Source organism: Caldivirga sp. (assembly GCF_023256255.1).
Classification (GTDB): domain Archaea; phylum Thermoproteota; class Thermoprotei; order Thermoproteales; family Thermocladiaceae; genus Caldivirga.
In genome coordinates, this window is the sequence record NZ_JAGDXD010000005.1 from 1 (window position 1) to 44,655 (window position 44,655).

Genomic DNA, 44,655 nt, shown 5'->3' on the forward strand with positions numbered 1-44,655 from the left:
TGAACGCAAGCATAAACATTCTAAGGAAAGGGGACTGGAAGCCAACCCAACAGCCCCACCCAATACCCCTAGCCAATGGCCAAGGGGCAAGGCGAGACAATGAAACAGGAAACTCCGCTTTTCAAGACAGGGTAGCTCACAAATGTACCTAAGCTCATAATTGCATATAGTAAGCTAGGCTTGGTGACTCCTCATTCATGCTACCTGAAATGCATCATATGTACCCAAGTCTCCTAAGCATTAGTACTACTATTACTGCGATTACCACTACTATTATTACAGGTAGCATTAATCCTATTAGCCTAACGCTTAACGGTGCCGGCATGAGACCGTTTATTATTAAACGCTTAGTGTAGGAGTTTACGTAGTATGGTCCATTTATCCGTATTAAATAGTCACCGCTTAACAGTGGTATTGCCAGTAATGCTTGGGTTGATCTTAGTTTTAACGTGTATGGTTGACCATTAAACTGAACACCCACTATACTTACCGTGTATTGCCCTAGGCCTAGTATAGTGTTGACCTTAACTATGAGTGTATAGGATACTGGTGTGAACGTTAACGTAACGTTAACCCCAGCGCCATTAATTACTACATTCTGGGTTGACCCACTGTATGGATTATTGAACCCATTGAAGAAGTTTGAAGCTGAAGATACTGTGTATGATCCATCAGGCAGCATGAGTGTTACTGAATCACTGGGTGAAATTAGGGTTGTTGCGTAAGAGTAGTGGGTACCATTGAAGAATACGCCGCTTACGCTTAAACTCCACTTGACATTGTTAATTAACCCGGTTTCACTTATCTTAAGTGGATAATAGTTAACATTAAGGGTTAGGTTAATGTTCCTAGCCCCAGCCCACACTGTGAAGGCTAGGTTATTTGAAGTGGGTGATGCAACACCGTTATATGCCCCATACGTTACATCGGTGATTGTAAGCGTGTATTCACCATCAGGAAGCAGTATTGTGTAGTAGGGTACCATTATGGTTAGGTTCTCATTAATTGCAGTGCCAGCTATTGATACTCCATGCACCATTGCCTTAACGCTTAGGCCACTCATCATGTTAATTATGTTAATGTTAACTGGGTAATTAATTAAAGTGAAGTTAATTGGAACCACTATGCTACCAGCCGAGGATACTGATACTGAACCACTCACCGGTATTGACGAGTACCCAAACACTGGGTTAACATTGAACCTGTATGATCCAGGTTCAAGGTAAAACACTATTTCCTCACCAGCTGGGGCCATTTGTGTTTCATTGAATAAATTACCGTAGGCTGTTAACCCATAAACCCAGACACTCCACGTGTCATTTGATGCTAATCCCTCCTCCGTAAATATGAGCTTATACGAGGTGTACACAGGTGCAATTATCTTGATGGTTGAGTCATGTACCGCGAACATTACGCTAGCTGGCTGGATATAGTAACCTTTAGGTGTGGTTATGGTTAAGTTATATATGCCATTTGGCAGCATCACAGTCGTATTATAGTGAAGGTTAGTTAGCCTTATATTCACTGGGCCGCTTAATGTTATGTTATAGTATGATGAATTCACGTAAAGGTAAAGCGGATATAGGCCACTTGGGCTCTTATAGAACGTTACCTCATCAATGATGCCTAGGCTGGGTAATGCTGCATACAGCTTATTACCAATCATGGTTATTGATGATCCGGCTGACGGTAAATGAATTACACCAATTTCAAAATACATGCCCCTAGTGTATTCATAAACATAAACCAGTTTATTATCTAAGGCGTACAGTAGGCTTTCATTTACATTAGCCGTAAGCCACGTTGGGGAGACGGAAATATTATATAGTATGCGGCCTGTTGAACCATCCAACGCGTATAAGCCTCCCTTTGTTGAAACGAAGAGTATATTATGCTCCTCATCATAATAGGCGTAGAGGGGAGTTGAGTTTAAGTTAACTATTATGCAGTTTACGCAGTAATTCTTGGGAAGCTGCATTACCGTGTAGTTTAGGTATAGGACGTAACCGGTAGTGTAGATGACATACAGTAGGTTAAGCTTACCATTAGGGATGATTATCTGCGGCGGCCATAAGTTACTTATGGTGGAAGCTATCTCCAGGTACTTAAATGATGAGTTAACGGTATTGTATTGGAAGATTTTCCCTGACCCGTAGGCAACCACGTATAGTTGACGTGTGAAATCATCGTAATAAACCCACGTTGGCTCAAAGGACACGGTAATTGAACCAATTATTGAGGCTGTGTTACCGCTAATTTCGTAAACCAGGTTACTTATGGGGCATGAAACGTAAATCACATTATCCTGGTAATCAATTGCAGCCAAGTATGACGGCACGCAGTTAGGTAAGTTAACATCCCCAACCACACCACCACTACTCATTATTAAGACGCTGCTCGTTGCATTGACTCCGGTTACGTTAATCCGCGTGTAAAGTATGTATAAGTAGTTTACGCTTGGGTTTGAGTAGATTCCTGTGATTACTGTACCGTAGCCTATGTACTGGGCTAGGTTTATCATTGTTTCGTTAACTGGGGTGAATGATTCTAATGTTAAGCTAAGGGCCGTTAGCGGAATCACAGATATACATACTAGTAAAGCTACTAATATTACTCTACTCATTATAAGGTTTAATTAAGGGAATTATTTAAATATTCCCCCAGGATACGAACAAGCCAGTGATGAGTGACACCAGAGCCTAATGGTGAGGAGAAGTAATTTAACTGAGGTAATACTCACATATGAAGCTAACCTGGGTGAGTTAATATTTAAAATAACTCAGCCGATAGATGTGTTATGCCCAGGAAACAGACGAACAAGATACTGGAAAGGAAGAATGATATTCTGGATATAATAAGGAAGAAGGGGGAGATATCCACCAATGATCTGGTTAAAACAACTGGGCTTAGCCATAGTCAAGTATTCTACATACTGAGGTTACTTCAGAGGGATGGGGCGATTAGGGAGATTAAGAGGGGTAAGGTTGCTTATTGGAGGATAGTTGAGCAGAAGCAGGAGGCTGCTGACTCAGAGGACACTGATGTTATTTAATGGTTGATCAATGTGGGTGCTTAAGGTTAAAACATTAGCTTAACCATGGGTTAATGCTTATTAACACTGATCACTGAACCTTAAGCATGGATAAGTCGGAATTCTAAATCAAGTCTCGGTTTTAATTAAGCAGAGTGAGGAATCCATTAGTAGGCTTAGAAGCCTCCTAAGTAACCTGCCGTTAAACCTGAACCCACTTGACATCATCAGTAATGTAAGGGAACCTGCGGTTTTAAGCATTATTAAGGAATACCTAAACAGTAACAATAAGGTAGCCTACTTAGGTCCTGAGGGGACGTTTAGCCATGAAGTCGCGTTGATGCTGCTGAATGGCGCCATGACTCCTGTTAAGGGAATTAACGATATAGTTAAGGGTGTTTATAATGGTCAATTCAACTATGGTATAGTACCCTTTGAGAATAACCTAGCAGGCATAGTGGGTGATACTATTGAGGCGTTGATTAAGTGGGATGTGGGCGTTAAGGCTAGTGTTGAGTATAAGGTTTCACTATGCCTAGTAGTGAATAGTGACGTTGACTCCCTTAGTGAAATCAGGGAAATATACTCGCATCCACATGCCCTTGAGGAATCTAAGGAATTCCTCAGTAGGTTAAACGTGTCCATTAGGCAAACCTCATCAACAGCGGAGGCATTAAACATGGTGATTGGGCATAGGGATAGGGCTGCTGTTGCGTCAAGGCTTGGTGCACGGTTAAGGGGATTAAAGACCATTACCTGCGGTATTGAGGATAAGCCTAGCTTCACTAAATTCCTAATACTGCAGAGGAACGTTAGTAACCTTGGTGATAGGTCATTAATAATATTTTCAGTGCCAAATAAGCCTGGTTCACTATACTCAGCACTGCAGCCATTCGCCGAGGCTGGGCTTAACTTAACAATGATATATTCTAGGCCGAATAAAATGGGCCCATGGGAGTACGACTTCATCCTTGAGGTTGAGTGCAGTTTAAGTGAAGCAAAGTGCATTGAAGCCATTAATAGGCTTAGGGAACGTGCAGCCTACGTTAAGGTTTTAGGGAGCTATAGTTACCTGACGCTTCAGGGGTATGGTGAAGTATAGCTTCCTTGAAGAACACATTGCCTTTTACACTTAAATAACCTTCATTAAGAACCTACTGGTCTGGAGTATTAAAGCCGCTGTATGATATTACCTTCTTAAGTAAATCAGCCTCAGGTGGTACTCCAACGAACTCAACATCACCCGTTGAGCCTTCATTCCTAATAACCACTGTTGGTACAGCTGTCACACCATACATGTCCGCTATGTCAGGCTCCTCATAAGCCTCAACAACCACTGACCTAACCTTACCTTTACTTTCATAGGCAAACATGTTAGCCAACAGTACAGCGTAGGGGCAGTATGGGCATGATGGAGTAACCACTGTTACCACTTCAACAGTCTTCGCGCCTGAATTAACCATTGAGGCTAGGGTACTCTTAGTCCTAGTCCTTAATCCAGTTTTGCCCGTTGATATTCTTGTTATGGTTTCTATGAAGGCCCTAACCTCCTCACCCAGTGGTGCCCCAAGGTACCTTATTATGCCACCATTAATGTATACTACGGGAACCCTGTTCTCCTCAATATTGAACTTAGCTCCATCATCCTTATTTTGATCAATCCTATGCTTATTAACGATTATTTTACCCTCAGGCGCTAGGCTGGCTAGTAGGTCAATGAGTTCCTCAGTTGGAGTGCACCAATTAGTGTCCCTGCCTGCGCAATTACCCGTGATGAAGAGGTCGAAGGTAACTGGGTTAATCATTTGGGAAAGCATCTCCCTTATTATGCCCTTCGTCTCCTCATCAACCTCTATATGAACCTCCTCAGGACCAGTAGGTGGTGTTAGTGGTGTAGCTGACATTGCACTCAACGTGACACTGTACTTTTAAAAATCTTTCGCGTAAATGTTAACCCATCAATTAAAGTAATCAAGTATGCTTCTCCCCGTTTTACCAAGTAGGGTTGCTTCATTTACCCCAAAGACTTCAAGTATCCTTAAGGCTGCTGGAATAACCTGCTTCTCCACGTAGTAGTCAACATCAATGGCCTTAACATCATCAATGAATATGTATGGGTAGGCCCTTTGAGTCAACTTGTCGCCGCTATTCTTAATAATCACGAAACCCACAGTATCGCCCTTATTAACCATGTAACCCTTCTCTATTAGCCTCCTCGCTGCAATTACATGGGGCTGAAGCGCCTTATACTCATTAACGTCTTTATCTAGGGTTTTCCAAATTATCACATCATCCAGTGTGAACCTGTAGTTCCTTAAATCATCAATAACTGCCTTAACGTACTTAACGGCCTCATCAACGTTCCTCCTTAATACCAATTCAGCCACCTTCTCCTGCACATTCCTAGCCAACTCACTCCAGTCACCCCTAACTGCCTCAAAGCCCACTATGTCTACTTCACCATCCATCGTTAACCCAATGTACCTCTTCTTCGATTCCGTGAATATTAACTTACTGTAGACTTTATCTATCTTAACCTCAAAGCCCATTTCATTAATCTTACTTATTATGTCAGTTACCTTATCCTTATCGTAAGTTACGAAGAGGCTGTCCGTATCACCATATATTACGGTTAAACCCCTCTCCTTAGCCATATTCACAGCAGTCTTAAGTAAATGCCTACCCCACGCCGTTACTGACTCAGCCACCTCCTTAATATACCACCTAGCCCCAAGCCAACCGCAGTAACCATACATGGCGTTAGCCATAACCTTAAGGGCCCTTTGCCTCTCATTAAACAGCACCCATTCAGGTGAACCCTCAGGGTGCTTCCTCATCTCATCCCTAGCCTCACGCCTAGCCTCAATAAGCTTCTGAAGCAGCATTGCGTAAAGCCCCTTTGGACTCTTCCTAAACCTGTAACCAACCTCAGGGGCAATGTAATAGTCTCCATCAGACGAATCAAGCACTAACGTGTCTGGTGATATGTTGTATTTCAGCATTATGTTGGGGTACATTGATGAGAAGTCTATTACGGCAATGTTGCTATGAATGCCTGGCTTAGGTTCAAGTACAATAGCGCCCTTGTAGGATTCATAGGGTCTTTCAACCCTGTTAGGGGCTAGTTCACCCATCTTGTAGGCCTCATGCATAATCATCCACTCCACCCTAGCGCCCACACTGGCTGGGCCAACTTGATCCAGCGGTAGACCTGACACTGAGGCAAGCTGCATAGCGTATGGTAACAGTACCTTACCTAACCCAAGGGTACTTAAGACATCATCCTTAGCGTACTCAATTAACTGCCCACGCTTACTCTCATCATCCCAGTACTGGTAAATCCTATGACCAGGTATGTTAACGCGTTCACTCCTCTTCATTATTCCGAAGTACTCCGCAACGTAGTCTAGGCTCTTCCTCTTAACGTTAGTCATATCCTCAATGAAATTGTATAAGTCAACGTGAGCCCTCCCTATTATTGACCAATGCCCATAAACGCTCTGTTCCGGTGGTGTACCATACTTAGATAACTGCAGTTTAGCATTAAGCGTACTAGCCCTATTAACTAAGTAGGGCATGTCAAACTTATTCGAATTATAACCGAACAGTATGTCTGGATCCCATTCATTAATCACACTTACCATATCGCTAATCATCTCCCTTTCATGCTTGTAATTATCCAGCGTCAATAACTTAACGTCACCCTTATGGTTAGCTAAGGCAATTACTATAATGGGGTCCCTCCTAGGGTCAGGGGTGCCTCTTGGGTTGTAAACCTCAATGTCAAGGGCCGCGTAGTCGAGTTTCGGCATTAACCCTACGTCGATTGAGGTTGGTGGGGCTTCGGTTAAGTAGACGTTACTGATACCCCCTATTTTAGTGCTCATTGGTTTAAGGTTACTGAACATTAACCAACCTGGCTTAACATCATTATCAATCATGTACCTAATGTAGAACCTAACGTCAGCCTCTAAGACATCCTTAACATGCTGAATTGACTTAACCCTATCCCTAAGTTCCCTAACCTTATCCGGTATCGTAACAGTAACCTTAATGGCCTTAATTGGCTTACCGAAGATCCTCCTTTCAGTGACCTCAGTCTTAATAACATTCTGCATCTTGCCAATAGCCCCAGCAATCTGATTTTCAAACCCATCCTCTGGAATCACGTAGAAGTATGGCCTAAACCCCCTATCCAGGATGACTAATTTTTCACCATTCTCATCAACGCCGAACATCCTAATTTCAGGTGAGTTACCGATTAATCCATAGGTAATATCCACTAGGTAAACCCTCTTCTCCACATGGTTTTAACACTGGACTTATTAATAACCCTAACTAAAGCCGCAGGATTAGTAGCGTTAAGGAGAATGACCGTGGAATTAAAAAACATTAAAGGATTCTGATTAATATGGCTGTACTCGGTGTAGTTTTAGCCGCTGGGAAGGGTGAGAGGCTAAGGCCGCTTACTCTCTACGTACCTAAACCCCTAATGCCTATTCCAGGAGGTAGGCTTGCAATGCAGGATGCTGTGGAGCGTTTACTTCCATTAAGGCCGGTTAAAATATACGTTGTTGCGCATTACATGGCTGAGTTAATAATGGATGCGGTTAGGCATTTAAACAAGGCCTATAATGGGTTACTTGAAACTGTTGTTCACGGTGAGTTACTGGGTACTGCTGGTCACTTATACTTCCTTAGTAGTTTGGTTAAGGATGATGATATTGTTGTTGTTGAGAATGGTGATGTTATAGCTAACGTAAACATGGTTGATGCGGTTAATTACCATTTGAGGAGGAGCTTAGACATGACTATAATTGGGTATAGGGCTGGTGTTCAATTAAGGTATGGAGTACTTAACACTGAGGATGATGTTGTGAAGGCTTGGGTTGAGAAGCCTACAATTTACTTCACAATATCTACGGGTAATTACATAATTAAAGGTGGGTTACTGAGGCTGCTTAATGGTGGCTTCATTGATATGAACGATTACGTTAACTTAATTATAAAGGAGGGGGGTAGGGTTGGGGTGTACTTGGTTGATCACTTCATGGATATTGGTACTGTTGATGATTACCTTAAGCTTTGGTGCTCAGGGAAATGATAAGTTAAGGTTTAACGCTCCTATTCTTATCAACAGCAAGTGCGCTCCTCTCATCCTCTATATACCACTCCAGCATGTAGTTGAATCTATCGGCTAGTGTTCTAGCCACATCATAGGCCTTATACCACCTTCTACTCACCATTACTATCCTCCAGCCGACTTGAACAAGCTCAAGGTCATTTAACTTACCTGTCACTAGTATGCGTGCTTCCCATGGATTCAGTAGGACGTAGTAACGCTTACTTCTCACAATACTTAAGTATTACCGGGCTTTTTTAAACACTAACCTTAATAGTGTTCCTGAGTAGACTAAAAGTTTAAGTAATCTCTCCCTGCCGCATGTTTTAATTTACCTGAAACCTTAATAAGGTATTAAACTTTAGGTTTATCAATAGTAACGTAAGGTTTATTAACCGGTAAACCTGAGGTTTAGGCTATGGCACTGGAGGTTTCGTTAAAGGAGACTAAGGCCATTAAGATATCCTTGGCTTCAGTAATGGCAGCCTTATCGGTGGCTTTATCCTTCATTCAGATACCGTTCCCAATAGCTCCATTCCTCAAGTACGATTTAGCGGGCATCCCATTAATAATAACAGTACTATTAATAGGCCCTAAATACGCACTACTAGCCGACACAATACTAATGATAGCCCTACTCCGTGGTGGTGACCCAATAGGCGCAGTTATGAAGTGGACCGCTGAGGCATCAACATTCATTCCAATGTACTACACTTACAGGTTACTGGGAGGTAGGTTTAGTAATGTTAAGGTGCTGTACGCATCATCAGCAACCATGGGTGTAGTGGCGAGGGTTGGATTAATGGTGATTGCAAATTACATTATTGACCCATGGTGGTTCCTAATAGCCCATTGGGTTGGAACATACGCTAAGGCGGTTTCATTAACAATATACCTACTACCCATTGTAGCCCTCTTTAACTTAACCATAGCCGTAATATACGTTGCAGTGGCTTACCCAGTCTACTTAACCATTGCTAGAAGGTTTAGGTGGCTTACTGATGCTCACGGTGAGTAACCTATGGGTGAGGTATGGTAATGGGAGTTGGGTTTTAAGGGGATTATCACTAAACCTTAAGGATGGGGAGGCTGCATTAATAATTGGTGACACAGGTTCAGGAAAAACCACGTTGGTTAGGGCGCTTGCAGGCGTAGTTCACTTAACCGGCGGCTTGGCTAAGGGTATTATTAAGGTTAATGACTATGAATTAAGTAATGCTAGTCCTAGGGAAAGAAGCAAACTAATTGGTGTCCTTTACCAAGACCCGGCAATACACTTCACTTACCCGAGGATTGACGAGGACCTTGAATTAACAGCCCTAGAGAATGGTGTAGGGGTTAAGGATCTATTGAATGCAGCCGGCTTAAGTGAGGGGGTGTTAGGTAGGTTAGTTACAGAATTATCAATGGGTCAACTACAGAGGCTTGCAATAGCCAAGTTGATTACGAGGGGTGTTAAGGTAATTGTGATGGATGAACCATTAGCCCACTTGGATCAGGACGCAGTTGAGCTATTAGCTGCAGTGATTAGGAGAATTAAGAGGAGTAATGTATCAGTGCTTGTGCTTGAACATAGGTATGAGAACATTATTGACCCAATGGATAAGGTGCTTCAACTTAGTGGTGGTAAGCTAAGTGAAGTAAGCACCATTAATGCATCAGTAAGGCGTAGGTACATTATTAGAAGGGTCAGTAACGGTAACGATCATGGTTGGCTTAAGTTAAGCAACGTCTGGTTTAAGTACGATGACTCATACGTGCTCAGTAACATTAACCTATCGGCATCATCAAAAAGAGTAATCTTCATAGGGCCTAACGGTGGCGGTAAATCAACACTGCTTAAGTTAATAATAGGCATGATTAAGCCAAGTAAAGGTAAGGTTATCATTGATCACTCGCACCCGGTACTTTACATGCCGCAGGACATAAACGTGGTGATGTCCATGACTGACACAGTGGGGGAACTGTACCTTGAGTTGGCTAAGGCTGCTGGAAGGAGTACGAGTATTGAGGATCTTAAACGGGAGTTAAGCATGCTTGAAATGAATATTGACGCTTCAGATGACCCACTCCACCTGTCGGAAGGACAGAAGAGGATGCTCATGCTTATTATGGCTAAGCTACTGAAACCAACACTCATGGTTGCTGATGAACCAACCTCAGGGCTTTCAAGTAAGTATAGGGTTGACCTAGCTGAGTTCATTAATCAATCAAACTTAAGAGTAGTGATGGCCACCCAAGACATGCATTTCGCATCCCTAATAAAGGATAGTGACGTATTCTACGTGAGGGGGCAGGAGGGGCATGTTGTTAAGGTGAACGTGAGTTAACATGTTTTATGAGTGGGTTAAGCCAATTGTGAAGGGTGCTGAAGGCCCATTGAGGGGGATGTCAATTATAGGTAAACTTACTGTAACTTTATCATTCATACCCTACCTCGCGTCCTACTGGTTCATGAACCCGATTAGGCTAATACCAATTACGGTGGTGGGTTTAGCCGCCAGTATTGCTTACCTAGCATTAATAGGGGATTTGGCTAGGAGGTTAAGGCCGTTAATGCTCGTGTGGATTCTATCCGAATTCACTGGTTTACTGGCAGTACTACTGTCAGGGAGGGGGGTGGGCTTAATTTCAATGCTGCTTAATGTAACTGTATTATCAACCCTAATACTAGTGCTAGTAACTGGAGTTGTTGTTTCCCTTGCATTACTTAGGTTAAGTGAGGTAAGGTACATTCTCAGTGCAATCGGCTTAAGCACACTGGGTGAATCACTAGTATTATCACTGAGGTACCTGCTGAACGCGTCAATAAGCATGGATGAAGCCTACGCAATGCTTAAGTCACTTGGTAACGTTAAACCTAAGTTGCTTGTTAATTCACTTGTGGCGAATGGTGTAAGGTACTCTATGATTCTTGCGCAATACATAGAGTACTACGGTATACCCAGCGTTAAGCCGAAGGTAACCTTAAGTAGGCTTGATTTAATAGCCCTAATTCCACTAATACTTTACGTGATTCTACTCGTACTCTAGTAATGCTGAATACTGCACATGCTGTAGAGGATTCAGCATGCTTCCATGCATTTAACAGGCACTATAATGTTTTTAATCAGGAACCCCTTGCCTCCTCTCATGAGGATTAGGGAAACCGTTGAGGTTCCTGAACTTGAAGTCAAGGATACTGTCATGGTTGATTCATCTAGGTCTGCTGTACTGGTTATTGATATGCAGAATGATTTCGTTAGAAGTAATGGTAAGCTCTACGTGCCTGATGCCGAGAGGACTATTAGGCCTATTGCCGATTTACTTACAAAGGCTAGGAAGGCTGGGGTAAGGGTAATTTATACCCAGGACTGGCACTTTAAGGATGACCCGGAGTTTAGGATATGGGGTGAACACTGCGTCATGGATACTTGGGGTGCTGAAGTTATTGATGAACTTAAGCCACAGCCTGGTGACGTGGTTATTAGGAAGAGGAGGTATGATGCCTTCTTTGGCACTGACCTTGATTACGTACTTAGACATGTTGTTAAAGCTGATACATTAATAATAACCGGCACCGTGGCCAACATATGCGTACTTCACACGGCAGGTAGTGCCGCATTAAACTGGTATAAGGTTATTATGCCTATTGACGCAGTGTCCGCGTTAAATAGGTTTGATTACCTAGCGTCATTAAGGCAAGTGAGCTTCCTATATAAGGGTGATTTAACAACAGTGAATGGTATTGTGTTTGAAGGTTCACGTTAAGTACTCGCATGTGCTTACGTTCAATTTTCCTATTAAACCTATTAATTTCTTAAATCCTGGCCTTCATCACATTTGATTAAAGCATCATTAAGTAATGCGTTTAATTTAATATTATTAACTTTACCCAGCAATTCCTTAACCTCACTTAGGTAGTTTTTAATTAGGGCTAACGTATCATAGCCCAACTCCCTGTAGTAGCATGCCCTAATCAACGTGGCTAACTTATCACTAATGGCAACTAAGACTGCCTCCTGGCTCTTTAAATCAACATACTCATTAAACTCATTACCGAACCCCAATTCCCCCACTATGCTTGCCTCAAGCATCCTCCATTGGCTTAGACCCATCTTATCCCTAACCATTTTTGACACATTACCCGTCATTGATTCAGCAGCATCATGAACCATAGCCAATAGCGCCGCCTTACCTGCATCTAGGTCCATTGACTTAGCAAGTGAGGCAGCTATGTATGATACTAGGAGGGTGTGTTCAGCCACAGTCTCAGGGTGTTTAACACCGGCATTAACCCACCCTATCCTAGGTATCCCCGTTAATGAGTCCACTAGTTTTAAAAGTCTCCATAGATCAAGCATAATTGCCCCTGTGTTGCCTATTAATGACTTTTACGCAGCAGATAAGCGGACTCTAATTAGGTTAGCTAAGTCAGCCCTAAGACTTGGAGTGAGGATAGGGGGTGATGTGCATTTTATGGTTGATCCAACTTACCTTAATGCTATCGCCCAACTAACCAAGGGTGAGAGGGTTCTTGAAATAGGCTTTGGCCTAGGCTACTTAACCCACTACCTGGTTAAGCATGCTCAACACGTGTTTGCATGTGACGTGAACCCAATAATGATTAAGGCAATTAAGGCTATTGGGTTAAGTAGGTTTGATGCTGACTTATTCATCTGCGATGCATTAACGTATAAACCACCCATTGGCTTAACGGTTGTTTCAAACATACCCTACAGCATTACAACACGGTTATTGTTAAGATTATTAACCAACTATGAGGCTAGGAGACTAGTATTGACGCTGCAGAGGGAGGTGGCCTTAAGGCTTGCAGCTAAACCCGGCTCCATGGATTACGGTAGGCTCTCAGTGGTGACTCAATGCTTAAGCCTAGTTAACATTATTAAGCATGTGCCGCCATGGGCCTTTTGGCCCAGGCCTAAAGTATACTCAACGATCGTTGAGTTAAAGCCCCTGCCTAAGCCATGCGTTGACGTTAGGGCATTAGAATCCTTAACAGGTAAATTATTCACTCAACCTAATAAGAAGGCGCTTAAGGTGATTAAGCAATTCTACGGTTTAAGGGAAGGGGACTTACCTGGTCAGTTACTTAATAAGAGGGTTAGGGAGTTAAGTGTTGATGAGGTTGCTGAGTTGGTTAATATGCTGGTGAATATGGGGAAAATCACGTGATCATTATCATTTAATATATATAACATGGTGACGCCTATATATTTAACATGTGCTTTTTCTGCATAATTCGCCTGCTTTTATTAAGTATGAGAAATAAACTAATATGTATGCAGAAGTCCATTAACATAATACTAATGAACGAGGGGGAGCTTGATAAGGTGCTTGGGGACTTAGCCTACATTAATAAGGCTATTAGGGGTGATAAGTCCCCCTCAGTTTACCGTAGGTTAAGGAGGTTTAAGAAAATGGGCGTATTAACCGTGAACAAGGGTACTGTTAGATTAGTTACTAACCCGCTTCTTCTAGCGTCATTTGAGGTTAATGAGGATTCAATAAGGATAATAGACTTTGCACTACTGTACCAGAATAAGGAACTCTACGTCATATCATCAATATGTGGCACAATATGTGAACAGTGCCCAAGGCTGCAGGCATGTTCACTACTACTTAAAGGCATATTTGAGGAGCTGGGGATATGTACAGCTAGGGGTGTTACCCCAGTTGAGGTTGTTAGATTCATGATTAATGAATGCTTAGGTAACTCAAGGCGCATTAAAATGGTAGTTGACATGAGGGATCACAACCACAGGTCAATACCCGATGATGGGAAGTACATAATCATAAACACACGTAGTAAGAGTAACCCCACTAGTGTAATGTGATTGATTTAATTTAACTCAAAAGAGTTATTATTTCCTACAACATATAGTATTGCTTAAGGGCATTAACTATATCGGCCTTACTTATGAATGTTGATGAAGCGTTAACGGCTACCCGCCAGTATTCACTACGGTTATTGTAGTATAGTTGAATTACCTGGTTAAGCTTATATGAGAATTCAGAGTACTCCTTCTCATTAATCTCATTAGCCCTTGGGTCACTACCAATATCCACAAGGCATCTCTCATCAAACCCAAATAACCAGCCGTTGAAGCCATCAGTGATCAACTCTGGTACTGCACCATCCCTGGAGGCTAATGTTGGGGTTCCATTCATGGATGACTTCATGAATGACGTACCGCTAGCCTCCCAACCTGGGAAGGGGGTGAAGAGAAGTAGCTTAACCTTGGGTAATACATTCTTGGCTACACTAACGTCGTAATCATGAATGTAGACAACATTACTGTACTTAACGCTCAATTCCTTGAACTTCCTCATCATTGATAACCCCCACTCATCAAAGGGGTGGGCTTTACCACCAAGCACGAAAACGACACCATCCCTCTGGGGGTTCTCCTCAATGAACCTCAGTATGAAGTCAGGTCTCTTATACCTCGTTAGCCTCCTAATCCACGCAATTGTTAATGAGTCACCAATCTTAATGTCGGACTTATACCTGGATAAATACGACTCCAGTTCACTAGCCATTTCCCTCTTTATCCTTGATAATTCATCGATGCTTAACCTACCCTCCATGTAGGCCTTAAGCACCCTCTCATCAACCCACCTAACTGAGTCAACACCATTAGTTATGGCCTTAACCTTATGCATGTGGTGTGGTATTACCTTGGAGACCACGTCTCTCATTTTTCTAGATACCACAACAGCCTCCCCACTCATTGATAAACCCAACTCAGTTAATATGACTGGGTCCTCGAAGAACCTGAAGCCGAATTCCCTTCTAAATAATTCAGCTGGGAATGATGGGTGACCCCAGGGTCCAGGCGTATGTATTATGATCCTGTACTTCTGGGGTGGTAGGGGCAGTACTAGTGGTAGTATTGCCGTGTAGGCCTCCTGGAGGTCTATTATGTCAACGTTCCTTAACCCAATCCTACTCCTAATGTACTCTGCTGCACCCTTAGCTAATAGGACGTACTTATAGAATTTACTATCAATATCATTCTCAATGTACAACCTATCAACCAGGTCATAAGCCCACCTGGGTGATTGCGGGCTTAGGAAGACTACCTTAGCGTTATTAAGCCTATACTCCAGTACGCTCACATAGACTTCACTATTCTTTAAGTTAATCCTCAGGTAACCTGCTGGTTTCAGCATATTCCTGAAGGACCTAGGGTGCCTTTGGGGTACTGGCACTGGATTATTGCTGTTATCGAAGATGTAGTCTACGTAGCCACTATTGTACATTAATGTTATTACTACGTAAGGCTTATTCATCCTTGCCATTGCGTAGAACTTATCCGCCTCCAGGACCCCAAGCCCACCTGAGTAGGTGTATCCCTCATCCAGTCCTATTTCAGGCGTTACACTTACAATAACCACACATGCGTCAAGTGGGGTGGTTATTAAGCCTTTTCTCGGAGTATTACTCTAAAACACGCTAATATTACCCATTACCTTTCACTTAATGTTGAGCTTAGTGCCATTACTTATAGCGTACGCCACCAGCCTACTACTACCCCTAGGCACTATAAGTCTATTAACTAACCTCTTCCTTAACAGTAGCCTTAATGACGCCCTAACCGTCCTTTGGGGTATAAGGGTCTTTTCAATAATCTCCTTAGGTGTTAATGGGCCTTCATACTCAAGAACCTTAAGTATTAATTTAGCGCTTGGAGGTAAGTCACTAATCATTGATTCAATAATCCTCCTATAACGATCAAGGGTTGTTGCCGCCGACATCTTAACGAGCTTAATCTCAGGACCCTTAAATATTGACACCTTGGTTACGTTAATGTTCCTCCTCACTAATCCATCAGCAATAACCTCTATCTTACTTCTTGAAAGTAAATCACTAATCACTATCCTTGAATCATCAGGAACTATGACCGGAACCCTGGCTATGTTCGTTGAATTAATGGGTACTATCTCAAAGGACCTTAAACCCCCATATATGAGTACACCACCAGCACTGAGGGCGTAGGCTGTTGAACCTATGGGTGTTGCCACTATTAAGCCATCGGCGCTATCCCTCCATGCGAACTCATTATTTATGATGAGCGTGTACTCCATTAATGTTGCGCTCCTGGCTGGTGCTATAACAATGTCATTAACCGCAATGTATCCCTGGCCCGTGGTTAAAGTTGGTATAGCCTCAATGGTGTAGTTACCCCTCTTAAGGTTACTTATTAAATCATTGAAATCCGCAACATTAACCGTATTCAAGTACCCTGCACCGTAACCTATGGTTATTATTGGCTTATCTAAGCCAGCTAATTTATGGAGGGCACTAAGTATAAACCTATCAGTACCAAGTACACCAATGAAGTCGAACTTGGAGATAACTGATTCATCAGTGGTAAGTGGGTATGAGACTATTTCACCATTATCGGCGAACTCCTTAGGTAATTCACCATCCTTAGTAAGCACCATTATCCTCATTACGTATTCCGCACTACAGTTAAAGCCAACTCACTATTAAGCTTTACGTAATTACCAGAAGCACCAATATTCTCCCTAAAAACACCGACTACGAAGACTTTACGCTGTAGAATTCAGGAATCAGCGGCATCATCAGTGGTCAGTGCTGCAAACCATCATCACCAGTGATTAACTCGCACTAATTAATATGCTTAACTAAGCAGTTTAATGCATCCTTCAAGCCATAGCCCAGGTGAAGAAGCCAAGGTAAAAATTAGGATTTAATTTCACTCTCAAGGAACACCTTAATGGAATCCACGGTTTCCTCATTCCCTAGTTCCTGTACCGCCACCTCTAACTGCTTATCAATGCCATTTCTGTAATCCTGTGGAAGGTTATCAATGACTACATCTGGGTCTACGCCGTAATTTTCAACTCCGAAACCTACATCAATAAACCAGAAGGCATACTTAGGTTGAGTAACTACAGTCCCGTCGACTAAAGAATACCTACTGTCAATACCTATTACACCACCCCAAGTCCTAGTACCTACTACCTTACCCAGTTTATAGAGCTTGAAGGCCTTAGTAAATATGTCTGCGTCAGACCCGGCTTGTTCGTTAGTTATTAAGGTAAGCCTTGTAGGTGCTACTACAGGATAAGGAATTGGTTCACCCCTCCTAGGTACATCGACACCTATCCTTTTAGTTAAAAGTCTCTCTATGAGGAGTTGCGAGATGTGGCCACCGCTGTTGTACCTAATGTCTATAATTACGTTACCGTATTTAAACACCTCGTAAGTGTACAGCCTAAAGAACTCTGCAAAACCCTGAGACATCATGTCCGGTATATGAACGTAACCATAGCCCTTGGAGTTCACATACCTTCTATTCCTCTCAACCCAACTCCTGTATATCACGTATTTCTCATTCTTCAAAGTCCTAACGGAGAATTTCTTAACCTCACCACTCTTCTTCTTAAGTTCTATAACCACTGGTTCACCAGCCTTATTTACCAGGAGCTTTTCCGGTGGGTTATTTGGATTAAGCTTTACGCCATCAATAGACACTAGGCAGTCCCCTACCTCAGCGTTAATACCCGGGTCTAGTAATGGAGACCTCTCATTCTCCTCATTAGGGTCCCCTACGAAAATTTCCGTTATCTCATAGCACTCGCCATTGAACTTATAATCTATCCCTAACCCACCAACGTTATAAGGCTTCTCCACATCATAATCACCACTGAACTCATAGGCATGGGAGGTCCTCAACTCACCGTGCATTTCCTTAATTAAGTCGGAAAGCTCATAACGCGTGTTTACTTTATCTAAAAGTCTCCTGTATTTTTCTAGGACGCTATCCCAGTTTACCCCATTCATGTCATTTCTCCAATAGTTCTCCTTCATTAACCTCCATGCTTCCGTAAGCATTTGCCTCCACTCCTCCTTTAGGTCAACGTAGACTTTTATCCTCAATAAGTTTATTATCCCGGTCTTGGGGTTAGCGTCTTGTCCTTGTTCAGGCTTCTTATCCTCCTTCAAAACCCTTATCGTATTCCCCTGCCTTATTATTAGAAAGCCTTCCCTATACTCAAAATCAGTAACATTGTCTAAGTACTGTTCCTTAGTCTTTGTGGAGAAGTCAAAAACCTCAATTAAGCCATCTTGCCTCTGCCCTGAAACCCTCTTAGGTGGGAATCTTAATAACGCGACCTTGTTTCCTTTCAAACCCCTAATTTTAGAATAATAACCAGGGTCTATGGGTATTGTAGAGACCCTAGTTTCAATCCCGTCTAAGTCTACCTTGGCTTCAGCATCTTTGTTAATTAGCTGCTTATTAAATGGTGAGAACACTTCCTTATTAAGTACTACTAGGTAGGCCTTAGCTGGGTTTACGAAATCATAGTGGAAGTAAACCCAATCCATTATAGGTTCAAAATTCCTCGTGGAAAGGAAGTAAAGCATTTTACCGTCTGGGTCAAATGAAAGTGAGAAGTTGTAATAACCTTGGGTGGTTATGTCCTTAACATTCCTTAAATCACTTATCCTAACCCTATTCCACATCCAATAACTAGACTCTGGGTAAGTATATGCAATCCACTTACCGCTTGGGTGCCAGACCACCTCCTCAATGTACCACTTCCCCTTGTCTAAAAGTGTCTGTGAACCATCGTTAACATTCACTATCCATAACTCGAAATCGTTGTTTACAAGCGCTATTAAACTACCGTCAGGTGAGGGAACCATCTTCTCCACGTAGCCTTTGACCTTAATCTCCTTTACCTTATCCCCCTCAAGGCCGTAAACCTCTATCTTATCCTCATCTGAATTGAGGACGAAAATTCTACCCTTAACCACCTCTATGGCCTTATACCTAGTACCTTCCCTATTACCTAGTTGCACAACTGGGCCATCCCAATTAGGCATTAGAAATGGCTTACCTCTAACTATTGCAGCAAAGTAATTTCCATCGGATGAGTAGTATGTGAGGTACTTGTCAACTTCCTTAAACTTACCTATCCTATGCTTACCCGTTACTGGAATTTTTACCTCAAGCTTCTTTATTTCCCCATCCTTAAGTAAATAAATGTCACCAGCCATTTGGAAAACAATCGAGTTACCATCAGAGCTGGCGTTCCTTACGTAATATTCTGAAAAGTCCGTGTGCCTTCTTAAGTCCCTCCCCTCAACATCTACTGAGTAAATGTTCCCAGTGCCCTCATGGTCTGAGATGAAGTAGAACCTATCCTTTACCCACATGGGGCTTGTTAGGTTAGCGTTTAAGTCAAGAAATGGTTTAAACTCACCCGTGTAACCATAGTCAATGTAAAACCTCCCCCTAGTACCACCCCTATACCCCTTCCAGTAGGGTAAATCAATAGTGTTCCTCCCTATAACTAAAGCCTTCTCACCAAAGGCTATGGAATCCGCAGGCCCATAGGGTAGCCTCCTAATCTCACCAGTCTCAGGATCTATAGAGAACAATTCCCTCCATTTAAGGAAGGGCCTCTTAAAGTCGGACCTAACTATTATCTTATTATCTGGACTCCAACCCACAACGTTAGTTACTGGGCTACCGAAGTACGTTAACCTCCTAGGCTCACCACCTTCTAGAGGAATTACGTAGACCTCCGATAAGGGTTGATCACCAGGCTGATATCTAGCAAAGGCTATCCATTTCTTGTTAGGTGAAATTCTAGGGTTTAATACTATACCGAAATCTGAGGTTAATCTTACCGCTTCATCACTTTTCATATTGTAAAGCCATAAATCATCTTCTGTTGTGAAAACTACCCATTCATCCCTTACATCTGGGTACATTAAGTAGGCTTTCACAACATGGCTCACCCCTATTGGTAATTAAAAGTTACTTCCAAAAAATTTAATACGCAACATCAACATTGAATTCATAGTGCCGAGAACTGACGTAGAGGAACTTAATTTAGATGTAAAGCAAATCCCTTAACGATCTACTTTTATTAAGGATACTATGTTTTTCGCGGGAACTAAATATACATACACCTTAATAAAGGAGGCTGAAACAGAGGCACTATGCATGTGGGAGTACTCCTCATTATTGAGCGCATGCTGCTTAAATTAAACCTTAGTCATGTAGGTAATCAAGTATTGAACCATCCCTACGCCTACTCCTCCACTCATCCTCCTCAGTAATGCAGTTGACGCCGTAACTGCTGCAAAGTTGGCTTAATTCACTTATTGTTCTCCTCCACCAATCAGTGGTTGGTATTGGGTTAACGCCTAATTTGCTTTTTATGAGGCCTACGGCTGTTTTCCTTGGTCTAAACCTGTCTATTATTAATTGGCTATTAGTCTCCTTAGCTAGCCTAATGATTGGTTCATAATCAAGCCTTGAGTCATTAATACCTGGTATTATTGGGCCTAGGAATATCCATGTTTTCACACCAGCCCTAGCCAGCTTCCTAATAGTCATTGCCCTAACTAATGGTGCTTGGGTGTTTGGTTCAATTAACTTAAACACATCCCTCATTGTCGTTATTGTTAAGCCAACATCAACCATGCCGCCACATTGCCTAAGGAGGTCAATATCCCTAAGCACTAGGGCTGACTTAGTCTGAACACTTACGTGGAATCCTGAACCGCAGAGTATGCCTAAGGCCCCCCTACTTAACTTATACTTTGACTCAATTGGTTGATACGGGTCCGTTATTGTTGATAAACCCACAATGCCCCTCCTAACCCCCTTAACCTCATTACTGAGCACCTCAATTAAATTAACCTTAACATACACAACCTCCCCCCACCTAGTAGCCGGTTCCCCACTGGTGAAGTCCCTTGCGTAACAGTATACGCAACCATGCTGGCAACCTAAGTATGGGTTTAGGGCGTAGTCGTATTCAGGTAGGCCGGATTTACTTAAGGCCTTCTTAACCTTAATTTCCCTAATAATAAGGCTCATAGTAATCTAGCCTCCCTCAGCCTCCTCAGTACGTAGGATCTTGAAGCCCACTTGGCTAGTGGCAGTTTAAGTTGACCTGCAGCGAACTTAAGAGCCTCATCAAGGCTACTGAAACTAGCGTACTCGCCCTTAAACATGGCTCTAACATTCTCCCTAACAAACCAAACGCCCACGGGTATGTTGAAGCCTGGGTAAATCTCCCGCAATAGTATTACAGCCGCTTGCCTACGCATACTGTGAAGAGCCTCAGCTGCAGCCAACCTAGCCGCGTAGTAGCATCCACCAATGCTTGGGTAAGTATCCCTACCCCAGTACCCTTCACTATCAATTTCAACCACGGGTTCACTTCCCCAATTGTTCCAAGTGCTCCCAGGCCACCATAATTCACTCCATTCGTAAAGCCAAGTGTGTGGGGCAAGTATGCCTAGGAAGAGGTTGTTACTGCTTCTCCTGACGTAAACCCTATACTCGCCTAGTTCAGGGTAATCCTTAACCTCATCTATTAATCTACTTGAAACCTCCTCATCAATGGCCGTTATTGACCACCTAGTTGGTACAAGCCTCCTGGCCCTACCCCTACCTATTGCGCCAATGCTCATTAACCTTGAGATAACGTGCACATCTATCCCTGAACTGTAAAGCATCCAGACAGCGTCACTAGCCCTCATGTCTAAGTCTGAGTACGCCTTCTCCACTGCTCTGGCTGGTTGAGGGGTTGTTGATAATTTAAGGTTCCTTAATGGGGCTGAGGGGCCTATTGGTGGTTCCTGTTCATTAAAGGTTACGTTACCCTTAATAGGCTTCGCCAACGTTAACTCAGTGTCCACTGGTCTGCTTGAAATAGCCATTACTTGTATTTCATGTAACTGCCTAGGTGGGTTCCTTGGGTCATTAATGTTAAACACTGTTGAACCTCTAATTAAGGTGAGCCTACTGGTTAGGAAGTCTTCAAGACTCATGCTTAACCAAGCCTTTGGCTCCTCAAGCCAATCAGTGCTCCCGTGAATTGGTGGTGTAGCTGGGTAAACCCTAACCTTAGGGTAACCTAGTCTACCAACCATGACGCTTGGGGGCGAGGAACCGTCAACACCTGTTTTACCCTCAAGGGGCTTAATCCTCCTGAAGGCCCTATTATTCACGAGTATTGGGCAGTAAGCTAATCCGCATAGGTTATACTCCCCACGACACCTAACGCATAGTTCAGGGTTAATCCGCACTACGCATTAATGATTCTTAGGATGGTTAAATACCTTTCACTCAATGAGGAAAATAACTTACATTGGGGTCTTCAGCGTTTAAGCACCCTAACCCCTATTACGTCCTGGAAGAACCTAATGGTCTCCTCCCTAGTTACCCTATGAGCCTTACCCACATCAGCCCTTGCCCTACGCCTATACTGAACCCTATATCCAGGTCTAGCTAAGGTTACTGCAACGTCGAAGCCAAATATGCCTAAGGCAGGCTCATACCTGGAGCCCGGCACGAGTATGTGCTCCCTAACCCCGAAACTCACGTTACCTGCATTGAAGCTTTCCTCCTTAAGGGTGAAGTCAACTGCAGCCAGCGCCTTAAGTAGGAACCACACGGCCTCATTCCTCCTTAGGGTGACCAGTAGGCCTATTGGTTCACCCCTCCTTATTCCGAAGTCTTTTATCGACTTATGCGCAAGCCTATAGGATGGTGTCCGCCCAGTTAACTCTGACATAACCTTAGCAGCCTTCTCAAGCCTTTCACCACTCTGCCCAATACCCATGTTCACTGCAACACTCCATATGTACACCCTCTTCATTGGGTGGCCTGCGTCAAGGGTGAACTTCCTCCAGTCTACGTCACTTGGCTTTATTGTCCTTAGGTCAATTGTGGATAGGTCAATGACCGGCATCACTCAGTCACCTTCACCACTGGTGATTCCTTACCAATAACCAGTAGGTAGTCTAGGATTGTTTTAAACTCACCCTCCTTAGCCTTAACTGTTGCTATTGCATCCCTCTTCCTAAAGGACTTAACCCAGTTAACTAATGTACCGTGCTTACCCACGTTGATACCGCTGAAGGCTATTACGTATTGGTTAGGCTGCATTGGGTAGTAATCCATTAACTTACCATCCTCAAGGTTAATTACGACGCTTCCAAGTGTCTCATACTTCTTACCCTCATCCTGCTCAACAATGATGTTTCTCCCATCATGGAGGTTTAACTGAATCCTACCCTCCTTAACCATTGTCTTATCCTCAATCCTACACACCTTAACGCTTGCCTCAGCCTTATCAATCCTAATGGGCTTCAGGAAGTTAACGGGGTCAGGTATGATCCTGTAGTATTCGCTTATTGGGGTTAACTCAACAACATCCATTAAGCCAACAGGGTACTTATAATCCCTCCTAACCTTACCATCAACCTTAACGTAACCCTTACCTATTATTAACCTAGCCTCCTTAAGAGTCCTAGCGTAGTGGAATACGTCCCTAAGAAGCACGGCAAGGGGTATGCTTGAGTAGGCTGGATGGGGGCCTGGACTTGGCTTAATCGACCACGGTAACCCCTTCCTTTCCACAGGCCACCATTCAGGTGACGTTGACCTCCTCAGGTGAGTCATGATTGACCACCCTGCTGAGGCACTATAACCTCCCTAGCACCTGCCTTAGCCTCCCTTGCCTTCCTAATCCTCTCAATTGCAGCAACCCTAATTTTATCGCTTTGATCAAGCTCCACGATGACTACCTTAGATGGGTGAATTGGGTAATACACAGCCTCACCACTGGGTTTCTTATATGAAGCGGAGTCAACGTATATCCTCATCCTCTTGTAATCAACCCTAGTTACCTTACCCCTAGTACCCTTAAAGTCCCCCCTCATTATTAGCACAGTATCCCCAACCCTAACCGGTATCCTCTTTATGCCCAATTGCCTCTGCAAATCCTTAGATAATGGTGCCGTTAATAACCTACGCCTAGCATGCCAAGGTGCCCTACTAAGCGCCTTATGCTGCTTCCTGGGTTGACTTGATGATGTTAACACAGGCATGTTATTATCCTTAAACCCACGCTTAATTGCCCTTATAAAATTAACTATAAGAGTTTACAACGTACTTGAAGTCTCGCTCTTTAGGGTGGGGAGGAGGTTAATTGAAGGCAATGCTCCTTAACCTCATTAATCAGGGACGACGCATACTGTAGGACTCTCCTTAACAATTCATTACCTATTAGGCATTCACCGCTTAAGCCCCTTAATGCCCTTACTAAGCATTGAATAACATTAATGAACTCGCCGCTTAATGAACCATTCAACTCTTGTTCAGCCACATTTAATTTAACTAACCTTAATGATTGAGTTAAGGCGTATACGCCCAAAACCTTAACTAACTCCTCATTACTAATACCCAACTCAGCAACGTCAATTATAGTGTTTTGAACCTCAGAATGAACCTTCTCAAGAAAATCCCCGGAACCGCAACTACTCATTAATCCCCTTACTAACTCATCAATATTCAGCACTAGTTGATTAAACGCATGAGTTTATAAATAAAACCCAACATTTTTACGATAAAGATGAATCCAACACTCACTTAATCCTTATAATCATTTTTAACACCTAGTTAAATTCCCAATTCCCCACATAAGGTGCAGGAGCAAAGGGAAGCCGATTGCATTATGGCTAGTGAAGGGATGGGGGAGGGTAGCTGGGAAGCTTTTTAAAAGGGGTGGTTTAATTTGGGTTCACGTGAAGATAAAGTACTATGAATGGGTTAGGCATGGTATAACTGAACCATTGTTGAAGGTTCAGATATTCAAAAAGGTTGAGGATGGTAAGGTTGTAGCTATGTATGATATAATGTATTACTCGAATAAGTTAATTACTGCATATGAGAACTCAACCTTAGATGGCCCAGTAATAGTTGAGGAGAATGATGAAGCTAATTTAGCTAACGTACTTAAATTAATCAAGAAGTACTACGATGAGGCTAATGATGACTTAATAATAAGGGGGGAGAGGTACCTTGGAGAGAAGCTTATTGAATTAATAGCACTAGAGGAAAGTGAATGACCCCACTTAAAAACATAAGTAGCCGCAACTTAATACCACTCCATAAATGCGGGGAGTCACTAATACGGTAAACCACCAAGCGGTTTCTTAACGTTCCTCAACCTTACAGTATACCATTATCCCCTGCAATATTATGAACCTGGTATTACATATTGGGTAAGTTAAAGCTTTAAGCCATTATTGAGGTTTTACCCTACGTTAAAGCTTATGGTTCTTTCTGGAAATTATAGGCATTATACTCTCCCCACTACGTACATTTCAGTGAGTTTGTTGAATGGAGATGAGAATACTTTTCTAGTGGGCCCCCATTCTATTAATTCACTTCCTAATGAATTAGGAAGCCTCGCCTTTTTAAGGCGGGGTTAGGTGTTTTATTGCCCAGTGGAGTGGTACCTTGTCTCTATCCTCACTGAACCCGCACCTTGGGCAAGCCATGATTCTTACGTGTCTCGTTTTCTCAACCAGCCTTAACCTAGCGCCGCATCTAGGGCAGATGGTGCTGTAGAGCCTCACCTCCTCCCAATAAATGCCGTACCACGACAGGACGTTTGTTAAGTATTGGGCGAAGGATCTTATAGTCCTCTGCAACGGGCTACCCCTCAAGGATTCATCACTTGGTACATCAATAAGCACTAACGGCTCCTTACCATGCCCCTTGGCTATCCTCCTAACCCTCCTGACTACCCTATCCACGGTCTGCTGGATCCAAGCCTTACTACTCTTACTCAACATCTTCCTTACCAAGGCGGAGTACGTGTTGATTTGTGCCTGTGTTATGGTGCCTTGGTTGTACAGGGTATCCCTTAGCTTCATTAACCACTTAACTTCACGCCACATAGCCCCCTTGTTTGGTGGCTTGTACTTTTCCGTCCTTATCAGCTTCCCATCCCAGTAATGGACAACAATGCCATAGGAGCTGTTGAGGTCAATCACCACGAGCAGAGGGTCTTCGGGCAACTTCACAACGTTCCTTTTGTGGAGTACTACCTGAGCTACTAGCTGGCCGTCCCTCTCAAACACTCTTACGGTCTTCTTGTCGGGTTTTCGGCTAAACGTATGTTGAGCCACTCTAAAGCCCTCTTGGGTATTTCCACCTCAATCGTCTTATTCAGCCTTAAAACAAGCTTCCCATCCTTTATGTAAGCCCCTTTATTCTCATGCAACGCGTCAACTAGCGGTAGCTTAAGCATTGTTGAGTTTGGCCAAGGCGTCTTCTCAATGCCTCTGAATAGGTACATTGGATCCTCCTCATCAATCAAATGCCACCTCCAGTAACTCTTAATCTCATTCCTTACCCTCTCCATAACGGCTTCCGAGGGCTTGACCCTAAGTCTCCTAGCCCAGTACAGGTGCGAGGCCAAGACCTGGTACCTCCTTATGAACTCTAAAACGTCGTAATCAGCCTTTACTTCTAACGTTAAGACCCTAAAGCCCTCCTCAACCTTCCGTGAGTACAACCACAATCACCTCCCTACCCTCCTCATAAAGCCTCCTAGCCCTCTCAGCCACATCCTTAGGAATATAGATTATGAACCTACCACCACCATGACTCGATATCCTACCCCTAAAGACAAACTCCACACCCATCACGAAAATATAGAGCAAAAAACTTATAAGCTTTTTGCTCCCTTAAGTTATTGGAGTTGGGTTGGGGCGAGCCTAACAGGCAATGAGCCCCAGCCTCCCCGGAAGCTGACGGCGGGGCCTGAGTAGTGATGCCTCCCCAGTGAGGGGTGCCTGAAGATGAGGGACGCCCCAGGGGCAGAACCCTCGCCCCTTAAGGGCGGGGAGCCGTCAGCATTGTATAGGAATGCAACGTAGTTAGAAATCCTCGCCGCTTGCTGTGGATTGTGAGTTACGATTATTATGGTTATGTTCCTACTTAGCTCAGTGATTAATTCCTCAATCTTTCTCGCATTAACCACATCTATCATTGAAGTTGGCTCATCCATGAGGAGGACCTCAGGTTTTAACGCTAATGCCCTAGCAATAACTAACCTCTGCTGCTGGCCACCGGACAGTTTACCAGCAGGCATCCTTAACCTGTCCTTAACCTCATCCCATAGGTGAACTTTCTCCAACACGTACTTAACCTCCTCATTAAGCTCAGCCTTATCCTTAACGATGCCGTTAGCCCTAAGTGGATACGCTATATTGTCGTAAATGCTCATGTGTGGGAATGGGGTTGGCTGCTGGAAAACCATCCCAACCCTCCTCCTTAAAGTGACGGGGTCCATTGAAAATATGTCTTCACCATTCAGGGTAACCTTCCCCTCAACCCTAACGCCTTTGTACAGTTCAATTATCCTATTTAGGGTCTTAAGTAACGTTGATTTACCTGAACCTGAAGGACCCATTATCGCAAAGATGCTTCCCCTAGTTATGCTAAGGCCGCTAATGTTCTTAATATATGCATATTACCTATCCAGACATTAAGCCTATGCACCTCTATGATATGGTTTAAGCCATTCGGGTTACTCATCTCAATCACCCCTCCTTAAAGATAACTTGACTGATAGGTAAATGCCTAATACTATTGTAGTCAATATAAGTGAGGCTGTTGAATTAGCCCTGGCACTAGCAATAACCTTAATAATGTCACTGGTGGTGATTAGTTCAAGTAAATTACCTGGTAATTTAGCCAACTCCTCTGTTGATAATACTTTAAGGTCCTACACAATAGGTCATCACTAGCATTACGCCTACTTGAGTAAATCATCGAGATAAAGTTACTTGTAACACTCAAACCTCTTAAGGCTAAGACCCTTAACCCTCAATAAGTAGTCAATTACCCTAACCTTCTGTCCCCTAGTAATCCCAGCCAAATCCAGTAAGCCATGGTCAACCGTGAGACTACAGATTAGCTTATAGTTTCCTTGCTTATCCTTCTCAACTAGTCCATTTAACTTCTTAGGATGAAAAGCCAAGGCTTAACTTTCTAAACCTGTAACCTCTATATAATCCTCTATATAATTCTGAAAAACTCTTAGGTCCTTTAGCTAGACTTACTATTATCTTTCTTCTGATCTCATGGGATAATATTTCAAATAAGTCCTCAACCATGTTTTATATTAATGATTTTTCATTTTAAAGATTTTGTAAAATACGTTAAAGTAAAGTGAAATTTACCTCATACCTACATTTACTTCATAATAAACCCTATCATTATCTATGAAGTGTTTAGTTCCTCGGTAAAACACGTGAGCGGTAACCTTAATATAAGGCTTAGTATGTCTTATAAAGTGCCTGGGCTTGAGGAGTTCCCCTGGGCTGACTATAGTGTTGAGTTCGCTATACTATTTGGCTCTAGGGCTGGAGGTAGGCTTGTTAAGGGGGATTGGGATATTGCGGTATGGCTTAGTGACCAGGATAAGTATGCGGACCTCTTGACAGCATTGGCTAAGTTCCTAAATGTTAGGGAAGAGTTAATTGACCTAATTCCGCTGAATTACAGGCTACCATGCGTCTTAATAATTGAGATATTTAGGCATAGGCCAGTGTACGTTAGGGATATTGAGAGGTACCTCGATATTAGGTTTAGGCTCCAGAACCCATGCATTGACTTCTTCATAAGCAGGAGGGTATTGGGCTTAGGTGAACCACCGTGGCGATTATAGAGAGGTTACTTAAAATAATTGAGGAGAGGGAGAAGCTACTCGATAGATATTCGCCAAGTGACCTCAGTGACTTTAGGGCCTTTTACTCTGCCTTATACCTACTTCAGACGCAGGCCCAAGCCCTCATAGACCTGGCTCAGAGGACTGCATCGTTAATGGGCATGGAGGTTAGCGGCTATGTGGATGCTGGGGAGAAGTTAATGATACTGGGTATAATATCTAGTGATGATTTAAGGTTTTATAAAAGCATAGTAGCTTTCAGGAATATGGCAATCCACGAGTATTCAACCGTGGATATTGATGTTATTAAGAGGATTATTGAAAAACAGGGAGTATAGAAGAGTTACAGAGTTGGCTAGGAGGATAGCTGGAAGAGTTAAGGATCCTTAAATATGAATTAATGATACCATTTGATTAGTGGCGCTTAGTTCATTATAATTATGCTCGCAGATGCTGAGAGTTCGGCCTTCATCGTGGCTATTAATCGCTCGGCCTCATTACTCCTCCCCGTGCTGTCTACGGGACTGGCTCTATTCGGGGACGTGGGGGGTTTCATTGGGTGCCCTCCCCAATGCCCACTTTTATTTCATGGATATCTAGCAGAATCATGTAAGAAGCATTTAATTTTTCATGGTTACTATTCATTAGGGCCACTTCACGGTTTAAAAACATGAAGTATGCCATTGTTGTCCAATATTAGTAGATAGCCATCCGTGAGTACAGGGTTTGCTGACACTGGGGCGTTAACATTATAGCTTGATAACACTTCCCCACTCTGGGCATTTATCGCATACACCATACCTGTGCTTGTTGCTACATAGACTATCCTGTTTATTGAAACTATTGGAGATGCCAATACTGCACTACCAAGCTTATCATACCATACTATCGAGCCAGTTGAGGCATTAATGGCCAGTAGTAGGCCATTACTAGTCCCTATGTATAATGCACCATAGGCTACCGCTGGTGTATCTGGGGCTGTTGAGCCTAGGTTATCTACCCAAACCACCCTACCACTCAACGACACCTTATACAGGTAGCCTGTACTGGTGGTGAAGTAGAAGTAGCCGTCACTGTAGGCTGGTGTATCAATTATGCTTGATGAGTTTAACAGGATACTCCACGCATACTGCCCAGTACCCACGTTAAAAGCCATAACTGCATTGGGGCTACTTAAACCAACAACAACCAAGTCACCACCCACAGTGGGTATCGTAGTAACAGTACCCGTGGTGTAGCCTATGGGGGCTGTTAATGAATTATCAGTCCACACAGTTGCCCCATTAGCCACATTCAAAGCCTCCATACCATCACCGCCAGCATCAATAACTAAGCCACCGTAAACCGTTATGTAGGGACCGTAAACCTCGTTGGGCAGGTTAGTGCTCCATAAATCCCCACAAACGTAACTTTCCCCATAGCTTATGCAGAGATTGGAATAGTAAATAATTCCTGGCCAGTATAGTATGGCCGTTCCGTAGGCAATAGGGATATAAATACCGTCAAATCGAGATCCAAGCGTGATCACGTTCTCTGTTTGTAGATTGTATTGAGCGACATGCCCACTTTGGCCATTGTCAGCGAATATTAATGTGGGTGAGTAAGCCGTTAGCCCCATTTCATCCCCACTGCCTATGCCTAGGTTCTCTGTCTGTATTTGCGTTAGTGTTGTTGGTCCTGTGCTGTTTATGAATCCTGCATGCGTGTAGTCGCCATGGTATTGTGTCTGTTGGGCTGGTTGGGTAATGTTAGTTAAGACTAGGGGTGGTATGCTTGTTATTGTTGTTACAGCTACCACCGATGTTGATGAGGTCACTGTGCTTGTGGCTGTTGTTGTGATTGTTGATGTTACCGTTGTTGCGCTTACTGAGGTTACTGAGGTAGTCAATGTGGTTGTTACTGTACTTAACATTGTTGTGGTTACCGTTGAGTATAGTGTCGTTGTCATTAGTTTTAAAACCGTTGAAGTTAATGTTACTATTGAGGTTGATGTAACCGAGGGTTTTATGTAATAACCCATTAAGAGCCCAATAACAACAGCAACCATAACTGTAACCCCAACCCCAATACTTGACCTACTACTCACCTAAAATCCCCTCAATGATGCCCACAGGCATCACTAATCCTTCCATGTTAAAGTTACCTTTTTAAGCTTTACTAATACAATGATTGATAAAATATCTATTATTTAATTTTATATGCAGAGTAATTTTGTAAAAATATTATAACTATTTAGCAGAGACAGTGATAATTTACGAGGTAGTAAGTATTTAAATAAAGGCTAGGTTAATTTCGGGGTCCAGCGGCTACTGGCTGGCTTTGAATGTGAGGTAATGCTATATTAGGCATTACTCTTCAATTGGTGGCTGCGAAACCATGGCTAATAATCAATGATTTAGCAATTATTATTTTAAACGCTAGTTATTTAAGCCAGATGGTGAAAAGTTAATTTAAAATGGATTTAGTATTGGTAGTAAGGTTAATAGGAATAGTAGTATCGATACTATATATGGAAGTCATTATATCAGGGAGTCACAATTCTTCACGATTCGATGAGATTAGGTTAGATGAGATTATATTCACGATTATAACTATTAGTCTCTTAGTTAATTTTATATTAGTTATTCCAGCCTTGATTCATAAATCGCCTTTAGTATGGCTCATGCTAAGGCTTAGTAAACCCACATTAACATATATAATTGAAGACACGCTAATTAACTTGTCCGCAGCCATAATTTACGGATTAATACGTGCACTAATCTTCCCTCCTCACCGCCATAAAGAGATTAAGATTTTAATTGAGTACTAGCTTGGTAAATCTCAATGAAGTCCGAGTCGAGTCATAGATCTCCTTAGACGGAACCTATTATTAAACTAATCATTGCCTTAATTGAACAATACCCTATTCAGTAACTGAATATCCTTACGTGATCAGCTAGGTTGTTAGTGGGTGATGTTTTGCAATAATTTATAAATGGGGGTATTCAGTTACTGAATAGGGTATGCTCTTCAGCCTATATCCTAAGGAGGCTAGGAGTGAATTATTTGGTAGGGATGAGGAGGTTAACTACATTAAGAGGCAGATTCATGCTGGTAATTGGGTAGTGGTGGTTGGGCAGAGGATGATTGGTAAGACTAGTGTCGTTAAGGTTGCGTTAAATGAGTTAGCCTCCGAGGGGTTTAGGGCTATGTATATTAACCTACAGGGTGTTAACTCACTTAAGACGCTACTTAACCTAATGATAAATGAGGCTAATAGGAGCATGTTGTTTAGGGATATTGATGCCTCAGTGAACTTAACCATAGGGCCCCTGGGCATAGAGGTGAGGAGGGGGGCTAGGCCCATGGGTACGCTGCTTGAGTACTTATTATCAATCAGGAGGAACACCGTGATAGCTTTTGATGAGGTTCAGGAATTAGCATCAGCATCACCTCATTTGCTTAAAATCCTAGGTAACGTCTACTCATCAAATCCAAGGGTCCACTTCATATTAACCGGTTCCTATGTTGGATTAGTAAGGACCCTACTTGAACCATCACCAGCATCACCCCTATACGGTAGGCCACCTGTGGAGGTTAGGTTAACACCATTTACGAGGGATCAATCAAGGGCATTCCTAATGAGGGGGTTTAGTGAATTAGGCATTAGCTTCAGCGGCTACGATAAAGTTATTGATGAGCTCGACGGCATTACAGGCTGGTTAACACTATTCGGTAACCTTCATGGCGTCAGGGGGCTGCCTATGAATGATGCGTTGAGTAAGGTAATGGAGGAGGGCGCTAAAATAATGGTGAATGAACTCAATAATTTCCTGAAGGGTAGAACAAATAGGGTACTATACCTAGCTGTACTTGAGGCCCTTAAGCATGTTGATAGGTGGATTGACATTAAGACGTATGTATCATTCATGCTTAGGCGGGAGGTTGACGATAGGGTTTTAGCCAATGCCTTAACTTCATTAACCAGGTTTAATCTAATTGAGAAGTACGGTGAGGGTAGGTATAGGTTAATTGACCCCATCCTTAGGAATATTAAATTTATGGATCTAAGTTAAATTGCTACAAATATCCCTTAGGAAAGTTCAGCCTTCATTGCAATTAATAGTTACATTGACAAAAGATCGGCAAGCCTTGCCCCTTCTAGGGGTGGGGTAAAGTTTTTAAAATATGAATACTTTAAAGTATTGTGGAATACAAATCAACGAGGCACGTAAAATATCTGTGTAACTACCATTTCGTATGGATTCCTAAGTATCGTAGAGACATGTTAGCTGGGGAGATTGCTGAATATACTAAAGAGGTCTTGAAATCAATTGCGGAAGAGTTAGGTTGTGAAATAATAGCGCTAGAAGTAATGCCAGACCACATACACCTCTTCGTTAACTGTCCTCCTAGATACTCACCATCATATTTGGCTAACTACTTCAAGGGGAAATCGGCTAGACTAGTCTTGAAGAAATTCCCAGAGCTAAGAAAATACACCAACGGAAAACTCTGGACTAGAAGCTACTTCGTGTCAACAGCTGGTAACGTATCAAGTGAGACAATAAGGAAATACATTGAGGAACAGTGGGGGAAAGAGGATGAAGAGAACTAACGTAGTTAAACTAATAGCAGATAAGAATACCCACGAGAAGCTGAAGGAACTAGCTATACTAACTGCCAAATGTTGGAATGAAATAAACTGGTTAAGGACACAACAATTCAAGAAAGGGGAGAGAGTAGACTTCGTTAAGACAGAAAAGGAGGTGTATAAGAAGTATAAACACGTGCTGAAGGTTAACACGCAACAAGTCGCTAGAAAGAACGCCGAGGCATGGAGGAGCTTCTTCTCATTAATCGAGGAGAAGAAGGAGGGAAAATTACCAAAGTGGTTCAAGCCAAGACCTCCAAGGTATTGGAAGGACGAAAACGGGGAGTATAGGCTAATCGTCATCATTAGGAACGACCGTTACGAGGTAAACGAAAACGAGAGAGTTATCTACCTAAAGGACTTCAAGCTAGCCTTAAAGTTCAAGGGGAAACTCAAGTGGCGTGGGAAGCAGGGAAGGTTAGAGATAGTTTACGATGAGGCTAGGAGGAGTTGGTATGCCCATATCCCAGTTGAAGTCGAAAACACGGTTGAAAACAAGGGTAATTTAAGGGCTTCAGTGGATTTAGGGATCGTTAATTTAGCTACTGTTTATGTTGAGGATGGCACATGGTATATTTTCAAGGGTGGTAGTGTCCTTGCACAATATGAGTATTATGGTAAGAGGGTAAGTGAAGTTCAGAAAGTTTTAGCTAGACATAAGCAAAAGAGGAGTAGGAAGCTTAAACTCCTTTACGATAAGAGGAGGAGGTTCTTAAAACACGCATTAAACAGTATGGTCAGGAAGGTTATGGAGGAGTTAAGGGAAAAAGGGATAAGTGAGGTTATTGTTGGTTATCCTAAGGGGATTAGTAAGAACCACGGCAATAAGCTCACTGTGAACTTCTGGAACTACGGTTACGTCATTAAACGTTTCGAGGAGATAGGAGAGGAATTGGGGATTAAGATAACGAAAGTAGAAGAATCCTACACCTCTAAGACTTGTTCCCTATGCGGGGAAGCCCACGAGGGTGGGCGTGTTAAACGTGGTTTGTTTAAGTGTCCCCGCATGGGGAAGGTAATTAACGCCGACTTAAACGCCGCAATAAACATCCTACATATCCCCGAGTCCCTAGGATCTGGGAGCAGAGGGCAACTCCCAGTGAGGGGTAGGGGTAATGGGCTGAAGACCCAGCCCGTGGTCTACCGCTGGACGAGCAGAGCGGGGTGGGTAACACCCACCAGCAATGAAGCAATGAGAATGAAGGCTGTAAACCACAAACCAATGAACCGCCCTAGGGGAACCCTCGCTCTTTAGGGCGGGGAGGAGGTCAGTTCCTTTAAGGGAATGGGGTTCATTGAGTACATCCCCACCCCACAACTGCTCGCAGTTTGTATCCTCCGACCTAGAGTTAACATAAAAGCTATAAGCCTCGCACATGTAGAATCAACTTAATGCACACTACACCTAATACACCTAAACTTGCAGGCTAGGAAAACAACACTCATTCCTTTTCCTTACTAACAAAACCAAGGCACTAGACGCAAACAAGAAGATCAATATGGTGGGCCCGCCGGGACTTGAACCCGGGTCCTACGGCTCCGGAGACCCATTTATTAGTGAAACTTACCTTGTCCAGGTGGATGCGTATAGCTGGAATGTATTAACTATGAGAATGAAGGATCATATTCTAGTGGCTTAATAAATCTTCACTATTATGTATTGCAATTAAGAATGCACATTAACGTCAAGTCCCCTTAATACAGCCTTCATGATCTCCACGGCCCTCTTAGCCATATTTAAGGCATTCTCAGCCTCATCTTTGCCGTAAACTTCCCAAGGTGTAAGTCCCCTTTCGGGTTCTCCATAGGTACTCCTACCATGCTCAGGGGCCAGTCTCCTTACAATCGTCATTAATTCACTTATTAATCCTGTGAAGTCCTTAGGAAGGTTACTCATTATCTCCTTTAACTCGTCTGAAGGGTCATGGCTCCAGCTTGGTATCCTATACACGGCTATTATGGCCTTGGCGGCGTTTTCAGAGGCTAATTGCGCATTAGCCACCGTACCCCTCCAATCACCCCTACTGAAGGCGTCACTGGCGTCCCTAAGGTAGTTAACCGCTAGCCTATATCTATAATTAACTTCATCAAGCGGATCGTACATCACCCCTCACTGCCTTAAGCATGGGCTTACCATCGGCCCTAACCCACCCATACTTGCCATCCCTAGTCCTATACCTAACCAGGCACTCACTTCCAATAAACTTAATTACCGCATCTTTAAAGCGCGTTAAGTCACCCTGCCTATCGCAGATTATCACACCATCGTAGGCTATGTTCATCGCCAGTGCCGTTAACTTACCGCTAAGCTCACTCCTCCTCATGTCTATAAGCGTGATATCGCGGTTTATGAATCGTTTAAGAACCTCATAGGCCCTAGCCCTAGTCTCAAGGCCCCTCAGGCTATTGAATAGGACGAGCACATCAACGTCACTACCCTCACCAGCCTCACCCCTAGCCCAGCTACCAAATAGCATTAAGCCTAAAAATTCATCGCCAAACTCAGACTCAAGACCCCTACACGCGTCCTTAAGCGCGTTAATCAATTCGCCAATGTTCACGAATGCTCACTAATTCATATTAAGGAACGCTTAAAAACATTATGGCGGCCAAACACCAATGAGCATTATCAACATTTGCCACAACTTAGTAGAGTGCCTTGATGCTATTTAAAAGATGGTAGACTTAACATCATTAAACGCAGCCATGGGGTTAATAGACTACGATGGTTTAATGTACATAGTGAACTATGTTAGAGACCCTGGTGGCATTAAAGCAATAGTAGGTGACATTGGTTTAAGTAACTTATTCGCGGTGACCACCACGAGTGGCTATGCCATCCTAGTGAAGGGCGGCTCCATTAAGAGTGAGTACTACTGGTGGAAGCGTGAAATAGCCAACCTGGCAATCAGTGAGGGACAAGTCATTGATGAGGTGTTCATTGGCTACCCACACATGGTTAGTCATGATAATGGTAATGAGTATAATACCAACATTTGGTGGTTTAGGAAAATAACCCAATGGCTAACCAGCAAGGCTTGTAGTATTTGTGGTGAAATTCATGAGAATGGTAGGGTACATAGGGGACTCTACATATGCTTGAGGACTGGCAGGACAATAAATGCTGATATTAATGCGTCGATGAAAATAGCAAGAAAAGTAGGCTACGAGGTAAAGGTCAAGCACAAGATACTGAGCTTTCAAGTAACAACAAACAGCACGAAACCATTAAACCCACACCAGAGGGCTAACACCCAAGACCCCCCAACATACCCCACCCTAAGGTGCGGGAAGGAGGTCATACACAATGCGGGTGGCCTAATACCTTTCCTCTCAACCACGTACCTCAAAATCTCCCTCCTAGTTTCCTTGGGAATCTGATCCAGGTCCAGGGGGATGCAATCAACTATACCCCTATTGGGGGAAAGGTACTTAATTGTTTCCGTAAATGGGGGAAGTCGAAACAGTAAATGAGGCCCATTCAACACCTTAATCTGACGGGCCCGCCGGGACTTGAACCCGGGTCCTACGGCTCCGGAGGCCGCCGCTCTAATCCATGCTGAGCTACGGGCCCTTTGCATGTATGGCTTACTATACTATTTTAGTGTTTCTCAATATGAGGTGGTGTTTAATTATGCTTTGAATCTGGCTGCGTATGACTTGAGGTTAATGTAGCCCATGTAAATCATGTAAATCATGATGGCGTACATGATTATGGTGACTAGTACTGGTGGTGAGGCGTAGAGCGTGTTTATTCCACCTATGATTAACCATAGGCTGTTTGCTATTGGTATGAAGAAAGTAACCATGAACACTACAACAACCGCCAGGGCTATAATGAGGATCATACTGTCCCTTAGGGCGTACTTAAATTCCCTACGCATGACACTCTGCTTAACCATGTAGGAGTAGGCTGATAATGCTATTGATGCAACGGCCACTGCTATAATTGGGATAACGTTAAGCACGTATATTAATGGTATGTTTCCAGCAGTCTTAGTTGGCACAGTGAGTACCAGCGATGCTGATACGAAGGCTATTAGGGCTATAATACCTGTGAAGAATCCGTATAGGTAGTAGTTAGCAGTCTTGTCTAATGGGGACTTCTCCTCGGCCTTAACTTGAACTGGTTGAATGGGTTGACTCATTGGTTGGTTCCAAGACTGCTGCAGTTGGGTTAACGGTACTGGCTGTACATCAGTTTGGTTAACTATGACTATATCACCAATGGAGCTAACTTTATCCACTGGCACGGCAATGTAGCCTGTTGGCCCAATTATCCTCAAGTAAACAGTACCCTCATAATTGTATTCATCGTAAACCACGCCTAACGCCTTACCGCTCACTGTGTAGGCGTATTTCCTGACTGTTGCACCAGGTACTATGGGTATTGCGTCCCTTGGGTATACTGAATTGTCCACTATGACAATGTCGCCGATTACCTTAACTAAGTCTACTAATATTGGGGCTTGAACAACATTAGACCTAACAAGGACGTAAAGCTTCCCATCCTGCCCAGTGTAAATGTTGTAGGCGTACCCAATGAACCAACCATTCTCCGTGTATACTTGCCTACCTAATATTAATGAAGGTTCCTGGTTCTTCTGCACAATTGCCGTTATTCAAGGTGTAGTTAAATATTTTCCGCATAATTATTTACGAGAACCTACTGCTTAATGTTCTCTGAGGCGTACACGTATATGCCGTCTAATATGCCTGGCGCTGATTCTCTGCCATGGGGACTTGGCCTATTCTTACCCCTGAGCGTGGTGGCTAACTCAATGTTGGCTGCGAATTGGCTAACTAACTCCTTATCAATACCCTCCACCACCACGTCATCCTTAACCACCTGAACCTTAACACCCTGCGGTATTTGAAGCGTTATTTTAGACCTTCTACCTAGGAAATTCTCTATGACCACGCTATTACCCTGAACCTTAACGCTTATTGGGAAGTGAGCGTAAACCACCTTAAGCTTATACCTCCAGCCCTTCGTCACCCCAATTATCATGTTCCTAATGTGCCCAGCCACGGTGAATACCATTGACTTAGCCTTCCTATCCAGTGTAAAGCCCTCCACTACTACTTTACCATCCCTTAAACTCATGAACACCGGTAACCCCTTAAACTCCTTGGTTACTGAACCCAGTGGCCCCTTAACCGTTACCCTGTAGTTCAATTCCCCTCCCTCAACACTAATGCTCACTCCCTCAGGCACCTCAATGACCTCTGATAAGTAAGGCACCTTAGCCATTACGTTAGGTTACCCCTAGGCCTTAATAAGCTTAATGCTACACTTAAGTATTAACCCAGGGAGGCAGGGTGGTTGAACGCCTCTTAAGGTAGTATGATCGTCCCCGTAGCCCCCTTGATTAATTCACTTGCCTTACCCAACCTACCTATGTAGGCTCTTTTACCACCACCCTCAATGAATCTAATTGCAGCCTCCACCTTGGGGCCCATGTTGCCCTCGGGGAATTGACCATCATCATAGTACCTCCTTAATTCATTAATGCGTATTGTGGTTAGTGGCCTTTGATTAGGTTTACCGTAGTTTAAGTACACGTAATCCACGTCACTCAGTATCATTAATTCATCGGCGTTAATACTATTGGCAAGTAGTTGAGTGGCCAGGTCCTTATCGATAACGGCCTCAACACCCTCATGATTAATAACAGGTACACCACCACCCCCAACTGCAATAACTATGTTGCCGTTACTGATGAGTTGCCTAATAACGTCAGCCTCAACTATGGATACTGGCCTTGGTGATGGAACAACCCTCCTCCAGCCACCCCTAGGGTCCTTTTTGAAAACCCAACCCTTAACCTCACTTAACTCAATAGCCTCCGCCTCACGGTAGGTTGGTCCAATGAACTTAGTGGGGTTTCTGAAGGCATCATCATTACTGTTGACGATAACCCTAGTGACTACGGCAACCGCCCTAGTGCTTAATCCCCTTCGCTTAGCCTCATCCTCAATTGCGTTTACGAGAAGGTACCCCATCCAACCCTCCGTGGCTGCAACGGCCATGTCTAGGCTTAGTGAATCACTAATCCTCTCAGCTATTAAGCCAACCTGGGGGCCGTTACCGTGAGTTACAACTACCCTATAGCCTAATTGAATCATGTCCACAATGTCGACTGCAGCCTCCCTAACAGCCTCAAGTTGATCCTTAGGTGAACCCACCCTTGAGCCAGTCTTGGCGAAGGCATTCCCACCTAGGGCGATAACCAGCATCATAACCTAGGCTCGGTGTTTAAATATTTATATATTTTCCTTAATTAGAAATAAAGTAAGTAGTGAATCATATTCTAAGTAGTTTAAGCAGTGAACTACGGATGTACTTAACACTACTTGTGAATTCACCATTAATGTTATCTAGGAAGCCCATAACCATGTCATAGACTATAAGCTTAATTGCCTCCTCCCTACTTAGGCCCCTCATCCTAAGGTACAGTTCCTGCTCCTCATCAAGGGATGCGTCTGATGCTGAATGCCTAGCGCCATTAACATCACCCGTATCAACCATTATGACTGGTACTGACATGCCTACTGCGTTACTTGAACCTATGAACACCTTACCCTCTATGTTGGTGGATGACCACTTCCCATGTTCACTAATCCTCCCAAACCCCCTATGTATCACTGTGGCTGAATCCAATGCAATGGCTCTTGTGATGGAGTTGCTTATTGAGTTTTCACCATAATGCATTAGGTTCACCATGTAGTCAAGCCTAGAGGAGCCTGACCCAACTTCAAGTGAATTAACGTTGACTGATGATTCCCTCCCCTGTAGTACGTAATCCTCCCTGTGGTGGGTCATCTTTCCATTAACGATTATTGAGTATGAATTAACCATGGCCTTAACCCCCTCGTTAACCCTAATTAGGTTGAAGGCTGGGTCAACGTTAACTGAGTAGACTAGTAGATTCACCACAGCCCCATCGCCAATATTCAACTCAGTAATGTTGGTTCCACAGCCCCCATTCCCAATAATGCTTAGGAACACGTTGGCTAAAGCCCCCTCATCAACGTTTATTATAACGTGGTTTGAATGCATTTCATTACTCTCACCACTGTAACTCATCATTACCTTAACGCTACTGTCCGATGAGTTGCCTATCCTTAATGATTGTATCTCCCTTACGTTAACGAAGTGCCTCGCTATTATCCTCGACTCTGAGGGGTCTATGCCTGTTGCCGCATCATTACTAGTTAATTCACTTCCCTTCACCAGGAGGCCATTGTGAACAACAAGGTCGTATTCATTAAGCTCAATTGGAGGCGGGGGTGAATTACCATTGCTTGACTCAACGCAATTATCGAAGAGGCTCCACTGGGTGTAGTATTTCACTGTTGGGGAATCCTTAATTAACTGGTATGGTATTCTACCTGCTAGTTCCCTAGCCTTAACCCTAAGCTCCTCAGGTATTAACATGGTTAAGCCACCTTGCCGTACTTACTGAACTCTAGGCTAATTACCCTGTTTAAGACCATGGCGTACTCGAAGGGTAACCCCTCAGTTACGTCACTTATGAAGCCCAGCACTATTAGGCTCTTAGCCTCCTCCTCACTTAAGCCTCGGCTCCTCAGGTAGAATAACTTATCCTCATTAATCCTACCGGTGTATGCCTCATGGGTCACAACCGCGGTATCCTCGAATACTTGGTCATGGGGAATCGTATAAGCCTTAGACTTCTCATCAAGTATTAGTGAATCGCACGCCACATGGGACTTAACGTACTTAGCACCCTTCCTAACATACACAACCCCCTTATACACTGCTGTTCCACCGTTGGCTGATATTGACTTGTTCACTATTTTAGAGTACGTGTTTGGCGCATCATGTATAACCTTAGCTCCATTCTCCTTAATGTGCCTGCCATTAGCCACTGTTATACCCGTTATCTCGGTTCCAGCCCCCTCACCCTTCAGTATTGTTGATGGGTACACGAAACTAGCCATACTACCTATGCTTGCCTCAACCCACTCAACCTTAGCGTTCCTCTCCGCAATAGCCCTCTTATTATTGAAGTTTATGACGTTCTTACTCCAGTTTTGAACAGTGGTGAACCTTATCCTAGCCCCCTCGTGGGCGTATAATTCAACCATACCATCGTGGAAACTGTACTTACTGAACCTTGGGGCTGAGCAACCCTCAATGAAGTGTATGTAACTGTTCTTATCAGCTATAAGTAACGTGTGCTCGAATTGACCCTCACCGGCGTTACTGATTAGGAAGAAGGCCTCAATTGGCGCCTCAATCCTAACCCCAGGTGGTACGTAGACGAATACTCCGCCACTCCATAATGCTCCATGGAGTGCAGCGAACTTATGTTCAGGTGGGAATATTTTCATGAAGTACTGCTTAACCATGTCTGGGTACTTCTGCACAGCCTCCTCCATGGGCATGACTATTACACCCTTCTCCTCCAATTGCTTCCTAATGTTGAAGTATATCATTTCTGAGTCTAATTGAGCACCAAGGCCCATTAACGCCCTCGCCTCTATTTCAGGTATGTTCAATGATTCATAGTACTTCCTAATCTCAGGCGGTATGTCGTCCCAGCTGCTAGCCCTGTTAATGTCTGGTTTAGCGTACGTTGAGTACTCCTCAAGGTTAATGTTCTCTAAGACCCAGTTAGGCAGCCAGTTTGGCGCCGGTAGTTTATTGAATAGTTCAAGGTTCCTTAACCTAAGTCTCCTCATCCAGTCGGGCTCATTCTTAGCCCTAGATATCTCATCAATTACTTCACTGGTTATCTTACCCTTAATCTCAATACTCCTCCTAATTGGCGCATCCCTACTAAGAACCTCCTCAGGCGTTAAACCCTCCTCCACTAGGCTACGTAAATCCTGCTTCATTTAGACCTCACCCTCAGGAAGTTCTCGTAACCCACCTTCTCAATCTCCTCCACTAGCTCTAACCCACCCTCGGCAATTATCCTCCCCTTGCTTAAGACCAGTACCCTAGTTGGCTTAAGTGTGTGGAGGATTCTGGCACTATGGGTGGTTAGGACAATGCCTGTCCCTGAGTTAACTAGGTTAAGTAACGCCTTACCAACGGCGAAGATTCCGTCAACGTCCAGTCCTGAATCAGGCTCATCAATTAAGGCTATCTTAGGCTTAACCATTAGTAACTGAAGAACCTCACTCCTCTTCATCTCACCCCCACTAAAGCCATGGTTAACGCCCCTGCTTAAGTGGGCTGTTGTTAACCCAACCTCCTGAACACTCTTAACTAGGCTACTTACGAGGCTTGGTGGAGCTGGATCAGTAAGCTTCTTACCATTCATTTTATTAACCATTGCCGTTATGAGCGTTGATAACCTAACCTCAGGTACAGCAATTGGGGTTTGGAAGGCAACCATTATACCCTTCATTACCCTCTCCTCAGGGAGCAATGTGGTTAAGTCATCGTTATCGAGGATTATCCTACCTTTAACAATGGTATACTTAGGGTGGCCGGCAATAGTCATGAATAGTGTTGTTTTCCCACTACCGTTAGGCCCCATTAACGCTAAAACCTCACCACCCTTAACATTAAATGACACGTCCTCTACAATAATCTTACCATCAACTGAAACCGTCAGGTTCTCAACCTTCAACTCAGCCATACTTGGTACCTCAGTACACCCCTACGTGACACCTATTTAAAACTTTTCGTGGGAGTCACAAATATCATATTTATAATTACACCTTTGCATTATTAAACTAAACAATGAAGGTACGGGAACATAGCCGTCATCCCTCCTTTGCAAGCATCCTACCGACTCCCTTTATCCTGCTAATGAGCGTGGATACTGAGGATGCCTTAATCTTTAGTAATATGGATTAAAGTGAAGATGCCCCACCCCCAGCACGGGCCTTTCCCACGGCCTCGCGGACCGCAGTACTCAGCACCGCGGTGGGGCGTTTCACTTCCAGGTTCTGATGAGTCTGGGTGGGTCCACCCCACCTATGGCCGGGTTATGGGGCAGTTAGCGTAGTGGTGCAGTGCTTTTAAGCATTACTAATCATTCAATGTTATATGCATGAATACTATTCCCTAACTCAACTTGGTTAATCGGTTAAGTCGCAGAAATGCTTTTATAGTGTTTCTCAACACCAGCATCTCGTGGGTAAGATTAAGCCTAGTAGAACTAGGGAATTCGGTAAGGGTTCCATTAGGTGCGTTAGGTGTGGTACTCATGAAGCTATAATAAGGAAGTATGGGTTAATGCTGTGTAGAAGATGCTTCAGGGAAGTGGCCCCTCAACTTGGGTTCAAGAAGTATTACTAAAATAATTTACTTAGATTGTTAGAACTAATGGGACAATTATCGGTACAAGTATTGTGAGTAATAGACCATTTGATATTGACGCCACTGAGTAATCCTTACCCAGTACTGATACGTAAACTGGCAGCGTATCATCCATTGTTGTTGCGCCACCAATACTTATCAAAGCCTGGGGACTGCCTGGTATGAAGGGTACTAGAATGAAGGTTAACTGCTCCCTAAGGAAATTGGAGAGGAATGCAAGTAAGCCGTAGTATGGCCCCGCGTATAGTGCAACCACTGGTCCAGTGAACGTGTACCAACCCATACCTAAGGCTATGGCTAATGACGTGTTCAGCCTAATGTTAAAAATAAATGATAGTAATGAACCTGCGATTACGCTGCCTAAGAGCGCGCTTACCCCGGCCTGCACTCCAATTCTTCCCCCAGCAATAAGTGACTTAATGCTCATTACCCTACTTGAGGATAAGCCAATAATCCCCGCCAACGCTATTAACTCAGCCTCAACAATACTGCCTACGCCTACTACATGGAGGACTGCGCCAAGTAACCAACCCACAGTTAAAGTTACTATGAATACTAACGGTGCCTTACTCATAGGCCTAAATGAACCATTACGCCGCCTCTCCCCCATCATAACCCCCACTACGTATGATAACGCCACCGATAATAACGCATACGTTAATGAGTAGGCTATGAGAAACCCAGCCCCACTTACGCTTGTTAATTGGCCACCGCCCCACAGGCTTATTGTGAATATTAGAATTATGACAATAGGCATCACCAGCTTATCCGAAGCCTTACTAACGGCCACTGGAGTTAACTTACCAATAATTATTGATGCTGCAAACACCACTATGAACATAAACCCACTTACGTTCATTAAGGTCAACTGATTAAGACACTATTTATCACTGAGTTTGAGTTCCTTAACCACATAGCCGCATCTTGAGCATGTCCTTGAGGTGTCCCTTGGATTCACTAGCCTAAACTCCTTACCGTACTTAATCATTTGCCATTGTATGATGCTTCTAAGCTCATTGAATTCAACG

General features: G+C 43.4%; 48 protein-coding genes, 1 tRNA gene, 1 rRNA gene and 1 pseudogene. 18 read left to right on the forward strand and 33 right to left on the reverse strand.

What is annotated here, in order from left to right:
• Window positions 1-214 precede the first annotated feature (214 nt).
• Entirely contained in the window at window positions 215-2,623 is a 2,409-nt protein-coding gene (locus Q0C29_RS00730; RefSeq protein WP_291998746.1) for a hypothetical protein, read from the reverse strand.
• Between the two features lie 174 nt (window positions 2,624-2,797).
• Here Q0C29_RS00730 and Q0C29_RS00735 point away from each other — a divergent pair, with 174 nt between their 5' ends.
• Both Q0C29_RS00735 and Q0C29_RS00740 read left to right on the forward strand, forming a co-directional pair.
• Window positions 2,798-3,052: a FaeA/PapI family transcriptional regulator gene (locus Q0C29_RS00735; protein WP_291998747.1), complete on the forward strand. Its 255-nt coding sequence runs from the start codon at window positions 2,798-2,800 to the stop codon at window positions 3,050-3,052.
• 241 nt (window positions 3,053-3,293) lie between these two features.
• Window positions 3,294-4,133, forward strand: coding sequence for a prephenate dehydratase domain-containing protein (locus Q0C29_RS00740; RefSeq protein ID WP_291998791.1), 840 nt, complete (start codon window positions 3,294-3,296; stop codon window positions 4,131-4,133).
• A gap of 52 nt (window positions 4,134-4,185) precedes the next feature.
• Here Q0C29_RS00740 and Q0C29_RS00745 read toward each other — a convergent pair whose 3' ends face one another.
• On the reverse strand, window positions 4,186-4,935 hold the full coding sequence (locus tag Q0C29_RS00745; protein WP_291998748.1) for a thioredoxin family protein: 750 nt from the start codon (window positions 4,933-4,935) through the stop codon (window positions 4,186-4,188).
• Between the two features lie 54 nt (window positions 4,936-4,989).
• Window positions 4,990-7,335, reverse strand: coding sequence for a DNA polymerase domain-containing protein (locus Q0C29_RS00750; protein ID WP_291998749.1), 2,346 nt, complete (start codon window positions 7,333-7,335; stop codon window positions 4,990-4,992).
• 107 nt (window positions 7,336-7,442) lie between these two features.
• Between Q0C29_RS00750 and Q0C29_RS00755 the strand changes: the two genes are divergently transcribed.
• Complete coding sequence (locus Q0C29_RS00755) at window positions 7,443-8,135, forward strand: nucleotidyltransferase family protein (protein WP_291998750.1); 693 nt, start codon at window positions 7,443-7,445, stop codon at window positions 8,133-8,135.
• Between the two features lie 4 nt (window positions 8,136-8,139).
• Here the strand turns inward: Q0C29_RS00755 and Q0C29_RS00760 are convergent, their stop codons facing one another.
• Window positions 8,140-8,385: a hypothetical protein gene (locus tag Q0C29_RS00760; protein WP_291998751.1), complete on the reverse strand. Its 246-nt coding sequence runs from the start codon at window positions 8,383-8,385 to the stop codon at window positions 8,140-8,142.
• A 186-nt stretch (window positions 8,386-8,571) separates the two neighbouring features.
• Between Q0C29_RS00760 and Q0C29_RS00765 the strand changes: the two genes are divergently transcribed.
• The 4 genes from Q0C29_RS00765 (at window position 8,572) to Q0C29_RS00780 (ending at window position 11,903) form a co-directional block, all read left to right on the forward strand.
• The gene (locus tag Q0C29_RS00765) at window positions 8,572-9,171 is read left to right on the forward strand and encodes a hypothetical protein (protein WP_291998752.1); all 600 of its coding nucleotides are present in this window, start codon (window positions 8,572-8,574) and stop codon (window positions 9,169-9,171) included.
• On the forward strand, window positions 9,155-10,483 hold the full coding sequence (locus Q0C29_RS00770; RefSeq protein ID WP_291998753.1) for an ATP-binding cassette domain-containing protein: 1,329 nt from the start codon (window positions 9,155-9,157) through the stop codon (window positions 10,481-10,483). Before Q0C29_RS00765 ends, Q0C29_RS00770 begins: the two co-directional genes overlap by 17 nt.
• A gap of 1 nt (window position 10,484) precedes the next feature.
• Window positions 10,485-11,186: a hypothetical protein gene (locus Q0C29_RS00775; RefSeq protein ID WP_291998754.1), complete on the forward strand. Its 702-nt coding sequence runs from the start codon at window positions 10,485-10,487 to the stop codon at window positions 11,184-11,186.
• Window positions 11,187-11,285: 99 nt separating this feature from the next.
• The gene (locus Q0C29_RS00780) at window positions 11,286-11,903 is read left to right on the forward strand and encodes a cysteine hydrolase family protein (protein ID WP_291998755.1); all 618 of its coding nucleotides are present in this window, start codon (window positions 11,286-11,288) and stop codon (window positions 11,901-11,903) included.
• 41 nt (window positions 11,904-11,944) lie between these two features.
• Here the strand turns inward: Q0C29_RS00780 and Q0C29_RS00785 are convergent, their stop codons facing one another.
• On the reverse strand, window positions 11,945-12,496 hold the full coding sequence (locus Q0C29_RS00785) for an HD domain-containing protein (protein ID WP_291998756.1): 552 nt from the start codon (window positions 12,494-12,496) through the stop codon (window positions 11,945-11,947).
• 10 nt (window positions 12,497-12,506) lie between these two features.
• On the opposite strand from Q0C29_RS00785, the gene rsmA reads away from it, so the two are divergent.
• Together rsmA and Q0C29_RS00795 are read left to right on the forward strand one after the other, a co-directional pair.
• Window positions 12,507-13,328 carry a 16S rRNA (adenine(1518)-N(6)/adenine(1519)-N(6))-dimethyltransferase RsmA gene (rsmA, locus tag Q0C29_RS00790; RefSeq protein ID WP_291998757.1) on the forward strand — a complete coding sequence of 274 codons (822 nt, stop codon included), beginning with the start codon at window positions 12,507-12,509 and terminating at the stop codon, window positions 13,326-13,328.
• 107 nt (window positions 13,329-13,435) lie between these two features.
• The gene (locus Q0C29_RS00795; RefSeq protein ID WP_291998758.1) at window positions 13,436-13,990 is read left to right on the forward strand and encodes a hypothetical protein; all 555 of its coding nucleotides are present in this window, start codon (window positions 13,436-13,438) and stop codon (window positions 13,988-13,990) included.
• Between the two features lie 34 nt (window positions 13,991-14,024).
• Here the strand turns inward: Q0C29_RS00795 and Q0C29_RS00800 are convergent, their stop codons facing one another.
• The 9 genes from Q0C29_RS00800 to Q0C29_RS00840 form a co-directional block, all read right to left on the reverse strand.
• Window positions 14,025-15,554, reverse strand: coding sequence for a glycogen/starch/alpha-glucan phosphorylase (locus tag Q0C29_RS00800; protein ID WP_291998759.1), 1,530 nt, complete (start codon window positions 15,552-15,554; stop codon window positions 14,025-14,027).
• A gap of 78 nt (window positions 15,555-15,632) precedes the next feature.
• Window positions 15,633-16,604: an NAD(+)/NADH kinase gene (locus Q0C29_RS00805; protein ID WP_291998760.1), complete on the reverse strand. Its 972-nt coding sequence runs from the start codon at window positions 16,602-16,604 to the stop codon at window positions 15,633-15,635.
• Between the two features lie 262 nt (window positions 16,605-16,866).
• Window positions 16,867-19,926: a S41 family peptidase gene (locus Q0C29_RS00810; RefSeq protein ID WP_291998761.1), complete on the reverse strand. Its 3,060-nt coding sequence runs from the start codon at window positions 19,924-19,926 to the stop codon at window positions 16,867-16,869.
• 268 nt (window positions 19,927-20,194) lie between these two features.
• Window positions 20,195-21,028 carry a radical SAM protein gene (locus Q0C29_RS00815; protein WP_291998762.1) on the reverse strand — a complete coding sequence of 278 codons (834 nt, stop codon included), beginning with the start codon at window positions 21,026-21,028 and terminating at the stop codon, window positions 20,195-20,197.
• Window positions 21,025-22,245, reverse strand: coding sequence for an Nre family DNA repair protein (locus Q0C29_RS00820; RefSeq protein ID WP_291998763.1), 1,221 nt, complete (start codon window positions 22,243-22,245; stop codon window positions 21,025-21,027). Before Q0C29_RS00820 ends, Q0C29_RS00815 begins: the two co-directional genes overlap by 4 nt.
• Before the next feature lie 71 nt (window positions 22,246-22,316).
• Window positions 22,317-22,817 carry a 50S ribosomal protein L5 gene (locus Q0C29_RS00825; RefSeq protein WP_367173592.1) on the reverse strand — a complete coding sequence of 167 codons (501 nt, stop codon included), beginning with the start codon at window positions 22,815-22,817 and terminating at the stop codon, window positions 22,317-22,319.
• A 92-nt stretch (window positions 22,818-22,909) separates the two neighbouring features.
• Window positions 22,910-23,623, reverse strand: a complete 714-nt coding sequence (locus tag Q0C29_RS00830; RefSeq protein WP_291998764.1) for a 30S ribosomal protein S4e — start codon at window positions 23,621-23,623, stop codon at window positions 22,910-22,912.
• On the reverse strand, window positions 23,620-24,051 hold the full coding sequence (rplX, locus tag Q0C29_RS00835; protein WP_291998765.1) for a 50S ribosomal protein L24: 432 nt from the start codon (window positions 24,049-24,051) through the stop codon (window positions 23,620-23,622). The genes Q0C29_RS00830 and rplX overlap by 4 nt, the downstream gene beginning before the upstream one ends.
• 80 nt (window positions 24,052-24,131) lie before the next feature.
• Window positions 24,132-24,488, reverse strand: a complete 357-nt coding sequence (locus Q0C29_RS00840; protein ID WP_291998766.1) for a hypothetical protein — start codon at window positions 24,486-24,488, stop codon at window positions 24,132-24,134.
• 259 nt (window positions 24,489-24,747) lie between these two features.
• Here Q0C29_RS00840 and Q0C29_RS00845 point away from each other — a divergent pair, with 259 nt between their 5' ends.
• Complete coding sequence (locus tag Q0C29_RS00845) at window positions 24,748-25,071, forward strand: hypothetical protein (protein ID WP_291998767.1); 324 nt, start codon at window positions 24,748-24,750, stop codon at window positions 25,069-25,071.
• Window positions 25,072-25,422: 351 nt separating this feature from the next.
• Here Q0C29_RS00845 and Q0C29_RS00850 read toward each other — a convergent pair whose 3' ends face one another.
• From Q0C29_RS00850 to Q0C29_RS00865, 4 genes and pseudogenes are all read right to left on the reverse strand, one after another.
• Window positions 25,423-26,007, reverse strand: coding sequence for a zinc ribbon domain-containing protein (locus Q0C29_RS00850; RefSeq protein ID WP_291998768.1), 585 nt, complete (start codon window positions 26,005-26,007; stop codon window positions 25,423-25,425).
• Between the two features lie 86 nt (window positions 26,008-26,093).
• A complete protein-coding gene (locus tag Q0C29_RS00855; RefSeq protein WP_291998769.1) occupies window positions 26,094-26,528 on the reverse strand; it encodes a hypothetical protein in 435 nt (144 codons plus the stop codon).
• A complete protein-coding gene (locus Q0C29_RS00860; protein WP_291998770.1) occupies window positions 26,509-26,658 on the reverse strand; it encodes a hypothetical protein in 150 nt (49 codons plus the stop codon). The genes Q0C29_RS00855 and Q0C29_RS00860 overlap by 20 nt, the downstream gene beginning before the upstream one ends.
• A gap of 206 nt (window positions 26,659-26,864) precedes the next feature.
• Window positions 26,865-27,553: pseudogene (locus Q0C29_RS00865) on the reverse strand (phosphate ABC transporter ATP-binding protein); the annotation flags it as partial.
• A 41-nt stretch (window positions 27,554-27,594) separates the two neighbouring features.
• Between Q0C29_RS00865 and Q0C29_RS00870 the strand changes: the two are divergent.
• Window positions 27,595-27,765, forward strand: a complete 171-nt coding sequence (locus Q0C29_RS00870; protein WP_291998771.1) for a hypothetical protein — start codon at window positions 27,595-27,597, stop codon at window positions 27,763-27,765.
• Window positions 27,766-27,800: 35 nt separating this feature from the next.
• On the opposite strand, the gene Q0C29_RS00875 is transcribed toward Q0C29_RS00870, so the two are convergent.
• Together Q0C29_RS00875 and Q0C29_RS00880 are read right to left on the reverse strand one after the other, a co-directional pair.
• Window positions 27,801-27,998 (reverse strand): hypothetical protein, encoded by a 198-nt coding sequence (locus Q0C29_RS00875; protein ID WP_291998772.1) that lies wholly within the window; start codon window positions 27,996-27,998, stop codon window positions 27,801-27,803.
• Window positions 27,982-28,134, reverse strand: coding sequence for a hypothetical protein (locus Q0C29_RS00880; RefSeq protein ID WP_291998773.1), 153 nt, complete (start codon window positions 28,132-28,134; stop codon window positions 27,982-27,984). The genes Q0C29_RS00875 and Q0C29_RS00880 overlap by 17 nt, the downstream gene beginning before the upstream one ends.
• A 167-nt stretch (window positions 28,135-28,301) precedes the next feature.
• Between Q0C29_RS00880 and Q0C29_RS00885 the strand changes: the two genes are divergently transcribed.
• Together Q0C29_RS00885 and Q0C29_RS00890 are read left to right on the forward strand one after the other, a co-directional pair.
• A complete protein-coding gene (locus Q0C29_RS00885) occupies window positions 28,302-28,688 on the forward strand; it encodes a nucleotidyltransferase domain-containing protein (protein WP_291998774.1) in 387 nt (128 codons plus the stop codon).
• Window positions 28,676-29,026: a HepT-like ribonuclease domain-containing protein gene (locus Q0C29_RS00890; protein ID WP_291998775.1), complete on the forward strand. Its 351-nt coding sequence runs from the start codon at window positions 28,676-28,678 to the stop codon at window positions 29,024-29,026. The genes Q0C29_RS00885 and Q0C29_RS00890 overlap by 13 nt, the downstream gene beginning before the upstream one ends.
• Window positions 29,027-29,343: 317 nt before the next feature.
• Here Q0C29_RS00890 and Q0C29_RS00895 read toward each other — a convergent pair whose 3' ends face one another.
• Entirely contained in the window at window positions 29,344-30,774 is a 1,431-nt protein-coding gene (locus Q0C29_RS00895) for a PQQ-binding-like beta-propeller repeat protein (RefSeq protein ID WP_291998776.1), read from the reverse strand.
• A 916-nt stretch (window positions 30,775-31,690) separates the two neighbouring features.
• On the opposite strand from Q0C29_RS00895, the gene Q0C29_RS00900 reads away from it, so the two are divergent.
• From Q0C29_RS00900 to Q0C29_RS00910, 3 genes are all read left to right on the forward strand, one after another.
• Window positions 31,691-32,743 (forward strand): ATP-binding protein, encoded by a 1,053-nt coding sequence (locus tag Q0C29_RS00900; RefSeq protein WP_291998777.1) that lies wholly within the window; start codon window positions 31,691-31,693, stop codon window positions 32,741-32,743.
• A 131-nt stretch (window positions 32,744-32,874) separates the two neighbouring features.
• The gene (tnpA, locus tag Q0C29_RS00905) at window positions 32,875-33,285 is read left to right on the forward strand and encodes an IS200/IS605 family transposase (protein ID WP_291998778.1); all 411 of its coding nucleotides are present in this window, start codon (window positions 32,875-32,877) and stop codon (window positions 33,283-33,285) included.
• Window positions 33,272-34,576, forward strand: coding sequence for a transposase (locus Q0C29_RS00910; protein ID WP_291998779.1), 1,305 nt, complete (start codon window positions 33,272-33,274; stop codon window positions 34,574-34,576). The genes tnpA and Q0C29_RS00910 overlap by 14 nt, the downstream gene beginning before the upstream one ends.
• Window positions 34,577-34,987: 411 nt before the next feature.
• On the opposite strand, the gene Q0C29_RS00915 is transcribed toward Q0C29_RS00910, so the two are convergent.
• Window positions 34,988-35,425 (reverse strand): HEPN domain-containing protein, encoded by a 438-nt coding sequence (locus Q0C29_RS00915; protein WP_291998780.1) that lies wholly within the window; start codon window positions 35,423-35,425, stop codon window positions 34,988-34,990.
• Window positions 35,409-35,882, reverse strand: a complete 474-nt coding sequence (locus tag Q0C29_RS00920) for a nucleotidyltransferase family protein (RefSeq protein WP_291998781.1) — start codon at window positions 35,880-35,882, stop codon at window positions 35,409-35,411. Before Q0C29_RS00920 ends, Q0C29_RS00915 begins: the two co-directional genes overlap by 17 nt.
• 115 nt (window positions 35,883-35,997) lie before the next feature.
• On the opposite strand from Q0C29_RS00920, the gene Q0C29_RS00925 reads away from it, so the two are divergent.
• Complete coding sequence (locus Q0C29_RS00925; protein WP_291998782.1) at window positions 35,998-36,702, forward strand: zinc ribbon domain-containing protein; 705 nt, start codon at window positions 35,998-36,000, stop codon at window positions 36,700-36,702.
• A 117-nt stretch (window positions 36,703-36,819) separates the two neighbouring features.
• Here the strand turns inward: Q0C29_RS00925 and Q0C29_RS00930 are convergent.
• The 8 genes from Q0C29_RS00930 to rrf form a co-directional block, all read right to left on the reverse strand.
• A tRNA-Arg gene (locus Q0C29_RS00930) sits at window positions 36,820-36,895 on the reverse strand.
• Between the two features lie 58 nt (window positions 36,896-36,953).
• Window positions 36,954-37,931 carry a hypothetical protein gene (locus Q0C29_RS00935; protein WP_291998783.1) on the reverse strand — a complete coding sequence of 326 codons (978 nt, stop codon included), beginning with the start codon at window positions 37,929-37,931 and terminating at the stop codon, window positions 36,954-36,956.
• Between the two features lie 56 nt (window positions 37,932-37,987).
• Window positions 37,988-38,575 (reverse strand): 50S ribosomal protein L6, encoded by a 588-nt coding sequence (locus tag Q0C29_RS00940; RefSeq protein WP_291998784.1) that lies wholly within the window; start codon window positions 38,573-38,575, stop codon window positions 37,988-37,990.
• A gap of 83 nt (window positions 38,576-38,658) precedes the next feature.
• The gene (gene arcC / locus Q0C29_RS00945; RefSeq protein WP_291998785.1) at window positions 38,659-39,564 is read right to left on the reverse strand and encodes a carbamate kinase; all 906 of its coding nucleotides are present in this window, start codon (window positions 39,562-39,564) and stop codon (window positions 38,659-38,661) included.
• 64 nt (window positions 39,565-39,628) lie between these two features.
• Window positions 39,629-40,762 carry a SufD family Fe-S cluster assembly protein gene (locus Q0C29_RS00950; protein ID WP_291998786.1) on the reverse strand — a complete coding sequence of 378 codons (1,134 nt, stop codon included), beginning with the start codon at window positions 40,760-40,762 and terminating at the stop codon, window positions 39,629-39,631.
• A 2-nt stretch (window positions 40,763-40,764) separates the two neighbouring features.
• A complete protein-coding gene (gene sufB, locus Q0C29_RS00955; protein WP_291998787.1) occupies window positions 40,765-42,189 on the reverse strand; it encodes a Fe-S cluster assembly protein SufB in 1,425 nt (474 codons plus the stop codon).
• The gene (gene sufC / locus Q0C29_RS00960) at window positions 42,186-42,941 is read right to left on the reverse strand and encodes a Fe-S cluster assembly ATPase SufC (protein WP_291998788.1); all 756 of its coding nucleotides are present in this window, start codon (window positions 42,939-42,941) and stop codon (window positions 42,186-42,188) included. The genes sufB and sufC overlap by 4 nt, the downstream gene beginning before the upstream one ends.
• A gap of 234 nt (window positions 42,942-43,175) precedes the next feature.
• A 5S ribosomal RNA gene (gene rrf / locus Q0C29_RS00965) occupies window positions 43,176-43,296 on the reverse strand.
• Between the two features lie 145 nt (window positions 43,297-43,441).
• On the opposite strand from rrf, the gene Q0C29_RS00970 reads away from it, so the two are divergent.
• Window positions 43,442-43,606, forward strand: coding sequence for a 30S ribosomal protein S14 (locus Q0C29_RS00970; protein WP_291998789.1), 165 nt, complete (start codon window positions 43,442-43,444; stop codon window positions 43,604-43,606).
• A gap of 10 nt (window positions 43,607-43,616) precedes the next feature.
• On the opposite strand, the gene Q0C29_RS00975 is transcribed toward Q0C29_RS00970, so the two are convergent.
• Together Q0C29_RS00975 and Q0C29_RS10795 are read right to left on the reverse strand one after the other, a co-directional pair.
• Window positions 43,617-44,486: a lysine exporter LysO family protein gene (locus Q0C29_RS00975; RefSeq protein WP_291998790.1), complete on the reverse strand. Its 870-nt coding sequence runs from the start codon at window positions 44,484-44,486 to the stop codon at window positions 43,617-43,619.
• A 21-nt stretch (window positions 44,487-44,507) separates the two neighbouring features.
• Window positions 44,508-44,655, reverse strand: a 148-nt coding sequence (locus Q0C29_RS10795) for a zinc ribbon domain-containing protein (RefSeq protein WP_367173593.1), incomplete at its 5' end; no start/stop codon positions are given.

What these genes read in the sequence shown, in the direction of transcription:
- sufB (WP_291998787.1), bottom strand. Translation starts at nt 42,189, where the DNA reads ATGAAGCAGGATTTACGTAGCCTAGTGGAGGAGGGTTTAACGCCTGAG.
- Q0C29_RS00755 (WP_291998750.1), top strand. Translation starts at nt 7,443, where the DNA reads ATGGCTGTACTCGGTGTAGTTTTAGCCGCTGGGAAGGGTGAGAGGCTA.
- Q0C29_RS00780 (WP_291998755.1), top strand. Translation starts at nt 11,286, where the DNA reads ATGAGGATTAGGGAAACCGTTGAGGTTCCTGAACTTGAAGTCAAGGAT.
- Q0C29_RS00785 (WP_291998756.1), bottom strand. Translation starts at nt 12,496, where the DNA reads ATGCTTGATCTATGGAGACTTTTAAAACTAGTGGACTCATTAACGGGG.
- Q0C29_RS00900 (WP_291998777.1), top strand. Translation starts at nt 31,691, where the DNA reads ATGCTCTTCAGCCTATATCCTAAGGAGGCTAGGAGTGAATTATTTGGT.
- Q0C29_RS00860 (WP_291998770.1), bottom strand. Translation starts at nt 26,658, where the DNA reads ATGGGTGTGGAGTTTGTCTTTAGGGGTAGGATATCGAGTCATGGTGGT.
- Q0C29_RS00840 (WP_291998766.1), bottom strand. Translation starts at nt 24,488, where the DNA reads ATGAGTAGTTGCGGTTCCGGGGATTTTCTTGAGAAGGTTCATTCTGAG.
- Q0C29_RS00775 (WP_291998754.1), top strand. Translation starts at nt 10,485, where the DNA reads ATGTTTTATGAGTGGGTTAAGCCAATTGTGAAGGGTGCTGAAGGCCCA.
- Q0C29_RS00885 (WP_291998774.1), top strand. Translation starts at nt 28,302, where the DNA reads ATGTCTTATAAAGTGCCTGGGCTTGAGGAGTTCCCCTGGGCTGACTAT.
- Q0C29_RS00825 (WP_367173592.1), bottom strand. Translation starts at nt 22,817, where the DNA reads ATGAAGAGGGTGTACATATGGAGTGTTGCAGTGAACATGGGTATTGGG.
- rplX (WP_291998765.1), bottom strand. Translation starts at nt 24,051, where the DNA reads ATGCCTGTGTTAACATCATCAAGTCAACCCAGGAAGCAGCATAAGGCG.
- Q0C29_RS00795 (WP_291998758.1), top strand. Translation starts at nt 13,436, where the DNA reads ATGCAGAAGTCCATTAACATAATACTAATGAACGAGGGGGAGCTTGAT.
- Q0C29_RS00910 (WP_291998779.1), top strand. Translation starts at nt 33,272, where the DNA reads ATGAAGAGAACTAACGTAGTTAAACTAATAGCAGATAAGAATACCCAC.
- Q0C29_RS00870 (WP_291998771.1), top strand. Translation starts at nt 27,595, where the DNA reads ATGCCTAATACTATTGTAGTCAATATAAGTGAGGCTGTTGAATTAGCC.
- Q0C29_RS00880 (WP_291998773.1), bottom strand. Translation starts at nt 28,134, where the DNA reads ATGGTTGAGGACTTATTTGAAATATTATCCCATGAGATCAGAAGAAAG.
- Q0C29_RS00830 (WP_291998764.1), bottom strand. Translation starts at nt 23,623, where the DNA reads ATGACTCACCTGAGGAGGTCAACGTCACCTGAATGGTGGCCTGTGGAA.
- Q0C29_RS00950 (WP_291998786.1), bottom strand. Translation starts at nt 40,762, where the DNA reads ATGTTAATACCTGAGGAGCTTAGGGTTAAGGCTAGGGAACTAGCAGGT.
- Q0C29_RS00730 (WP_291998746.1), bottom strand. Translation starts at nt 2,623, where the DNA reads ATGAGTAGAGTAATATTAGTAGCTTTACTAGTATGTATATCTGTGATT.
- Q0C29_RS00815 (WP_291998762.1), bottom strand. Translation starts at nt 21,028, where the DNA reads ATGAGCCTTATTATTAGGGAAATTAAGGTTAAGAAGGCCTTAAGTAAA.
- sufC (WP_291998788.1), bottom strand. Translation starts at nt 42,941, where the DNA reads ATGGCTGAGTTGAAGGTTGAGAACCTGACGGTTTCAGTTGATGGTAAG.
- Q0C29_RS00745 (WP_291998748.1), bottom strand. Translation starts at nt 4,935, where the DNA reads ATGTCAGCTACACCACTAACACCACCTACTGGTCCTGAGGAGGTTCAT.
- Q0C29_RS00940 (WP_291998784.1), bottom strand. Translation starts at nt 38,575, where the DNA reads ATGGCTAAGGTGCCTTACTTATCAGAGGTCATTGAGGTGCCTGAGGGA.
- Q0C29_RS00805 (WP_291998760.1), bottom strand. Translation starts at nt 16,604, where the DNA reads ATGGTGCTTACTAAGGATGGTGAATTACCTAAGGAGTTCGCCGATAAT.
- Q0C29_RS00765 (WP_291998752.1), top strand. Translation starts at nt 8,572, where the DNA reads ATGGCACTGGAGGTTTCGTTAAAGGAGACTAAGGCCATTAAGATATCC.
- Q0C29_RS00735 (WP_291998747.1), top strand. Translation starts at nt 2,798, where the DNA reads ATGCCCAGGAAACAGACGAACAAGATACTGGAAAGGAAGAATGATATT.
- Q0C29_RS00975 (WP_291998790.1), bottom strand. Translation starts at nt 44,486, where the DNA reads ATGAACGTAAGTGGGTTTATGTTCATAGTGGTGTTTGCAGCATCAATA.
- Q0C29_RS00770 (WP_291998753.1), top strand. Translation starts at nt 9,155, where the DNA reads ATGCTCACGGTGAGTAACCTATGGGTGAGGTATGGTAATGGGAGTTGG.
- arcC (WP_291998785.1), bottom strand. Translation starts at nt 39,564, where the DNA reads ATGATGCTGGTTATCGCCCTAGGTGGGAATGCCTTCGCCAAGACTGGC.
- Q0C29_RS00915 (WP_291998780.1), bottom strand. Translation starts at nt 35,425, where the DNA reads ATGTACGATCCGCTTGATGAAGTTAATTATAGATATAGGCTAGCGGTT.
- Q0C29_RS00925 (WP_291998782.1), top strand. Translation starts at nt 35,998, where the DNA reads ATGGTAGACTTAACATCATTAAACGCAGCCATGGGGTTAATAGACTAC.